This is a genomic window from Enterobacter cloacae complex sp. S2 (assembly GCF_015159675.1).
In the GTDB taxonomy this organism is placed as follows: domain Bacteria; phylum Pseudomonadota; class Gammaproteobacteria; order Enterobacterales; family Enterobacteriaceae; genus Enterobacter; species Enterobacter intestinihominis.
Map to the genome: position 1 here is coordinate 1 of NZ_JADDTS010000037.1, position 57,671 is coordinate 57,671.

49 protein-coding genes, 1 tRNA gene and 1 pseudogene (1 of these 51 running past the window's edge) are annotated in these 57,671 nt (G+C 56.9%); 19 read left to right on the forward strand and 32 right to left on the reverse strand.

From position 1 onward, the window contains the following. The 6 genes and pseudogenes from IPZ49_RS17040 to IPZ49_RS17060 form a co-directional block, all read right to left on the reverse strand. On the reverse strand, positions 1-778 hold a 778-nt coding region (locus tag IPZ49_RS17040; RefSeq protein ID WP_227754106.1), incomplete at its 3' end, for a P-loop NTPase fold protein. Continuing rightward, positions 765-1,009, reverse strand: a pseudogene (locus IPZ49_RS23215) (tyrosine-type recombinase/integrase); the annotation flags it as partial. The gene IPZ49_RS17040 and the pseudogene IPZ49_RS23215, both read right to left, overlap by 14 nt. A 167-nt stretch (positions 1,010-1,176) precedes the next feature. Then, complete coding sequence (locus tag IPZ49_RS17045) at positions 1,177-1,722, reverse strand: SMI1/KNR4 family protein (protein WP_063150387.1); 546 nt, start codon at positions 1,720-1,722, stop codon at positions 1,177-1,179. Next, a complete protein-coding gene (locus tag IPZ49_RS17050; RefSeq protein ID WP_227754107.1) occupies positions 1,716-5,933 on the reverse strand; it encodes an RHS repeat-associated core domain-containing protein in 4,218 nt (1,405 codons plus the stop codon). Before IPZ49_RS17050 ends, IPZ49_RS17045 begins: the two co-directional genes overlap by 7 nt. Before the next feature lie 17 nt (positions 5,934-5,950). After that, a complete protein-coding gene (locus IPZ49_RS17055) occupies positions 5,951-6,388 on the reverse strand; it encodes a DcrB-related protein (RefSeq protein WP_063146554.1) in 438 nt (145 codons plus the stop codon). A gap of 117 nt (positions 6,389-6,505) precedes the next feature. After that, the gene (locus IPZ49_RS17060; RefSeq protein WP_063146555.1) at positions 6,506-7,396 is read right to left on the reverse strand and encodes an oxidoreductase; all 891 of its coding nucleotides are present in this window, start codon (positions 7,394-7,396) and stop codon (positions 6,506-6,508) included. A gap of 105 nt (positions 7,397-7,501) precedes the next feature. On the opposite strand from IPZ49_RS17060, the gene IPZ49_RS17065 reads away from it, so the two are divergent. Further along, on the forward strand, positions 7,502-8,623 hold the full coding sequence (locus IPZ49_RS17065) for a YbdK family carboxylate-amine ligase (protein WP_022647338.1): 1,122 nt from the start codon (positions 7,502-7,504) through the stop codon (positions 8,621-8,623). On the opposite strand, the gene IPZ49_RS17070 is transcribed toward IPZ49_RS17065, so the two are convergent. The 3 genes from IPZ49_RS17070 to IPZ49_RS17080 form a co-directional block, all read right to left on the reverse strand. Next, a complete protein-coding gene (locus IPZ49_RS17070) occupies positions 8,553-11,708 on the reverse strand; it encodes an efflux RND transporter permease subunit (RefSeq protein WP_063146556.1) in 3,156 nt (1,051 codons plus the stop codon). The two genes, IPZ49_RS17065 and IPZ49_RS17070, sit on opposite strands and share 71 nt — an antisense overlap. A 9-nt stretch (positions 11,709-11,717) precedes the next feature. Beyond that, positions 11,718-12,782, reverse strand: a complete 1,065-nt coding sequence (locus IPZ49_RS17075) for an efflux RND transporter periplasmic adaptor subunit (RefSeq protein ID WP_063146557.1) — start codon at positions 12,780-12,782, stop codon at positions 11,718-11,720. A gap of 99 nt (positions 12,783-12,881) precedes the next feature. Beyond that, complete coding sequence (locus tag IPZ49_RS17080; RefSeq protein ID WP_063146558.1) at positions 12,882-15,590, reverse strand: cation-transporting P-type ATPase; 2,709 nt, start codon at positions 15,588-15,590, stop codon at positions 12,882-12,884. Between the two features lie 488 nt (positions 15,591-16,078). On the opposite strand from IPZ49_RS17080, the gene IPZ49_RS17085 reads away from it, so the two are divergent. Continuing rightward, positions 16,079-16,327, forward strand: coding sequence for a DUF1158 domain-containing protein (locus IPZ49_RS17085; RefSeq protein WP_003858875.1), 249 nt, complete (start codon positions 16,079-16,081; stop codon positions 16,325-16,327). Here the strand turns inward: IPZ49_RS17085 and IPZ49_RS17090 are convergent. Continuing rightward, a complete protein-coding gene (locus tag IPZ49_RS17090) occupies positions 16,313-17,881 on the reverse strand; it encodes an alpha/beta hydrolase-fold protein (protein WP_063146559.1) in 1,569 nt (522 codons plus the stop codon). The two genes, IPZ49_RS17085 and IPZ49_RS17090, sit on opposite strands and share 15 nt — an antisense overlap. A gap of 123 nt (positions 17,882-18,004) precedes the next feature. On the opposite strand from IPZ49_RS17090, the gene IPZ49_RS17095 reads away from it, so the two are divergent. Then, entirely contained in the window at positions 18,005-20,149 is a 2,145-nt protein-coding gene (locus IPZ49_RS17095; protein ID WP_063146560.1) for a TonB-dependent siderophore receptor, read from the forward strand. A gap of 106 nt (positions 20,150-20,255) precedes the next feature. Here the strand turns inward: IPZ49_RS17095 and IPZ49_RS17100 are convergent, their stop codons facing one another. Together IPZ49_RS17100 and IPZ49_RS17105 are read right to left on the reverse strand one after the other, a co-directional pair. Further along, positions 20,256-20,597: a RamA family antibiotic efflux transcriptional regulator gene (locus IPZ49_RS17100; protein WP_017694370.1), complete on the reverse strand. Its 342-nt coding sequence runs from the start codon at positions 20,595-20,597 to the stop codon at positions 20,256-20,258. Positions 20,598-20,629: 32 nt separating this feature from the next. Then, positions 20,630-21,733, reverse strand: coding sequence for a RomA family MBL fold metallo-hydrolase (locus IPZ49_RS17105; protein WP_022647332.1), 1,104 nt, complete (start codon positions 21,731-21,733; stop codon positions 20,630-20,632). A 192-nt stretch (positions 21,734-21,925) separates the two neighbouring features. Here IPZ49_RS17105 and IPZ49_RS17110 point away from each other — a divergent pair, with 192 nt between their 5' ends. The 3 genes from IPZ49_RS17110 (at position 21,926) to nfsB (ending at position 23,648) form a co-directional block, all read left to right on the forward strand. Continuing rightward, complete coding sequence (locus tag IPZ49_RS17110) at positions 21,926-22,516, forward strand: TetR/AcrR family transcriptional regulator (protein ID WP_023299509.1); 591 nt, start codon at positions 21,926-21,928, stop codon at positions 22,514-22,516. Continuing rightward, positions 22,506-22,874, forward strand: coding sequence for an MmcQ/YjbR family DNA-binding protein (locus IPZ49_RS17115; protein WP_063146561.1), 369 nt, complete (start codon positions 22,506-22,508; stop codon positions 22,872-22,874). The genes IPZ49_RS17110 and IPZ49_RS17115 overlap by 11 nt, the downstream gene beginning before the upstream one ends. Before the next feature lie 120 nt (positions 22,875-22,994). Continuing rightward, entirely contained in the window at positions 22,995-23,648 is a 654-nt protein-coding gene (nfsB, locus tag IPZ49_RS17120) for an oxygen-insensitive NAD(P)H nitroreductase (RefSeq protein ID WP_003858884.1), read from the forward strand. 27 nt (positions 23,649-23,675) lie between these two features. Here the strand turns inward: nfsB and IPZ49_RS17125 are convergent, their stop codons facing one another. Continuing rightward, positions 23,676-24,278, reverse strand: a complete 603-nt coding sequence (locus IPZ49_RS17125; RefSeq protein WP_023299508.1) for a hypothetical protein — start codon at positions 24,276-24,278, stop codon at positions 23,676-23,678. 153 nt (positions 24,279-24,431) lie between these two features. Next, positions 24,432-25,301: a helix-turn-helix transcriptional regulator gene (locus IPZ49_RS17130; protein WP_022647328.1), complete on the reverse strand. Its 870-nt coding sequence runs from the start codon at positions 25,299-25,301 to the stop codon at positions 24,432-24,434. A gap of 107 nt (positions 25,302-25,408) precedes the next feature. On the opposite strand from IPZ49_RS17130, the gene IPZ49_RS17135 reads away from it, so the two are divergent. Together IPZ49_RS17135 and IPZ49_RS17140 are read left to right on the forward strand one after the other, a co-directional pair. Beyond that, entirely contained in the window at positions 25,409-26,845 is a 1,437-nt protein-coding gene (locus tag IPZ49_RS17135; RefSeq protein ID WP_063146562.1) for an MFS transporter, read from the forward strand. 67 nt (positions 26,846-26,912) lie between these two features. Continuing rightward, positions 26,913-28,157, forward strand: a complete 1,245-nt coding sequence (locus IPZ49_RS17140) for a mechanosensitive ion channel family protein (protein ID WP_023299505.1) — start codon at positions 26,913-26,915, stop codon at positions 28,155-28,157. Here the strand turns inward: IPZ49_RS17140 and IPZ49_RS17145 are convergent, their stop codons facing one another. From IPZ49_RS17145 to IPZ49_RS17190, 10 genes are all read right to left on the reverse strand, one after another. Continuing rightward, the gene (locus IPZ49_RS17145) at positions 28,158-29,129 is read right to left on the reverse strand and encodes a LacI family DNA-binding transcriptional regulator (RefSeq protein WP_023299504.1); all 972 of its coding nucleotides are present in this window, start codon (positions 29,127-29,129) and stop codon (positions 28,158-28,160) included. A gap of 75 nt (positions 29,130-29,204) precedes the next feature. Then, complete coding sequence (locus tag IPZ49_RS17150) at positions 29,205-30,347, reverse strand: Gfo/Idh/MocA family protein (protein ID WP_032677200.1); 1,143 nt, start codon at positions 30,345-30,347, stop codon at positions 29,205-29,207. Beyond that, positions 30,340-31,365, reverse strand: a complete 1,026-nt coding sequence (locus IPZ49_RS17155) for a sugar phosphate isomerase/epimerase (protein ID WP_063146563.1) — start codon at positions 31,363-31,365, stop codon at positions 30,340-30,342. Before IPZ49_RS17155 ends, IPZ49_RS17150 begins: the two co-directional genes overlap by 8 nt. Positions 31,366-31,380: 15 nt before the next feature. Then, positions 31,381-32,616, reverse strand: coding sequence for an MFS transporter (locus IPZ49_RS17160; protein ID WP_023299501.1), 1,236 nt, complete (start codon positions 32,614-32,616; stop codon positions 31,381-31,383). A gap of 302 nt (positions 32,617-32,918) precedes the next feature. Beyond that, the gene (pheP, locus tag IPZ49_RS17165) at positions 32,919-34,307 is read right to left on the reverse strand and encodes a phenylalanine transporter (RefSeq protein ID WP_063146564.1); all 1,389 of its coding nucleotides are present in this window, start codon (positions 34,305-34,307) and stop codon (positions 32,919-32,921) included. 102 nt (positions 34,308-34,409) lie between these two features. After that, positions 34,410-36,383 (reverse strand): PhoX family phosphatase, encoded by a 1,974-nt coding sequence (locus IPZ49_RS17170; protein WP_063146565.1) that lies wholly within the window; start codon positions 36,381-36,383, stop codon positions 34,410-34,412. 127 nt (positions 36,384-36,510) lie between these two features. Then, on the reverse strand, positions 36,511-38,694 hold the full coding sequence (locus IPZ49_RS17175) for a TonB-dependent siderophore receptor (RefSeq protein ID WP_063929155.1): 2,184 nt from the start codon (positions 38,692-38,694) through the stop codon (positions 36,511-36,513). A gap of 200 nt (positions 38,695-38,894) precedes the next feature. Continuing rightward, on the reverse strand, positions 38,895-39,170 hold the full coding sequence (gene yahO, locus IPZ49_RS17180; RefSeq protein WP_022647318.1) for a DUF1471 family periplasmic protein YahO: 276 nt from the start codon (positions 39,168-39,170) through the stop codon (positions 38,895-38,897). 149 nt (positions 39,171-39,319) lie between these two features. Continuing rightward, a complete protein-coding gene (locus IPZ49_RS17185; protein ID WP_063146567.1) occupies positions 39,320-40,039 on the reverse strand; it encodes a lipopolysaccharide core heptose(II) kinase RfaY in 720 nt (239 codons plus the stop codon). Positions 40,040-40,049: 10 nt separating this feature from the next. Then, positions 40,050-40,478, reverse strand: a complete 429-nt coding sequence (locus tag IPZ49_RS17190; protein ID WP_022647316.1) for a glycine zipper 2TM domain-containing protein — start codon at positions 40,476-40,478, stop codon at positions 40,050-40,052. Between the two features lie 308 nt (positions 40,479-40,786). On the opposite strand from IPZ49_RS17190, the gene IPZ49_RS17195 reads away from it, so the two are divergent. Beyond that, complete coding sequence (locus IPZ49_RS17195) at positions 40,787-41,077, forward strand: hypothetical protein (RefSeq protein WP_022647314.1); 291 nt, start codon at positions 40,787-40,789, stop codon at positions 41,075-41,077. A 129-nt stretch (positions 41,078-41,206) separates the two neighbouring features. Here the strand turns inward: IPZ49_RS17195 and IPZ49_RS17200 are convergent. Beyond that, positions 41,207-41,283: transfer RNA gene (locus tag IPZ49_RS17200), tRNA-Arg, on the reverse strand. Positions 41,284-41,586: 303 nt separating this feature from the next. Here IPZ49_RS17200 and IPZ49_RS17205 point away from each other — a divergent pair. The 3 genes from IPZ49_RS17205 (at position 41,587) to fimZ (ending at position 44,429) form a co-directional block, all read left to right on the forward strand. Further along, the gene (locus IPZ49_RS17205; protein WP_063146568.1) at positions 41,587-42,249 is read left to right on the forward strand and encodes an EAL domain-containing protein; all 663 of its coding nucleotides are present in this window, start codon (positions 41,587-41,589) and stop codon (positions 42,247-42,249) included. A 24-nt stretch (positions 42,250-42,273) separates the two neighbouring features. Continuing rightward, complete coding sequence (locus tag IPZ49_RS17210) at positions 42,274-42,990, forward strand: response regulator transcription factor (RefSeq protein WP_022647312.1); 717 nt, start codon at positions 42,274-42,276, stop codon at positions 42,988-42,990. 806 nt (positions 42,991-43,796) lie between these two features. Then, the gene (gene fimZ / locus IPZ49_RS17215; RefSeq protein ID WP_022647311.1) at positions 43,797-44,429 is read left to right on the forward strand and encodes a fimbria biosynthesis transcriptional regulator FimZ; all 633 of its coding nucleotides are present in this window, start codon (positions 43,797-43,799) and stop codon (positions 44,427-44,429) included. Positions 44,430-44,479: 50 nt separating this feature from the next. Here fimZ and sfmF read toward each other — a convergent pair whose 3' ends face one another. The 6 genes from sfmF to fimA form a co-directional block, all read right to left on the reverse strand. Beyond that, positions 44,480-45,001 (reverse strand): fimbria assembly protein, encoded by a 522-nt coding sequence (sfmF, locus tag IPZ49_RS17220; RefSeq protein ID WP_023299488.1) that lies wholly within the window; start codon positions 44,999-45,001, stop codon positions 44,480-44,482. Positions 45,002-45,010: 9 nt separating this feature from the next. Then, positions 45,011-46,018: a type 1 fimbria D-mannose specific adhesin FimH gene (fimH, locus tag IPZ49_RS17225; protein ID WP_063146569.1), complete on the reverse strand. Its 1,008-nt coding sequence runs from the start codon at positions 46,016-46,018 to the stop codon at positions 45,011-45,013. After that, positions 46,011-48,569 carry a fimbrial biogenesis usher protein gene (locus IPZ49_RS17230; RefSeq protein ID WP_063146570.1) on the reverse strand — a complete coding sequence of 853 codons (2,559 nt, stop codon included), beginning with the start codon at positions 48,567-48,569 and terminating at the stop codon, positions 46,011-46,013. Before IPZ49_RS17230 ends, fimH begins: the two co-directional genes overlap by 8 nt. 14 nt (positions 48,570-48,583) lie before the next feature. After that, complete coding sequence (gene fimC / locus IPZ49_RS17235) at positions 48,584-49,276, reverse strand: type 1 fimbria chaperone FimC (protein WP_022647307.1); 693 nt, start codon at positions 49,274-49,276, stop codon at positions 48,584-48,586. A gap of 34 nt (positions 49,277-49,310) precedes the next feature. After that, on the reverse strand, positions 49,311-49,853 hold the full coding sequence (gene fimI / locus IPZ49_RS17240; RefSeq protein WP_023305613.1) for a type 1 fimbrial protein subunit FimI: 543 nt from the start codon (positions 49,851-49,853) through the stop codon (positions 49,311-49,313). A gap of 69 nt (positions 49,854-49,922) precedes the next feature. After that, positions 49,923-50,486, reverse strand: a complete 564-nt coding sequence (gene fimA, locus IPZ49_RS17245; protein WP_063146571.1) for a type 1 fimbrial major subunit FimA — start codon at positions 50,484-50,486, stop codon at positions 49,923-49,925. Between the two features lie 311 nt (positions 50,487-50,797). Here fimA and folD point away from each other — a divergent pair, with 311 nt between their 5' ends. From folD to IPZ49_RS17270, 5 genes are all read left to right on the forward strand, one after another. After that, complete coding sequence (gene folD / locus IPZ49_RS17250) at positions 50,798-51,664, forward strand: bifunctional methylenetetrahydrofolate dehydrogenase/methenyltetrahydrofolate cyclohydrolase FolD (protein WP_008499332.1); 867 nt, start codon at positions 50,798-50,800, stop codon at positions 51,662-51,664. A 2-nt stretch (positions 51,665-51,666) separates the two neighbouring features. Next, positions 51,667-51,879 (forward strand): ribosome-associated protein YbcJ, encoded by a 213-nt coding sequence (ybcJ, locus tag IPZ49_RS17255; protein ID WP_022647303.1) that lies wholly within the window; start codon positions 51,667-51,669, stop codon positions 51,877-51,879. 281 nt (positions 51,880-52,160) lie between these two features. Beyond that, on the forward strand, positions 52,161-53,660 hold the full coding sequence (locus IPZ49_RS17260) for a PTS transporter subunit EIIC (RefSeq protein ID WP_003858916.1): 1,500 nt from the start codon (positions 52,161-52,163) through the stop codon (positions 53,658-53,660). Between the two features lie 83 nt (positions 53,661-53,743). After that, positions 53,744-54,760: a Mal regulon transcriptional regulator MalI gene (gene malI, locus IPZ49_RS17265; protein ID WP_023299483.1), complete on the forward strand. Its 1,017-nt coding sequence runs from the start codon at positions 53,744-53,746 to the stop codon at positions 54,758-54,760. Between the two features lie 73 nt (positions 54,761-54,833). Next, positions 54,834-55,361: a metal-dependent hydrolase gene (locus tag IPZ49_RS17270; RefSeq protein ID WP_063146572.1), complete on the forward strand. Its 528-nt coding sequence runs from the start codon at positions 54,834-54,836 to the stop codon at positions 55,359-55,361. A gap of 89 nt (positions 55,362-55,450) precedes the next feature. Here the strand turns inward: IPZ49_RS17270 and cysS are convergent, their stop codons facing one another. Then, positions 55,451-56,836, reverse strand: coding sequence for a cysteine--tRNA ligase (gene cysS, locus IPZ49_RS17275; protein WP_022647300.1), 1,386 nt, complete (start codon positions 56,834-56,836; stop codon positions 55,451-55,453). Between the two features lie 175 nt (positions 56,837-57,011). Between cysS and ppiB the strand changes: the two genes are divergently transcribed. Continuing rightward, on the forward strand, positions 57,012-57,506 hold the full coding sequence (gene ppiB, locus IPZ49_RS17280) for a peptidylprolyl isomerase B (RefSeq protein WP_000256009.1): 495 nt from the start codon (positions 57,012-57,014) through the stop codon (positions 57,504-57,506). Positions 57,507-57,509: 3 nt separating this feature from the next. After that, a protein-coding gene (gene lpxH / locus IPZ49_RS17285) for a UDP-2,3-diacylglucosamine diphosphatase (RefSeq protein WP_058646019.1) crosses the window boundary here: on the forward strand, positions 57,510-57,671 show its beginning. The gene runs 561 nt beyond the window's last position; the window shows 162 of its 723 coding nt (coding positions 1-162); it begins with the start codon at positions 57,510-57,512; its stop codon lies beyond the right edge, outside the window.

Genomic DNA, 57,671 nt, shown 5'->3' on the forward strand with positions numbered 1-57,671 from the left:
CTATTGCTGTAAATAAGATAAATAATTCTGACAGTAATCTTTTATCATTATATAAGAATTCAGGAATACAAGGTAGGAATCTTGCACAATCATTAATTACGTAATCTAATACTCTTAATGATTTACATTGCGAAGCAATAAAAGATTTATAAATAATGTCTACAACCCTTTCAAAAGCTTTTGGTGCCTTGCTTCTTTTGATAAATTGATTAAAAGAGTCCTGAATATCTGGTGAGACTTTTAGAATTAGCCCGAAGATTTTCTCTTTTTTATCTGTCAAACCTTCCTGTAATTTTTTATCATGCGCAATTACAATCACTTTGCATTGATGGTGTTCGATGTATTTATTTATTGCACCAAATATATCTTCCTGATCTATTTTACACCTTTCCAAATCATCAAAAATGATTGATTTGGAGTTATCAACTTTTTCTTTTATAAGAGCATTTGCTATGTTTCCGACTAATGGTCCTAATGCGAGTGTTAAGTCATTAGCTTTCATACTGGAGTTTCCAAACCAGTTGAAGAATTTCCTAATCCGAGATCTATTGGGATACATTTTAACAAAAACTGCTGAGTGTACTTCTTGTATTGTTGTTAATCCAAATAGACTTACATAAACGTTTGGTTTTTCTTTGAAAATTTCATTGATAAGATGGGTTTTACCTACCCCCCACTCACCATCAACTAGCACAGCATACTTGGGATTTGTTAAGCCAGTATAATACTCAAGGTATGTTCTCAAATGTTCATTAAGGGGTTCATCATTTTTTGTCATCTTTTTCACCATAATAATTTAATAGCTTTAACTTTAACGCTTCTTCAAGATTATTAGGTGCACAATAAGCGTATCTCATCGTCATTTTTATATTGGTATGACCGAGTTTTTTTGCAACATTCATATATTGTCGTCATTCATCTCAAAATGAGAAGCAAAGGTGTGCCTAAGTACGTGAGTTAACTGTCCAGCCGATAATTCAATCCTAGCTCTCCCTAGTACAGTTCTGAAATCAGAATCACTTATGATGGAAAAGATCTCCATTATTTCTCTTTAAAAGCAAAATATATATTTCTTGCATAGCGAAGCGGCTGTTGATGCTGTGATATGCTGCACCAGCTACACCCACCTTACAGCAATAGATGGGCTTCGCCAGGTTCACCGCAAGTACACTTTTATTAAAAATCAAGATCGACTTTAACTACCCCTGATGCATCTATTTTATCATCCTGAGCAGTAAGCATATCAACAAACTCGTCGAAGGAGTTTGCTATTTTCGTCAGCCCGGAGGTCACTACCGAATCATTGAATATTGGATCAGACTCGTGATCCCAAAACCAGATCTCTCCCGACATACCTCCCTTGAGGCAAAGACAGATTTGATTATCACCAGACGAGGCTCCTATCGGTAACCATTGATCGCGAAAATCACTCCGGTATGTATCAGCCATTTCAAAGACAGTATATTCTTTACCCGATTCTGCAAGGCCGTACAAAGACTCAAGCGTATCGTTTCCTTGCTCATCAGACCACGGAGATGGTTGTAACGCCTTGAAAACAATATTTACATCAAAAAGAACAGAAACGCCAAAATGAAGTAAATAGGCACGATAGCTTTCAGGAATAGGCCCTATTGATGTTTCTAATGTATTTAAATTTTTTTTCAGTTCATCTAATGGTAATGATGTCGGTTTCGCTCCAAAGCGCTCTAATTTTTTCAACATTTTCCTTTCCTCCTCATATCTGATGCGGAGCCAATATGTGGCACATTGCCATGAAGATCTCTTGGGACAAGAATTATAGTATTCGCACTCAGATGATGTGGAGTAAGCATTTTTTCCCTTAACAAATTCTGAGCCGCTTTCTGTGTAATGCCTTTTTTCTCTGCAATGGCACTATATACTTTTGAAAAATCTTTATCCGTCCCATTCAGCACACCATCTTCGAAAGTAAGTGTACCTTTTGACCACGCAGAAAAATCAGGCCTTCCTTCACTGAAAGGTATAGGCTGGTTCGATGTAACTGCATTAACTTTGTCATTATATGAATACCAGTTACTTTCTCCTGGTATACCGTCCCAATGGCCATTATTTCTTGGGAGCCTGACACCTGCTAACCCCCACGGATCAATCCACCCCAACGGATTCGGCGCATACTGATAAAGGTTCCACCCGCCATTCAGCCCAATCGGATCCTGCACAATAAACCGCCCGACCTGCGGGTCGTAGTAGCGGAACAGGTTATAGTGCAGCCCCGTTTCACCGTCAGCGTACTGCCCGGCATAGCGAAGCGGCTGGTGCGCCATCGCCGTGCGATTCACCAACCGTGAGAACCCTTCGCTCTGATGGCGCACCTCGCCAAAGCTGCCGTACTGGCCGCTCCAGCGCACCGCGCCGCGCTCGTCTGTGACCTCCAGCGGAGCACCGTTCAGATCGGTATTGAACCAGTAAATCTCACCGCTGCTCTGGTCACGAAGGTGATCCACACGCGCCAGCGGGCTCCAGGATTCATTCGGGTCGTATACATAGGTGCTGCGCAGCCCGCTCGCCTGCTGCTCCTGCAACAGGCGGTAGCCCTGCCACAGGAAGCGGGTGTTGGTGGTGCCGTGCGTCGTGGTGACGATTTTGCGCGTGCGGCGGCCCAGCGCGTCGTAGTGATAGCGCGCCTCAAACCGTCCTTCCGGCCCGGTTCCCCGGGCGGACACCAGACGGTTCTCGGCGTCATACGCGTAATGCTGCTCATACAGCCCGTTGCGGCGGCTGACCAGGTTGCCCCAGTGGTCGTATTTCATAAACAGCGCCTGCCAGTGCTGCAGGCGGTTATCCGTGACCGGTGCCGCAGCGTCACTGGCGGCGAGGTTATCCGCGGCGTCGTAGCTGAACTGCGCGCGGCTGTGTCCCTGTCGGGCCTCGTAGTGCTTCAGCAGACGCCCTTCGGCGTCGTAGCCGTAATCCACCTCACCGCGCAGGGTGTCGCTGACGCCGGAAAGCTCGCCGCGTGCGGTGTAACGATACAGGCGTTCCAGTAGCGCCTGCTCCGGCAGGGTCACGTCCGTGCTTAGCTCGCTGCGCTGCAGGGTGCGTCTGCCGAGGCTATCATACTGGCGGAGCTGCTCGCGCGCGCCCTGAGTGCGGCGTACCTCACGGTGCAGGCGGTCGCGGGTGAACTCGGTCACCAGCTGCTGCCCGAAGCGGATGGCGCTGACGTGGCCGGAGCCGTAGTGCAGCCAGGCCAGCTTTTGCCCGCCGGGCAGCGTCAGGCCGGTCAGGTTGCTCAGGGCATCCCATTCGTAGCCCACCGCGCCGTTAATGCCGGACTCGCTCAGCACGCGCCCGGCGGCGTCGTGGCGGTAAGCGATCTCATCGCTTTCGATACCCAGGGCAACGCCTTCGGCCGTCGGCGTGCGGCGAATGCGGGTAATCTGGCCGCTCAGGTCGCGGAAGTAGCGGTACTCCGCGTGGCGCTGAGTGCGCCCGATCAGCAGCCCGCTGTCGTCATAGCTGAACTGCTGGACGCGACGGGCGATACCGCCGTCGGCGGCAGGCCGGCCGTTTTCTTCGAGCGCGCAGAGGAACCCTCGCGCGTCCCATTCCATATGGCGCACGGTCTCGTCCGGGCGCGTTTCGCTGAGCGGGCGGCCCACGGCGTCATAGGTGAAGCGGTATTCCGCCCCGTTGCCGTTATCGAGTCGCAGCAGGTTACCGCGCGGGTCGTAGCGCCACTGGCGCACGCGGCCAATACGGTCGGTGAGGCTGACCGGGAGGCCGAGCGCGTTATAGGCCCAGCTCACCTCGCTTTCCAGCGGGTCGCGCCAGCCCGTGAGCTGGCCGCGTTCGTTCCACACCAGCGACTCGCGGCTACCGTCCGGATGGATCACGGCGCTGAGCAGCCCGGCACGGCTCCACTCCCGCCGCGTGATATTCCCTTCTGCATCTTCGCTGGCAATCAGCTGCCCGAAGCGGTCGTAGGTGAAGCGGGTGACGCTGCCGGAGCAGTCGGTGCGCTGCGTCAGCAGCCCCTGGTGGTTCCAGACCAGGCGCACCACGCCGCCGATGGCGTCGGTGATGCTCTCCGGGAGGAATTCTTCATCATCGGGATAGCGATACGCGGTGGTGCTACCGGCCGGATCCGTCTCCGACAGCAGGCGACCGCGAAGGTCGAACATGGCCTGCGATGAGGTACCGTCCGGGTAAACCGTGCGGGTGATGCGGTCGGTCAGGCGATGCCAGTGATACTCCGTGCGGCGGCCCGCCGGGTCCGTCTCGCTGGTCATGCGGCCGTATTTGTCCCACGTGCTGCGGCGCATCGCCCCGCCCGGCAGAATGACGTGGCAGAGCTCGCCGTCGCGGTAGACAAACGTCGTCTGGCGACCGTCGTAATCCGTGAAGCGCGCGACGTTGTCGTCGTCATCCACCAGCCAGTGCGCCTGCGCGCCGTCTTCGCGGGTCGCGCGGCGGGTGCCGTTCTCAAAATCGTATTCGAACGTCAGCCGTTCGCCGCCGCTATGGCGGAAGCCGACCACGCGCGGCAGGCCGTCAATCTCCCGCCAGCGGTATTCGCTCAGCAGGCCGTTGGCGTCCTCATGAGCGCTCATCAGCCCGTCCTGCCAGCTGAAGCGTCGGCGCACGCTACCGCCCCGGCCGGTCACGGAGACCAGCTGGCGCTGTTCATCATAAGCGTAACTGACCAGGCAGATCTCGTCATCCAGCCAGGCGCCAACGAGCCTGTCGCGGTCGTAGCGGCAGACCACGCGCTGGCCCGCACAGTCGGTCAGGGCATGCAGGGTATTATCCGCATTCCACTCGAAGAGGATCTCGTTGCCGCACGGTTCGGAGAGGCGCTGGAGCAGCGAGGGGGCATCATCCTTAAGCGGCGCATAGTGCCAGCGCTCGCCGCTGACGTCATACACCGACCAGCTGTCGTCCTGGTGATGTTCAAGCCAATTTTTTTCGCTTTCGCAGTAGGAGCGCATCCCTTTCGGGACCTTCGGGAAGGCGACGTAATCGCCGGACGGTGCGCGCCACACCAGGCCGTCCTGATAAGGCTCCAGGCGGCTTTCCCAGAACAGGCTCCATCCGCGGCCCAACACGCTGTCGCCGGGATTGCCGCTGCGCCAGTAGCGCTGCCAGCGCACCGGAAGACGGGAAGGCAGGACGAAGTCCAGCTCATCATCCCCGCTGAGAAACTTCTGTCCGCTGACGATATCCACCGGGCGGGCGATGATCCCCGCGGCCGCCACGCCGGTCATCAGCGTGCCGGCGCGACAGGCGATACGGGCCAGCTTGTTGATGCCGGGGATTTTGCCCAGCAGCTTAGAGAGCGCTCCGACTTTGCCAGCGGCACCGCCCCACCCGCCGAGAAGCCCGGCGAACAGCAGGGTAAGATCGGAGACCTTGTAGAGCCACTCGGGCACTTCAGACTGAATGGGCAGGGTTTGCTGCGGGTCGCCGCCGATAATGACGTTGTCCGAACCGGTCATCACCTTCGCGTCGCAGGTGGTGCGATCCCCGATGCGTGACGCAGGCTGGCTGTTAATGGAGACTCGCTTAGAGCCTTCGGCCATCTGCTGCGAGCCGTCGTCAGAACAGTCGACGGTGCTATCGGTGGCAAGCGCGGCGGGTTTACCGTTGATAAACACGTTGGGCGAGCCGGAGGTGATGACGCCTTTCTTCGTCATGCTGGATGCCCCGGCGTCGGCGATGCTGTCCCTGGCGGCAGTCGCCAGCTCCCCGGTGTAATATCCCACGGCCAGGCTGGCGCCGACGAGCAGGACGCCCACGCCAAGACAGGATGCGCCGAGACCGGCAATAAACATGGCCCCCGCCAGAATGCCCCCGGCGGCGGCAATCAGGCCACCGACAATCGTTCCGGCAATCATCCCGGCCAGCGCACCGGAGTGGCCGATATCATCACCAACGCGTGCTGCTTCAAACATAACAACGGTCCCTGAAGTTAATGGTGGAAGCGGAAGCTCCTGAGAAGATCGCCAAACAGCGCGACGTCGGCATCGCCCGGCGCGCGGGTGCAGGTCATAGTGAATACCAGGATTTTATCGCCGTCGACGTTAAACACGGCCTGCTGCTGCCAGATGCGTTTCCCGTCGCGCAGGTAGCTGGCATGGACGGTTTCACCCTGTAAAAGGCTGTCGCCCAGCGTAGCGGCGCTGCGCTCACCCTGCTTCCAGCCCTTGATGTGCTTTGCCATCAGGGCGAGCTGGCGATCGATATACGCGGCAAGCGCTTCGCCGGGGTTGAGGGCATCGCGGGAAATGTTGAACGCGGGCGCATCCGCTGCAGGCGGCGCGAAGACATTGACGGTACGGTCCTGATAGCCCTCAGGAAAAGCAATCATTCCTTCATTAAACAGGCACTGCGAAGATGGTTCTGACATTGAGCGGGTCCCACCACATTTTTTCAGAAGCGGTAAGTTTCGCATATGTGTTTAAGGCTGACTATCCCCAGATTATTGCTCCACCGTCACGCTCGCCGAACGGAAAAACAGCGGCCGTTAGCCCGGCCCCTCGCTCCCCGCCGCCAGCAGCGGTACCACCACGTCGCTGATGGGCACCGCAATACCATGCTTGCGGCCATAGCGCTGGATCACGCCGTTACGAATATCCCACTCCATCGGGCGTTCGGCCTGACGGTCGGCAAGGATTGACGTGCCTAAATCCTCGGGCGCGCGCTGGAAGTTCGCCAGAATCTCCTGGGCCACCGCATCGTCCAGCTTCGCCCCTTCGGCGCGGGCGACGGCAAGCCCCTCGCGCAGGTAGGCCAGGGCCAGCTCGCTGATATCCTCGCGTCTGAACATCCCGGCGCGGCGGTTGGCCAGCACCATCAGCCCGGCGACCGCGTTTTGCAGCAGCTTGCGCCAGGCGACGGTGGCGAAATCTGTCGAGAGCTCAACATCACAGCGCGTCCCGCGAAGCGCCTCGACCACCCGCTGCGCCTGCGGCACATCCGGTAGTGTCAGACGCGGTTTTGCCCGCAGCCAGACGGAGGCGTCCGGCTCGCGCTGCGCCGGGAACCAGACCACCGACGGCAGCACCGTTGCGCCGTTGACCAAAGGCGAAAGCTGGGCTTTCTGCTCCACGCCGTTTTGCAGCGCGCAGACCACGGTGTTTTCATCGCACAGGGCGCGCAGCCACCCGGCGCTGTCGGCATTTTGCGTCGTTTTTACCGCCACAAAAACGAGGTCTACGGGGCGGGTAATGACGGTGGGATCGGTAAGTACCGGACCGGGCACCACAGTTTCATCCTCATCGTGACGCAGGCGTAATACCGGATGCGCGGTGCGACCGCACAGCAGCGGCGTACGGCCCGCGTCATGCAGCACCGCGGCAATGGTGGTGCCAATCGCACCGGGACCAATCAGCGCAATGGTTGGATAGTCAGACATGGGTCACTCCCCTTTTGCTAAGCCTGCTATCAGTTATACCACCCTGAAAAGAGCGCGCCACGCCCATTGTCTATACTCAACACATAACAGACAACGGAGTGCGCCATGCCCTTACCCGATTTCAAGTCCTCTGAACCTTATACCCTCGGCATTGAGCTCGAACTCCAGGTGGTTAACCCGCCGGGTTACGATCTGAGCCAGGACTCCTCTGCCCTCATCGCCGCCGTCAAAGACGACATCAAAGGGGGCGAAGTCAAACACGACATCACCGAAAGCATGCTCGAAATCGCCACCGGCGTATGCCAGACCATCGACCAGGCGGCGGCCCAGTTCTCCGTGATGCAGCAGAGCATCCTGCGGGCGGCGTCGGAGCAGCACATCCAGATCTGCGGCGGCGGAACGCACCCGTTTCAGAAGTGGCAGCGGCAGGAGGTGTGTGACGACGAGCGCTATAACGTCACGCTGGAGCGCTTTGGCTATCTGATTTTGCAGGCGACGGTGTTCGGCCAGCACGTGCACGTGGGATGCCGAAACGGGGACGACGCGATTTACCTGCTGCACGGTCTGTCGCGCTTCGTGCCGCACTTTATCGCCCTCGCCGCGTCGTCGCCTTATATGCAGGGCACGGACACCAAGTTTTCCTCGTCGCGGCTCAACATATTTTCCGGATTCCCGGATAACGGCCAGATGCCGTGGGTCAACAGCTGGCAGGAGTTCGAGGGGCTGTTCCGCCGCCTGAGTTCCACCAGCATGATCGACAGCATTAAGGATCTGCACTGGGACATCCGCCCCAGCCCGCACTTTGGCACCGTGGAGGTGCGGGTGATGGATACGCCGCTGACGCTCGGTCACGCCATTAACATCGCCGGGCTTATTCAGGCGACGTCGCACTGGCTGCTGACTGCGCGGCCCTATAAGCATCAGGAACGGGATTTTCTGCTGTACCGCTTTAACCGTTTTCAGGCCTGTCGCTACGGGCTGGAAGGCATTCTGACGGACGTGCATACCGGCGAACACAAAACCGTGGCGGAGGATATCGCCTGGCTGCTGGAGCAGGTTGCACCGTCGGCCGAGAAACTCGGCGCGACGAGCGCCATCAAGGAAATTGCCCTGCTGTTAAAGCAGGGCAAGAGCGAGGCGCAGCGCATGCGGGACTTTATCGCCGATGGCGGCTCGCTGATTTCTCTGGTGCAGAAGCACTGTGAGCTGTGGGCGACGAGTCCGTAAGGCCGTGCCCCCATTCGCGAAGGCGCTGGAACAGCACGAACAGCGCCGGGATGAACACTATCCCCACCACGGTGGCTACCAGCATGCCGCTGAACACCGTGGTGCCAATGATACGGCGGCTCTGGGCACCCGCCCCGGTCGCCAGCATCATCGGCAGGACGCCTATGATGAACGACACGGCGGTCATCATTACCGCGCGGAAGCGGCGCGATGCCCCTTCCCGCGCGGCATCGACAATCGCCATTCCGTCCATACGCCGGGCGCGGGCAAACTCCACGATCAGGATCGCGTTCTTGGCGGCGAGGGCTATCAATAGCACCAGACCAATCTGCACGTACACGTCGTTGGCATAGCCTGCCAGCCACAGCCAGACCAGCGCTCCGCCGATGGCGAACAGCACCGAGAGCATCACGCTCGCCGGCAGCGTCCAGCTCTCATACTGGGCGACGAGGAACAGCCACGCCATCACCACCGCCGCCAGCACAATCCATATCGCCTGATTCCCGGTCTGCTGCTCCTGATACGACATGCCGCTCCAGGCGTAGTCGTACCCGGCTGGCAGGTTTTCCGCCAGAATCTCGCCCATCGCCGCCATTGCGGTGCTGCTGCTCACCCCTTCCGCTGCCGAGCCGCTCACCGATACCGACGGGAACTGGTTGTACTGCTGAATAAATGGCGCGCCGACGGTCGGCGTGATGGTGACGAGGTTGCTCAGACGCACCCGCTCGCCGCTGTTGCTGCGCACGAACAGCTCGCTGATTTGCTCTGCGCGCTCGCGCCACTGCATCTCGTTCTGCATCACCACGTGGTAGACGCGGTTGTTGACGCTGAAATCCCCGGCGCGCGTGCCGCCAAAGGCGGTTTGCAGGCTGCTGAAGATGCGCGACACCGGCACGTCGAGGCGGGCCGCGCGCTCACGGTCAACGGTGAGCGTCATCTGCGGCACGTTGCTGCTCCAGGTGGTGAACACGCGGCTCAGCTGCGGGTGCTGGTTGGCTTTCGCCAGCACCTCGCGAGTTACGCGCTCCAGCTCCGCCGGGCTCTGCCCCGCCTGAGCCTGAATGCGCAGATCGAAGCCGGAGGCGTTGCCCAGCCCCGGCAGCGTCGGCGGTGCAAAGGTCATGATGGTGGCTTCCGGCAGGGCCAGCAGCTGGCGCTGAAGGGTGCCCATCACCTCATCCAGCGGCGGACGCTCGCTCCAGTCTTTGAGCATGATGGAGATAAACCCGCCGTTCGATGCGCTGGTGCCGTTGAGGATGTTAAACCCGGAGACCTGAATCACGTCTTCCACCGCCGGGTTTTTAGCGATCAGCTCGCGCGCGGTGGTCATCACCGCTTCGGTGCGCTCCAGCGAGGCTGCCTCCGGCAGCTGGACGCTGGCGAAGAAGTAGCCCTGATCCTCCTGAGGCAGGAAGCCCTTTGGCATCGACATAAAGCTGAATACCACCACCGCCGCCGCGCCTGCGGTGGCCAGCAGCGCCAGCCACGGACGGAGGTTGAACACGCTCACGATCCGCGTGTAAAGCGTGCGCGTGGCGTCCAGCCCGCGGTTGAACCCACGGAAAACGGCGGCGGGCTGTGCCGGACGCGGGCGCAGCAGCATCGCGCAGAGCGCGGGCGTCAGGGTCAGCGCCACGAGGCTTGAGAGCGTGACGGCGGTCGAGAGCGTCACCGCGAACTGGCGGTACAGCTCGCCCACGATCCCCGGCAGGAGCGCCACCGGTACAAACACCGCCAGCAGCACCAGCGTGGTGGCAATCACCGGCCCGGCAATCTGACGCAGCGCCAGCGCGGTCGCCGCCGTGCGGCTCTGCCCTTCCGCCATCAGCGTTTCGACACTCTCCACTACCACGATGGCGTCATCCACCACCATGGTCAGCGCCAGAATGATGGCGAACAGACTGAGCGTGTTCGCGGAGTAGCCGAGCGTATAGAGCACCGCAAAGGTGCCCACCAGCGACACCGGAATGGCGAGCGCGACAATCAGCGTTGCGCGCCAGCTTTGCAGAAACAGGGAAACGACCACCACAACCGCCAGCATGGTGAGCGCCAGCGAGACGCCGATCTCCTTAATGGTGGCGGCAACAAAGGAGGTGGTGTCGAATTTCACCTCATAGACCAGGTCGTCCGGGAAGCGCGTTGAGAGGCGTTCCAGCTCCGCGCGCACCGCGTCGGCCACGCGCAGGGCGTTGGCGGACGGCGTCGGGTAGATGCCGAGGTAGGCGGAGTCGTGCCCGTTCAGCTGCGCGCCGGAGCTGTAGCTGCGCGAGCCGAGTTCGATGGTGGCGACGTCATTCAGGCGCACCAGCTGGCCCATTTCACCGGCGCGAATAATGATGTTGGCAAAGTCTTCGGCCTGGTTTAAACGCCCCAGCCCGTTGATGGTCAGGGTCTGCTGCTGGCCGTTAAACACCGGCGGCGTGCCGACCTGGCCTGCCGCCCCCTGCACGTTCTGCTCGCGCAGCGCCTGCGCCACGTCATCGCTGGTCACGTTCAGGGCATTCATGCGGTCCGGACGCAGCCAGATGCGCATGCTGTAGTCGCGCGCGCCAAACATCTGTACCTGCCCGACGCCCGGCAGACGCGACAGCGCCTCGCGCACCTGGGTGCTGGCGTAGTTGCTGACGAACAGCGGCGTGTGGGTGTTATTTGGTGAGTAAAGGCTTACCCCCATCATCAGGTTGGTGGCGCGCTTGCGCACCTGCACGCCGTTTTGCTGTGCCTCGATCGGCAGCTGCGCCACAGCCTGCGCCACGCGGTTCTGCACGTCGATGGCGGCGAGATCCGGATCGGTGCCCGCCGCAAAGGTGATGTTCAGGCTATACGTGCCTTCGTCCGAACTGGTGGACTCCATATAGAGCATATGATCCACCCCGTTCAGCTGCGTCTCCAGCGGCGTGGCGATGGCCTCCGCCACGTCAGCCGAGCTGGCGCCCGGCCATGACGCTGACACATTCACGACCGGCGGTGTGATCTGCGGGTACTGCTCCACCGGAATAATCCTCAGCGCGATGGCCCCCAGCAGGGTGATGACCAGCGCAATCACCATCGCAAAGCGCGGGCGTTTGATGAAAAACGTCAGCATGATGGCTCCTTAATTCAGTATCTGAACGGCAGCGCCTGGCTGCACGCGCTGCGCACCGTCAGTAATTGCTCGCTCACCGGGCTTAACGCCGGAGGCAATCTGGAACTGCTGGCCCATCTGCCCGGCGACCTTAAGCGGACGCATTTCGGCTTTATCCTCGGCGTTAACCACCCAGGCGAAGAACCCGTCGCCATTCTGCTGTACGGCAGCGGCGGGCAGGGTCAGGACAGGCTGCTCGCTTGCCGGACGCAGGTAGACGTTCACATTGCCGCCGGGCAGCAGCTGATGGCGCGGGTTGGCGAACTCGGCGCGCAGCATCACGCTGGCGGTACGCGGGTCGATGCGGTTGTCTACGGAGGTGAGTTCCCCGCTGACGCGCTGGCCGTTGCTGTCAATCAGCGCCTGCCAGGCCTGCTTCATGGCGCTGATATCCGCATGCTGTCCGGCTTTGGTGGCAAACGCGCCCTCTTCCAGCGCAAAGGCGATGCGGATCGGATCGAGCTGGACCACCTCCACCAGCACACCGCTGGCAGGATCCACCAGGCTGCCGACGTGAAAGTTGCTGTGCCCCACGCGTCCGTCAATCGGTGAGGTAATGCGCGTGTAGTTGAGGGTGACGCTGCGGGTGTCGAGACGGGCTTTCGCCTGCTCCAGCGCGGCGCTGGCAACGTCGCGCTGCATGCGGGCGTTGTCCACGTCGTGGCGGCTGATGGCGTTGCTGCTTCCCAGGCTTTCAAAGCGGGAAAGCTGCTGCTGCGCCTGACGCAGCGTGGCTTCGGCGCTTTTCACTTCGGCCTGCGCCAGGCGCAGGGCGGCGCGCGGCTCGGCGTCGTCCAGCTCGAACAGCACGTCACCTTTTTTCACGTACTGGCCGTCGCGGAAGTGGATTTTGGTAATCACGCCTTCCGTACGCGCGCGCAGTTCAACGGTGTGAATCGCTTCGATGCGACCCGGGATCTGACGTTCGGCGGCGTGGGCGGTTTGCTCCACGGTGGCGACACGCACGGGAATGACTGCGGCGAATGCGGGCGGCAGGGTAGCGGCGAGGAGCGCGAACAGAAGTGGGAGTTTCATGGGAGTACCTCAGTATTTTCCCCTCTCCCCAAAGGGGAGAGGGAACTTGAACACCCTCTCCCCTTTGGGGAGAGGGCAGGGTGAGGGGTAAGGTTTTAGTTATGCAGCCTTACGGAACCTGCGGGTCAGTCGCTTCTCGATTTCGACGACGAAGAACATCACCCCCGCCACCGCCAGCGTCACGAACCAGTAGCGCAGCGGCAGCGCTTCGGTGCCGAACAGCATCTGCATAAACGGCAGGTAGATGATCGCCGCCTGGAGCAGGAACAGTACGCCCGTTACCAGCCAGATCCCTTTGTTCGCCAGCAGGCCGCGGTTCAGGGAGAACCCTTCGGTGTTGCGGCAGTTAATCATGTACACCCACTGGGCGCAGACTAGCATCTGGAGCAGCACGGTGCGGATGAACTCCGCGCTGTGCCCGCGCGGGGCCAGCCAGGCTTCCAGCGCAAAGGCGGCGATGGCAATCATGGTGCCGACGAAAGCCACGCGCCATACGGCGTAGGCGTCCATCACGTGCTGCCCGGTCTGGCGCGGCGGGCGGCGCATTATGTTGCGCTCGGCGGCCTCGAAGGCCAGGCCGAAGGAGAGCGTGGCGGAGGTCGCCATGTTCATCCACAGGATCAGCACCGGCGTCAGCGGAATGATGTTCCCCGCCAGCAGCGCAATCACAATCAGTAGCCTCTGCGCCAGGTTGGTCGGCATGATGAACAGAATGGTCTTCTTCAGGTTGTCGTAAACGCGACGCCCCTCTTTCACCGCGCTGGCGATGGTGGCGAAGTTATCGTCCGTCAGGACCATGTCCGCCGCCTCTTTGGTGACTTCCGTGCCTTTGATGCCCATCGCAATACCCACATCCGCCTGACGCAGCGCTGGCGCATCGTTCACGCCGTCACCGGTCATACCGACGATTTCGCCTTTGTCCTGTAACGCTTTCACCAGGCGCAGCTTATGCTCCGGGCTGGTACGGGCGAAGATGTCATACTTCACCGCCGCTTCGGCCAGCTCGGCGTCGTCCATCTTCTCCAGCTCATAGCCGGTGACCGCCTGCTCGCTGTTAGTGATCCCCAGCATCTGGCCTATGCTCATCGCCGTCTGCGGGTGATCCCCGGTGATCATCTTCACGCGGATCCCCGCCTGCTGGCAGGCGTTAATTGCCTCAATCGCTTCCGGACGCGGCGGATCCATCATCCCGGCAATGCCGAGGAAGATCAGGCCGTGGCTCAGGTCGTCGTGAGTCAGTGCCTGCTCACCGTTCGCTGGCCTGAACGCCGCGGCGACCATGCGCAGCCCCTGACGCGCATAGCGCTCCATCTCCGTTTCCCAGTACGCGCGGTCAAAGGCTTGCGCACCGTTGCGGGTCTGCTGCTGCTCACACAGGGCGAAAATCACGTCCGGCGCGCCGGTGATCAAAATCTGCTCCTCACCGCCAATCTGGTAGTGGGTGCTCATGTACTTGTACTGCGAGTCGAACGGGATCTTGTTGACCAGGGTGGTCTCGACCGGTGCGAGGTGGGCTTTTGCCGCCAGCACCTTCAGCGCGCCCTCGGTCGGGCCGCCGGTGATGCCCCACAGGCCGCGCTCGTCCTGAATCAGCTGGCTGTCGTTACACAGGTCGATGGTGCGCAGGTACTGCTCCAGCACGGTGCCCGGCTGGATCTGCACCGGCTCGTCGCTGCCTTCGAGGTAGAGGTTGCCCACCGGCTCGTAGCTGTTGCCGTCCACGCGATAGCACGTATCGGCGGTAATGATGGCTTTCACCGTCATCTCGTTCATGGTCAGGGTGCCGGTTTTATCCGAGCAGACCACGGTCATCGCGCCCAGGGTTTCAACCGTCGGCAGCTTGCGGATAATCGCCCGCTTACGCGCCATCGCCTGTACGCCCAGAGAGAGGATGATGGAGATAATCGCCGGCAGACCTTCCGGTACGGAGGCTACCGCCAGGCTAATCAGGGAGAGCAGCAGCTCGCCCATCGGGATCTCGCGGAACACCAGGCTGAAGACAAACAGCGCGGCCATCATCGCCAGAATGATGGCGAAAATCGCTTTGCCCAGCTTGTCCATCTGCACCAGCAGCGGGGTGCGGTGCTTTTCAATGCCCGCCATCATCTGGTTGATGTGGCCGAGCTCCGTATCCTTACCGGTCGCGGTGACCAGGCCAACGCCACCGCCCGCGCTTACGGTCGTCCCGGAGAAGACCATATTGGTGCGGTCGCCCAGCGGCAGTTCACCGCTCAGCGGATTAATGTGTTTATCCACCACGGTGGATTCGCCGGTCAGAATTGCCTCTTCCACGCGTAAATTATGCGCTTCAATTAAGCGCATATCCGCCGGAATACGATCTCCTGCGCGCAACACAATAATATCGCCCGGGACGATTTCCGTCGTCGGGATGGTTTCATGGTTACTATTACGAATAACGCGCGCCTCGCTGGAGAGCATATTGCGAATACTCTTCAGGGATTTTTCTGCGTTACTTTCCTGAATGTGGCCAATTAAGGCATTGATTACCGCCACGCCCAGGATAACCAGCGTATCAACCCAGTGTCCCATTACAGCCGTTAATACGGCGGCCGCCAGCAGGACGTAAATCAGGACATCGTTAAAATGCGCGAGAAAACGCAGCCAGCCCGGCTTGCCTTTTTTCTCCGGCAGCGCGTTCGGGCCATGCTTCTGCAAACGTGCCTGCGCCTCGGTGCGGTCCAGGCCATTCGCCTGGCTCTTCGCCTGAGCAAGCACCTGCTCTACGGTCTGCTGGTACGCCTGCCCGCCTGCGGGTGGCATATTCTGCGAGAAATTTTTTTTGGTCATGGTATTTTTCCTTCAATATCCGGTGGACGGAAGCCGGAATTCCTTTCTGGCTTTAAATAATTCATTTTTAAGTCTTGCGGGTTAAATTGATCTACCGCAATATATTGACTACCCGGTTATTCAAAACTGATTAAAATTATTTCGACGCGTTGATTTTTACAAAATATTTCTAAACCAACACTAAACGAGGAGGAAGCATGTTTGGTATTTATCGCGGGCGGCGCCTGGCGTTATACATTGTCGCAGCCATTGTTATTGCGACGTTAATTGGATATAGCACCTATAGCTTTGTAAAATTATTTTCGTGAAAAAGACGTTTATTTACATTACGCGATATTAATTTAATCGCCCCGGAAATATTATCTATTTTCCGTTATTAACTCGCAGAATAACGGTGGCCTTTCACTCAATTTTGCCAGTGGGGATGATATTGCTTTACGTTTCAGGATGCCGGACAATGACATTTTTAACTCACGATTAACATTACGATGAAACACCCGTTAGAATCGCTGCTCACCGCAGGGGGCATTTTGCTGATGGCCCTGCTCTCCTGTCTGCTGTTACCTGCGCCGTCGCTGGGTCTGGTGCTGGCGCAGAAACTGGTTCAGACCTTTCATATGGTCGATCTGAATCAGCTGTACACCATTCTGTTCTGTCTGTGGTTTTTGGTGCTCGGCGCCATCGAATTCTTTATCCTGCGTTTCATCTGGCGCCGCTGGTTTTCACTGGCGTCGTAAGCCAGTAAGATCGCGCATCCCGTGGATCAGCGCTTCACACCAGGCCGCGTAGTCGTGGCCGCTGGATGAGGGATGGAAGCTGACGCGATAGCCTTTTTCCTTCAGCACCTGTTCAAAATCCTGCGTGGTGCGATAAATGCCGCCGCCCGGCCCCGTGGTTTCAAACTTTCCGGCCTGTAACCAGAAGCGCACCGGATACGGCGGCGACTGCTGGTACTGACGCGTCAGCCAGCCGGGGGCGTCACCTTTCGGCGCCCACCAGTAGGAGCCGGAAAGGCTCAGCACGTTGCCAAACAGGCGCGGATAGCGCAGCGCCACCCATGACGAGGCAATTCCCCCGTAGCTCGACCCCGCCAGCACCGTTTTCTGCCGCTGCATCGCGATGCCCTGCCCGCGCAGCCACGGCAGCAGCTCGTGCGCCATAAAGTCAGCAAATTCCGGGTTCGGCGGCAGCTCGTTGCCGCGACGGGCGTGATCGAGGCTGTCGATAAACACCACGTTAATCGGTGGCAGGTGATGCCGGGCAATCAGACCGTCCAGCACGTTGGCAAAATGGTATTCGTCCTGATAAATCTGCCCGTCGAACAGAATTAACGTCCAGCGTGCGGGCTGTGCGCCGCGCGGTTTGTAGATCATCACGTCGCGGGCGTTGCCGAGGATGTGGCTGGAAAAACTCTGACGGCTCAACGTCCCGTGCACCAGCGGCTTTGCCGTGGCCTGAACGGAGCAGTAGCGCGCCGGGCTGAGATCGAGCAGCGAGTAACGGTTCCATCGATCCGCCTTCTGTTCCCCAAAGGTGTTCGGGTTAAGCGGATCGGCCTGTGCGCTCACCAGGATGGCACGGCGTTGATCGCGGGCAGAGCCTTCAACGATCGGCACATCGGGGGCGAGCTTATATTGCATCACCGTATCAGCGGGGACCACGTAGCTACGGAACCAGACGTCGCTGTTGCCCAGGCGGAACAGCGGATCGTGATCCCCCGCCGGAGAGCCGAGAATGAAGACGTTATCCCGCGCGCCGCGCCACAGAAAGGTCACGCGCTTATGGTTCGCATCTACCGGTTCCACCATTGGCGTTCCCTGTCGACGCTGCGCCTGCCAGAACGCCTCGGTACTTCCACCGGCAGAAATGACGTTTGCCAGCGCCTTTAGCGTCGGGCTTACTGGCGCCAGCATCTGCACGCGTGGTAATGGAGAGGTCTCTTTCATCCGCCACTGAAAACGCCACGGCTTACCGGCTTCGCCGTGTAGCACCAGCGAGGTGTTCTGTTTCACCGGCAGGGCAAACAGCAGCGTGTGTTCCCCGTCCGCAGGACCATTTTCGATCAGCGTGCGGATGCGGCGGTTTTGCCCATCCAGCAGGCGCGCATCCGTCACGCCATTCAGCGTGGCGGAAACGTAATTTTCACCCAGTTCAGGCAGGGAGAAGCAGACTTCGCCGTTGGCATCAAACTTTCCCTGAACATCGCCCTGCCGGGACGACTGCTCGCACGTTGCCGCCACGGCGGGCAGCGCGCCGATCCCCAACAGCAACCCACTCCATACCCTCTTCATTACCGCTTGTTCCCCAACGAAATTTGTTAACAACGCTAATGCAAATGGTAATAATTTGCAATATCATCAACGGCGATTTACCGGTGTTTTTATGGCGATAGCAACCAAGGACGTTCAATAAAAATGTTTAAAAATAATAAGATAATGTATCTCTGGCTGATGAGTCTGGCGACGACCAGCGTCGCGGCTCAGGCAGAAACGAAAGAAGAAACGATTACGGTGACGCAGGGCGTGAGTGAAGAGCCCACTGCGCCCGTAAAAGGCATTGTGGCGACGAAAACGCTCTCCGCCACCAAGACCAGCGCGGAGATTGTGAAGACGCCGCAGTCGGTATCGGTGATCACCCGCGATCAAATGAACATGCAGGACGTCACATCCGTTTCGCAGGCGCTGCGCTACTCGGCGGGCGTGTTTACCGAATACCGGGGCTCGTCTAACCGTAACGACGAGGTGTTTGTGCGCGGCTTTAGCTACGTGCCAAAATTCCTCGACGGCTTAAGCTTTGGCGCAACGGCCTCATCACAGACGGGCACAGTTGACCCGTGGCTGCTGGAGCGCGTGGAGCTGGTGCGCGGCCCGGCGTCGGTCCTGTTTGGTCAGGTGAATCCTGGCGGGTTAATCAGCATGACCAGCAAGCGCCCGACGGCGGAGGCCATTCACAACGTGCAGTTCCGCACCGGCAATAACGATCTCGCCGAAGGTGCGTTTGATTTCGGCGGCAGGCTGAGCGACGACGGCCGCGTACTGTATCGCGTGAACGGTATCGCCCGTACGCAGCATAATCAGGTGGACGATTATAAAGAGACGCGGATGGCGATCGCCCCGGCGATCACCTGGTACCCGAACGATCAGACCCGCTTTACGCTGCTGACCAGCTACCAGAAAGATCCGGATGCCGGATACCGCAACTTCCTGCCCGCGTATGGCACGGTGAAAAGCGTCGACGGGAAGTACATCCCACGCGACTTTAACGTCAGCGATCCGAATTACAATCAGTCCTGGCGCGAGCAGACGATGATTGGCTACGAGCTGGAACACCAGTTCGCCGACAACCTCACCTTCCGCCAGAACGCCCGTTACGCCACCATCAAGCAGAAATACCGTTATCTGGTTTACGCCAACAGCGCGGCCAACAGCACGGTGTTGACCCGTCGCGCCCAGCGTGAAGATCGCACGACCAATGAATTTGGCCTCGATAACCAGCTGGAATATCTGCTGGAGACCGGGAGCGTCAGCCATACCCTGCTCGGCGGGTTTGATTACAAGACAAGCAAGGATAAACAGCTGCTGGCGCGCGGGAGCGGCTCACAGTATGACCTCGACTGGACAACCCCGGTTTACGGCGTGAACGTGGATGAAAGCACCTTCAAAACGGCCTCCGACGAGCAGCAAAATCTCGACCAGATGGGGCTGTATCTTCAGGATCAGATGAGCTGGAACAACTGGGAGTGGCTGGTTTCCGGGCGCTACGACTGGAGCGAAGTGCGTACCAACGACTTCACCGATAATAGCTTTACGCAGCAGAACGACAGCAAATTTACCTGGCGCACTGGCCTGCTGTACGCGTTCGATTTTGGTCTCTCGCCGTACATCAGCTACAGCACGTCGTTTGAGCCGAACCTGCAAACCAACCGTGCGCCGGGCGTCGCGCCATTCAGGCCTACTACCGGGGAGCAGACCGAGATTGGCCTGAAATATCAGCCGGTCGACACCACGCTGATGACTCTCGCGCTGTACGATTTAACTCAGGACAACGTAGCGACCTATAACAGCGCTGAAGGCTGGTTCGAAAATGCGGGCAAGGTGCGTTCGAAAGGCGCTGAAGCGGAAATCCACGCCACGCTGATGGATAACATCAACCTGATTGGCTCCTACACTTATACCGATGCAAAAACCGAAAGCACCACGGTGGCGGGAACAGAAGGCAAAACGCCTGCGCGCATTCCAGCGCATATGGCATCGGCGTTCGCCAGCTATACCGTTCCGGGCGGCGTGCTGAAGAGCCTGACCGCTGGCGTGGGGATGCGCTACATCGGCACCAGCTACGGCGATGCGAAGAACACCTTTAAGGTGCCATCGGTGGATCTGTATGACGCGATGCTGCGCTACGATCTGGGCGAGATGAACCGCAGCCTGAAAGGGGCAAGCGTGCAGTTCAACGTCAATAACGTGGCGGACACGAAGTATGTGGCGTCATGCGCAAGCGATACGGCGTGCTTCTACGGGATTGGCCGGACGGTGACGGCGACGGTGAATTATCGGTGGTAAGGGATTTGTAGGCCCGGTAAGCGCAGCGCCACCGGGCAATTACGGGCACCGAGCCCACAAAAAAGCCGGGTGGCGGCTACGCCTTACCCGGCCTACACGCGACATGTTAATGTGTCTGGCTATGGTTCTCTTTGCGGTACGCCCCGGGCGGCTGGTTGAAGGTGCGGGTAAAGATGCGGGTAAACGTCTGCTGCGAGTCAAACCCGTAGCGCAGGCAGATATCGTACACGCGCTCGTCTGACTCACGCAGATCGCGCGCCGCCATCAGCAGCTTGCGTTCGCGGATGTAGCGCCCCAGACTTTCGCCTTTGTACTGCATAAACAGCCGCTGTAAATGCCATTTTGAGTAACCCGCATGGCGGGCAATCTCTTCGATGCGTAACGGCTGGTGTAGGTTGTCATCAATCCATTCGACAATCGTATCAATGACCTGAGCGGAAATCGTCATACTGCTCTCCCCCTCTGCTTCTCGCTTAAACATTATTCCCACCACTCGCGAAATTGTTGCGTGGTATCACTCACCCGCACGGGCTCGCCCAGCTCCGGTGTCAGCAGCCGGTAGTTTTTATCCTTGCTGGCTTTCGCCAGCTGGATCAGTGGATCGTTCCAGGTATGTTTCGCCAGCACAAAACGCCCGTTATGTCCCGGTACGACCGCTCTGGCATTGAGATCTGCCGAGGCCTGCGCCGTTTCCGCCGGATGCATATGGATGTACTTCCAGTCCTGGTCGTACTGGCCGTTTTCCATAATGGCTAAGTCAACTCCGCCAAACTGCTCGCCAATCGCTTTGAAGTGCGGGCCATAACCGGAGTCTCCGCTGTAGTAGACCTTCTGCTCCGGAGAGACAAACATAAAGCTGCCCCACAGGGTCTGGTTACGCTTAATGCCGCGCCCGGAAAAATGGCGCGCCGGCAACACGTGAACCGTCAGCGCATCGCTGATACGTACCGACTGGTTCCAGTCCCGCTCGTCGATAATCTCAGGGTTCATCCCCCAGTAGCGCAGATGCGAACCCACGCCCAGCGGGGTGACCACGCGCTTAACCTTCGGCAGCAGCGCCTTGATGGTGGCGTAATCCAGATGATCATAGTGATCGTGGGAGATAATCAGCAGGTCGATCTCCGGCATGCTCTCCGCACGCCACGGGTACTCCCCCGCAAAGGCTTTATTGAGGAAGGAGAACGGTGCGGCGTAGTTACTCAGAACCGGATCGATCAGGATTCGTTGCCCCGCCAGCTGCATATACCAGGAGGAGTGGCCGAGCCACACCAGCGTGTCCTGTTCAGGCGACAGGCTCGCCAGATCGGTTTTCACCAGCGGCAGCGGCTGCGCAGGACGGGCGTTTTCGGTTTTACGGGTAAGAAACTGCCACCACGCCACCAGCATATTTTGTTGCCCGGTAAAGCCCGGCGTAGGGAGCGTGTTATGGAATTGCCCGTCGCGATAGTGCGGAGAGGCCTCCACTTCAGAGAGCTGCGCACCCTGCGGTGGCTGGCCAAATCCGGCATTCAGTACAAACGGTAAACTGGCAGCTGAAGCAATAATCATGACTAACACCACGCAGATGAATAGAGGCTTTTTCATTATCCTGACCCGCCAACGCGCCCTGTCCGATAGTTTGCGCGGGTTGAACTTGATTATGAGTGAGTAAGCACTCATTATAGATAGGATGATTACGCCGTCAAGAAGGTTTTCGATCTTTGACATTCCGCGTTGCAGCGTGGCAAAGCACGTGTTTCAATCAGGGTTTTTACAATTGACGGGAGGAAAAATTTAGTGGCACGTCCGAAGAGTGAAGATAAAAAACAGGCCTTACTGGAAGCAGCAACGGCTGCGTTTGCGCAGTCAGGTATTGCCGCCTCAACGGCGTTAATTGCCCGTAATGCGGGCGTCGCTGAAGGGACACTGTTTCGCTACTTTGCTACCAAAGACGATCTGCTGAATGCCCTCTATCTGCATCTGAAGCAGGATCTTTGCCAGACCATGCTGGCAAACCTCGATCGCACCATCACCCAGCCAAAAGAGCATACCCGTAATATCTGGAATAGCTATGTGGACTGGGGCATTCGTAACCCCCTGGCGCATGCGGCTATCCGCCAGATTGGCGTCAGTGAAAAGCTGAACATTGAAACCGAGCAGGCGGTGAAAGACATGTTCCCGGAAATACACGAACTGTGTCACCGCTCGGTGCGCCCGGTGTTTATGTCTGACGAGTTTAAGACCTTCGGTGATGCAATATTCTTATCGCTGGCTGAAACCACCATGGAGTTTGCCGCGCGCGATCCGTCCCGTGCCGTCGATTTTAAAGCGCTGGGCTTTGAAGCCATGTGGCGCGGGCTTGCTGAGGAAGAGAGCCATGGACAGTAAAGCCTTGCAGGAACATGCCAGACGCGTCGCGCTGGAAATGCCTTTTACCGAACATTGCTGGCCGTTTGGCCCGGAGTATGACGTGTTTAAGGTGGGCGGGAAAATTTTTATGCTGATGGCGACCGCTCACGGTCGGGCCCACGTCAGCCTGAAATCCGATCCGGAAAAATCGCTGCTCAATCAGCAGATCTACCGTGGCGTGGAGCCTGGCTACCATCTGAATAAAAAACACTGGATCTCCCTTTATGTCACGGACGACATCACGCCTGAACTGGTCACCGACCTGATTACGGATTCGTGGAATCTGGTCGTTGATAAACTGCCGAAAAAAGATCAGAAGTGGATTCGGCCAGCCTGATTGTTCGTCTGAGACGAACAGAATAAGCGCTCGAATCGCACTTATCTTTTCCCGCTTCGCGCGGTAATCTGCTTTCCTTTCACGCCCGCCTGCGGGCGAATTTCATCACCAGGAGTTGTTATGGATATTATTTCTGTCGCCCTGAAACGCCACTCTACCAAGGCGTTCGACCCAGCCAAAAAACTGACCGCAGAAGAAGCGGAAAAAATCAAAACGCTGCTGCAATACAGCCCGTCCAGCACCAACTCCCAGCCGTGGCACTTTATTGTTGCCAGTACTGAAGAGGGTAAAGCGCGCGTGGCAAAATCCGCGGCGGGCACCTATGTGTTTAACGAACGCAAAATGCTGGATGCCTCTCACGTGGTGGTGTTCTGTGCGAAAACCGCGATGGACGATGCCTGGCTTGAGCGCGTCGTCGATCAGGAAGAGGCTGACGGCCGTTTCGCCACGCCAGAAGCAAAAGCCGCGAACCACAAAGGCCGGTGCTATTTTGCCGACATGCACCGCGTGGATCTGAAAGATGACGACCAGTGGATGGCGAAGCAGGTTTACCTGAACGTCGGCAACTTCCTGCTGGGCGTGGCCGCGATGGGCCTGGACGCAGTGCCGATTGAAGGCTTCGATGCCGCAATCCTCGACGAAGAGTTCGGCCTGAAAGAGAAAGGCTTCACCAGCCTGGTGGTGGTGCCGGTTGGGCATCACAGCGTTGAGGATTTCAATGCCACGCTGCCGAAGTCTCGCCTGCCGCTGAGCACGATTGTGACTGAATGCTAATGAAAATGGGCCGCTGCATGCGGCCCGTTACGCTTTACTGATGACAAGCCTGCGATGCGGATGGACCTCACGATCGTTTCCCCAGGCAAAAGCAATCCAGCGCTCTTCCAGCTCAGCGTAGGAATTTACGGGCGTTAACGTCCACTCTTCTCCCACCGTACCGTCCGCCACACTAATGCGATAGTTCATGGTAAACGCCCAGTCGATCATGCGCAGCCAGAACCGTTGCCCGTCTCCCGTTTGTTCGCTGTCAGAGACAACGATGTCGTATTCGCTTAGCACCCACTGAAAAAAGAGTTGTGGCAACCCGCTTATCACGCGTTGATGAACGGCACGTGGCGTACGCCACACCATCACCTGCGTGGCGGCACCGTGGGGAAAGGTAATTTCTTTATGAAATTTAAGCTTTACGGCATACGCCGTATAAGGTTTGCCGTCATCGGTGGTCACGAGACGATATTCATCACCATAACGCGATTTCAGGAGCCGGTATCCCACAGGCAGCAGAAACCCCGGCAGATGAAAATCCGCCGTACCTCGTGCCAGGAACGCTTCGGTGTGTTCGACGTTTCGGGAGATAAGGCCGAGTTTTTGGCTGAAGTCTGCGGAATCAATCATCAGTGGCGACATTTGTTGTTTCTCATGGCGTGAGTATAGTCGACTTAATCCCTCATCGAAATGATGTCGATTCAGTCGGTTGGTTTAAGTTAAACGCCACCTTATACCTGTCTCATCCGCTTAGCAGAGCCAGCTCTTATTCCCTGAAAGCCCCTCGCAAAAAACTTATTTCCCCTGCGCCTCCAGCCACGCCATCGCCCTCTCCCCCGCCTCGTCCACCGGTAAATAGACCAGCAGCCGCGATCCGTTTCGCGGCGCAGAGTACCAGTACATCTGCTGGAGATGAAAATCCCCCAGCTCGGGATGGGTGAACAGCTTGAGCTGGTTCTCCACGCCGCGCACGTCGTTACGCTGGTGCCACAGGGTTTTGAACTCCTCAGACACCGCAAAAAAACGCGCCAGCTTCGCTTCCCAGAGCGGGTCGCCACGGTGCTCGGCCATTGCCGCGCGGAAGTAGGAGACGAAAATCGGCAGCACGTCGTCACGTTTGCCGAGCCGCGCGCGCCACGCCGGATGGGTGAGGAACAGGTAAATACAGTTGCGATCTTCCGGCGGGATAGCGTTGAAATCGACGCCCATCAGGTGTCCGAAGCTGTCGTTCCACGCCACGATATCGAAATTCGGTTTCTGAATACTGGCAGGCTTCGGCATCAGGGTATCCAGCAGGCGACGCGTGCCTTCGCTGATCCCCTCACAGCACACCGCCTGCGGGGCTTCGCCCGGCGGCAAACCGGCAAGCACAAAAAGATGCCGGGCTTCGGTCGGGGTGCATTGCAGCGCTTTTGCAATGGCGGCCATCACCGCGCTGGACGGATTGACGTCCCGGCCCTGTTCCAGCCAGGTGTACCAGGTCACACCGACATCCGCGAGCATCGCTACCTCCTCCCGGCGCAGGCCCGGCGTGCGGCGACGGCCGCTGCGCGGTAAGCCGAGCCGCTGCGGATCGAGGCTTTCGCGCCGGGCACGCAAAAACGCGCCCAGCTGCTTGCGGGTGTCATCCTGGAGAGAGGTGACAGGTTCAGACATCAGCGCCATAACATCTCCTGCATGGTAGTGCCAGTACCAGTATAAGTAAGAACTGGTACCCGTTTATCAGATGGTTGATGCTACGACTCTACGCTGTTTGACGCAATGGAGTCACCATGAATACGTCAGTTGTTTCACCGGGTCGTGCGGGCCTGATATTGCTGTTAACCGGCCAGATGCTGCCGCTGATTGATACCTCGATCACCAACGTGGCGCTGGATTCCATCACCCATTCGTTACACGCCACCGCCACCGAACTGGAGCTGATCGTCGCCCTCTACGGCGTGGCCTTTGCCGTCTGCCTGGCCCCCGGCAGCAAGCTGGGCGATAACCTTGGCCGCCGTCGCTTGTTTATGTGGGGCGTGGCGAGTTTTGGCCTGGCCTCGCTGCTGTGCGGCATGGCGGGCAATATCGAACAGTTGCTTGCCGCGCGCATTATTCAGGGCGCGGGCGCCGCGCTGATCATGCCGCAAATTCTCGCGACGTTGCACGTGACGTTAAAAGGAACGGCACACGCCAAAGCGATCAGTCTGTTCGGCGGTATCGGCGGTATTGCGTTTATCGTCGGCCAGATGGGTGGCGGCTGGCTGGTGTCGGCGGACATCGCCGGGCTTGGCTGGCGTAACGCCTTCTTTATCAACGTGCCGATTTGTCTGGTGGTGCTGGCGTTGAGCCGTCGCTACGTACCGGAAACCCGCCGCGACACGCCGTCGCGCATTGACTGGACCGGGACTATCCTGCTGACGGCGATACTGTGCTGTCTGCTGTTTCCGATGGCGCTCGGCCCGCAGTGGCACTGGTCGTGGCCGCTGAAGGCCGCGCTGCTGGCGATTGTGCCGCTGGTCTATTTGATGGTGTTAAACGCGCGTAAGAAAGAACGTGAGAATGCCCACCCGCTCATCGCGCCGCGCCTGTTGCAGCTGCGCAGCATCCGTTTTGGCGTGCTGATCGGGATACTCTTTTTCAGCGTCTGGTCCGGGTTTATGTTCTGTATGGCGCTGACCATGCAAAGCGGTCTGGGGATGGCGCCGTGGCAGTCCGGGAACAGCTTTATCGCGCTCGGCGTCACCTATTTTATTTCCGCCTGGTTCGCCCCACGCCTGATTGCCCGCTACAGCACCAGCGCCATCCTGCTGACCGGGCTTGCGATTCAGCTTGTCGGCCTGGTGGCGCTGATCGCCACGTTCCGTCACTGGGGAATGCAGAATACCGCGCTGACGTTGGCCCCGGCCACCGGGCTGGTGGGTTACGGTCAGGCGCTGATTGTAAACAGCTTCTACCGTATCGGGATGCGCGATATCCAGCCTGACGACGCAGGAGCCGCGAGCGCGATTTTAAGTACGCTGCAACAGGCTGCGCTGGGGCTTGGCCCGGCCATTTTCGGCGCGATTTTGCTGCACGGGCTGCAAAATCATCACGGAGATTACACCCAGGCAGTCAACGTCTTCCTGATGGTGGAAACGGCCATGATGGTAGTGCTGGCGCTGGCCACGCTGCGTATGCGCCATCGTCTGTGTTTACCGGTCGTCAAGGCCTGTCCGGCGACAAAATAAAACTGCCTGAATTTGCATAATAGATCCGCAGCCGCCATTATGGGGCTGCATCAATACAGGAGACGTTATGCAGGAATTAATTGCTCAGGTTGAAGAGTTAGGGATTGAAATTAATCACACCACCTCTTTAGTGATTATCTTTGGTATTATTTTTCTTACAGCCATTATCGTTCATTTTATTCTGCACAAAGTGGTGCTGCGCGCCTTCGAAAAACGCGCGCAGGCCAGCAGCCATTTATGGTTGCAGATCATTACGCAGAACAAGTTATTTCACCGTCTGGCGTTTACCCTCCAGGGGATAATCGTCAACGTTCAGGCGGTTCTGTGGCTGCAAAAAGGCAGCGAAGCGGCGGAAATGCTCACCACCTGCGCAAAATTGTGGGTGATGGTCTATGCCCTGCTCTCCTTCTTCTCGCTGCTGGATGTGATTTTTAATCTGTCGCAGAAAATGGCCACCGCATCACAGCTGCCGCTGAAGGGGATATTTCAGGGCATCAAGCTGGTGAGCGCCATTCTGGTGGGAATATTAATTATCTCCCTTCTGATCGGTCAGTCACCCGCCATTCTGATAAGCGGCCTGGGTGCGATGGCTGCCGTTCTGATGCTGGTCTTTAAAGACCCAATACTGGGCTTAGTGGCCGGTATTCAGCTCTCCGCCAACGACATGCTGAAGCTCGGGGACTGGCTGGAGATGCCGAAATACGGGGCCAACGGCACGGTGACCGACATCGGCCTGACCACCGTTAAAGTGCGCAACTTCGATAACACCATCACCACCATCCCGACCTGGGCGCTGGTGTCCGACGCGTTCATCAACTGGAGCGGCATGTCAGCCTCCGGTGGTCGCCGCATCAAGCGTAGCCTGAATATCGATACCACCAGCATTCATTTCCTCGATGAGCAGGAGCAGCAGAAACTGATTCAGGCGAAACTACTGAAGCCGTATCTGGCCGCGCGTCACGAGGAAATTAACCTGTGGAATCAGCAGAACGGCGAAGGGGAATCGGTATTAAACCTGCGCAAGATGACCAATATCGGCACCTTCCGTGCCTATCTGAATGAATATCTGCGTAACCACCCGCGTATTCGTAAAGATATGACGCTGATGGTGCGCCAGCTCGCGCCCGATGCCAACGGGCTGCCGATTGAAATATATGCCTTTACCAACACGGTGATTTGGGCAGAATACGAAGATATTCAGGCCGACATCTTCGATCATATTTTCGCGGTGGTGGATGAATTTGGCCTGCGTATTCACCAGTCGCCAACCGGAAACGATATTCGCTCGCTGGCTGGCTTCATCGCCAGATAATCAGGTGCTGGCGCGGGAAATAAAGCGCCAGTCCATCATGACCCTTTCCGTGGGCGCATCCGGGTTGTCGATCTTATTTAACAGCAGATTGACCGCCTTGCGCCCGATATCCCGCGACGGTTGTTCAATGGTGGTGAGAGAAATCATCTCCGCCAGCTCGGTGCCGTCAAAACCCACCACCGCGATATCTTCTGGCACCCGCAGCCCTGCCTGCTGAATGGCGCGCAGCGCCCCCGCCGCCAGCGTATCGGAAACGGCAAACACCGCATCCGGCGGGTTTGCCTTTAACAGATTTTGCATCGCCGCCATGCCCGCACTGGAGCTGAGCTCACTGGCGTACTCCACCGCCTGATAGTCAAGATCCCGCAGGTGTATGACGCTCTTATAGCCGCGTTCGCGCAAACGGGCATATTTGTAGCTGAGGTCGTGGTTGATGAGCGCAATGCGTTTGCGGCCCCCGTCGGCAAGCTGGCTGACAACGTGCTGGGAGGCATCAACATCGTTAATCCCCACGCAGGAGACCGCGCCCGCATCGGCGTATTCGGCGCACTGCACCCACGGCGCGTTGCCAATCAGCGCGGCCAGCTCCGGCAGCTTCGAGAACGCATCCATAGTGATAATGCCATCGACGATTTTGCCGGAGAGCAGGCTTAAGCCCGAGCGGGAGCGCTCAATATCCGAGCCGGAGTTGCACAGCAGAATGCGGTAGCCGTTTTTCTCCGCCTCGGCTTCGATGCCCTTCACCACTTCGGCACAGAACGGGTTGGCGATGTTCGAGACCATCACCAGGATCATATAGCTGCGGGCGGTGCGCAGCTGACGCGCCAGCAGATTGGGCTGGTAGTTACTCTCCTGGATCGCCTGCAAAACGCGCTCGCGGTTTTTCGCCTTCACGGTATCGCTGTTATTCAGTACGCGAGAGACCGTTGCCACGGATACCCCGGCCAGTTGAGCGATTTTCTGAATTGACATAGCGACGATACATCCTGCGGTTAGCGTTTTGTGCAGGCTACCATAAATTGGTTGCCCGGCGAACCGGGCAATGCGTCAGTATTCCACACGCACCCAGCGCTGCTGCTGATGGCTTTTCACAATCGCATCAAGGATATACATCACACTGGCACCATCGTGGAAGGTGGCAAACTGCGGCTTATCCGGCATCGCTCCCGCCTGCACGGCACGGTAAAACTGCGCCATCATATTTTTAAAAGCATCCGGCCAGCCTTCAATGTGTCCGCCGGGGAAATGGGCGCTGTCGGCCACATCACGGTTCATCAAACCCGGATCGTCGCTGAGCGTCTGGTTTGCCCGGGCGCGATGGCCGATCCACAGCTGCTGCGGGGTTTCCTGATCCCACGCCACCGACTGCTCGCTGCCGTTAATTTCAAAGGTCAGGCGGTTTTTTCGCCCCGCGCTCACCTGCGAGACGCTAAAGCTGCCCTTGCTGCCGTCGTCAAAACGCAACAGCACCGAGCCGAAGTCTTCGGTAGTGACCAGTTTATCTTCATAGTGAGCATGTTCGTCGTGCGTAAACGTCTGACTGCCCGCCACGTTAGCCTTGCGCGTCGGCCAGACGATGGATAAATCAGCCATCACCTCAGTAATGCGCCTGCCGGTGACATACTGCACCGTATCGCACCAGTGGGAGCCGATATCCGCCACCGCCCGCGATGCGCCGCCGAGCGCGGCATCCACCCGCCAGTTGTAGTCGGTTTCCAGCAGCATCCAGTCCTGCAAATAGCTGCCGTGCGAGGCGAACAGCCGCCCGAGGGTGCCCGCGCGCATCATGCTCGCCGCCTGGCGCACCATCGCAAACTGACGATAGACAAAGCTCACGCCATGCACCACGCCCGCCTGCTCTGCCAGCGCCACCAGCTCGCGCGCCTCGTCCGGCGTCATGCACAGCGGCTTTTCGGAAAACACGTGCTTGCCCGCGCGCAGGATCTGGCGGTTAATCTCCGCGTGCAGGTGGTTCGGCGTGCAGTTGTGCACCGCATGCAGATTGGAGTGCGCGAGCAGTTCTTCCACGCTGGCGTAAGCATGCGGCACATTTAGCTGGCGCGCCTTTTCCTGCGCCTTAACGAGCGAACCGTCGCAGAGCGCGACCACCTGCACAAACCCGAGACGCCTGAGCGCCTCGATGTGTGCCGGGCCAATAAACCCGCTTCCGATAATCCCGACGTTAATCATGGCTCCCCCCTGCGGCGAAATCATCAAACGCCCGTCCGGAAACGGGAATAATGTGGCGGCGGATAAATTCGCTGCCTTCACTCGCGCCAGTGTCGCCATCCTTCAGGCAGCACTCCCACTCCAGCACCGCCCAGCCGTCGTAGTCGTACTGGGTCAGCTTGCTGAAGATGCCCTTAAAGTCGATCTGCCCGTCGCCCAGCGAGCGAAAGCGTCCGGCGCGGTTGATCCACGGCTGGTAGCCGCCGTAGACGCCGCTGCGCCCGCTGGGGCGGAACTCCGCGTCCTTGACATGGAACGCTTTAATGCGCGCATGGTAGAGATCAATAAAGGTCAGGTAATCCATTTGCTGAAGCAGCATGTGGCTCGGGTCGTAGAGAATGTTGCAGCGCGGATGGTTATCCACCAGCGCCAGAAAACGCTCGAAGGTTACGCCGTCGTGCAGATCTTCCCCCGGATGCAGCTCAAAGCAGACGTCCACGCCCTGCTCGTCGAAGGTATCCAGTATTGGCCGCCAGCGGGTTGCCAGCGCCTCGAACGCCTCCTGAAAACGCTGCTCGTTGTGCGGCGGCCACGGATAGAAAAACGGCCAGGCCAGCGAGCCGGAGAAGGTGGCGTGCGCTTTCAGGCCTAATCGGGCCGAGGCGACCGCCGCCTGCTTCAGTTTTTCCGTTGCCCACGTCTGACGCGCCGCATCGTTATCGCGCACGGATGCGGGTGCGAAGTGGTCAAACGCCTCGCTGTAAACCGGGTTCACCGCCACAAGCTGCCCTTCCAGATGGGTCGACAGCTCGCTGATGACCAGCCCGTGCGCGGCCAGCTTAGCGGTGATGTCGTCGCAGTAGGCCTGACTCTCTGCGGCTTTCTCCACATCAAAGATATGCGGATGGTTGCAGGGGATTTGCACCGCTCTGTAACCCTTCGACGCCGCCCATTCTGCCAGCCCGTCGAGCGTGTTGAAGGGCGCTTCCCCGCCAATAAACTGCGACAGAAAAATGCCCGGTCCTTTCATTGTCCTCATACCACCTCCAGAACATTACGCCTTGTCATCGTCATACTTAAACGTGAGAAGGAAAATCAGCGCGATCGCCGCGGCAGCCACCGCCGGGATCCACCAGAATGTAACCCACGCCTGCGGCACGGTCTGCCCTGCCACCAGGCGGTTGTAAAGCGCCCCTGAAATCTGCGAGCCGAGCAGCATGCCGATGCCGTAGGTGAACATCACGATCATGCTCTGCGCCTGGCCTTTGACCTTTTCTCCCGCCACGCGGTCGGTGTAGATAAAGCCGACGACAAAGAAGAAATCGTAGCAGACGCCGTGCAGCAGAATGCCCAGATACAGCAGAATGCGCCCCTCCTCGCTGACGCCCAGCGCGAACATGGCATAACGTACGAACCACGCCAGCATGCCGATCAGCAGCATATATTTCACGCCCAGGCGGCGGAACAGCAGCGGAATAACCAGCATGAAGACGATCTCAGACATCTGCCCGAAGGACATGGCGGTGCTGACGTCGGCAATGCCGGCATCCGCCAGATACGAGGCGGTGTAGGCGTAATAGGTGCCGAGCGGGACGGAGATCAGCATTGCGCAGACGGAGAAGACGAAGAAGTGGCGGGTTTTGAGCAGCGCGAAGGCGTCCGCGCAGAAGAGATCGCGCACCTTCACAGGCAGGCCTTTCGCCGGTGCTGGCGTGTGCGGCAGCGTCAGGCTATAGAGCGCCAGCAGCACGGAGCTGACCGCCGCCACCTGGAAGATGGTCACGCTGGACGCCACGCCGGTGACGCCGATAAAAATGCCCGCCACGATCCAGCCGATGGTGCCAAACACGCGCACCACCGGGAAAGTTTTATCCACGTTTGCCAGGCTGTGGAACGCGATGTTGTTGGTGAGCGCCAGCGTTGGCATGTAGCAGAGCGTGTAGCCAAACAGAAGGCCAATCAGCAGCGCGCCGTTCTCAGCAATCAGCGCCCCCGGCACGAACCAGAGGATCGCCGCGCCCGCGAGGTGCATCACCGCCATCACCTTCTGTGAAGCGAAGAAGCGGTCCACCAGCATCCCGAGCACGAACGGCGAAAGAATGGAGGCGATGGGCCCGGCTGAGAACGCGTCGCCAATCAGCAGTGACATGTTGTGCCGGGTCATCACCAGGCCAAGCGTGACCGACCAGCTACCCCAGATAAAAAATTGCAGAAACATCATCAGCGACAGACGCGGCACCAGCAGCCGGTGCTGCGTTATCGCCTTTTCACTACTCTCAGTTGACACCATGATAAGCCTCACCCGGAAAAAGTAATCGATTACAAATTAGTTCAAATGAAAAGTAATCGATTACAAAACAAAGATCCTGTGGATCGAAACAGAATTGGGAGAGGGGTCACGATAATGGTGAAGCGGAGGTGCCGGGTGGCGGCTTCGCCTTACCCGGCCTACTAAATAACGTCCCCGAACATGTAGGCCCGGTAAGCGCAGCGCCACCGGGCGTGAAGGCAGGCAGTGTGGTGCGGTCTGGTTTGGTGCGGTCTAGTGCCCTCACCCCGGCCCTCTCCCACAGGGAGAGGGAGAAAACCGCGCTACTTTTTGCGTGAAAGCTTAAACGCGATAAACAGGAACACCACCCACACCGGCAGCAGCATCGCTGACAGGCGCATCTCATCCATGGTGCACATCAGCACCAGAATCAGGCCGAGGAAGGCGATACAGATGTAGTTCCCCGCCGGATAGAGCAGCGCCTTGAACTGCGTCTCGCGCCCCTTGCGGCGCATCGCGGCGCGAAAGCGCAGGTGCGCCAGGCAGATCATGATCCAGTTCAGCAGCAGCGTGGCGACAACCAGCGCCATCAGCAGGCCAAACGCCTCTTTCGGCAGCAGATAGTTGATCAGCACCACCAGCGAGGTGATAGCGCCGGAAAGGAACAGCGAATTGATCGGCACGCCGCGACGGCTGACGCGGGTAAGGAACTTCGGCGCGTTGCCCTGTACGGAGAGGCCAAACAGCATGCGGCTGTTGGAGTAAACCCCGCTGTTGTACACCGACAAAGACGCCACCAGAATGACGAAGTTCAGCGCGGAAGCCACCACGTTGCTGTTCAGGTCATGGAAGATCATCACGAACGGGCTGCTGTCAGATTTTACTTCCACCCACGGATAGAGCGCCAGCAGCACCACCAGCGAGCCGATATAGAACAGCAGGATACGGTACACCACCTGGTTGACCGCTTTCGGAATGCTTTTGTGCGGATCGCGCGCTTCAGCAGCGGTAATACCTATCAGCTCCAGACCGCCAAAGGAGAACATAATGACCGCCAGCGAGAGGATCAGCCCTTTCCAGCCAGTCGCCAGGAAGCCGCCGTGCTGCCACAGGTTGTCGATCGATGCACGCTCGCCGCCGTGGCCGGAGAACAGCAGCCACAGGCCAAAGCCGATCATGCCGATAATCGCCAGCACCTTGATCAGCGCAAACCAGAACTCGGTCTCGCCATACAGGCGCACGTTCACAAGGTTAACGGCGTTAATGATGAAGAAGAAGGCCGCCGCCCAGATCCACGTCGGGACATCCGGCAGCCAGTACTGCATATAGATGCCTGCGGCGGTCAGCTCCGCCATGCCCACCAGCACGAACATCACCCAGTAGTTCCAGCCGGAGAGGAAGCCTGCGAACGGACCCCAGTATTTATAGGCAAAATGCGCGAAGGAGCCGGACACCGGCTCTTCAACAACCATCTCGCCGAGCTGGCGCATGATCAGGAAGGCGATAATCCCTGCGAGAGCGTAACCCAGCAGAACCGCCGGGCCAGCCATTTGAATGGCGGGGCCGATGCCGAGAAACAGCCCGGTACCGATCGCGCCGCCAAGGGCAATTAACTGAATATGTCGATTTTGCAAACCACGTTGCAGCGTCGGACTCTGATCCGACGAAGCTTCAGCGCTACCATGGCCTGAAGCGGATGACGCGTCTTTCACGCCCTACCCCTGTCTCTTTTTTAGAAGGGGCACGTTTTAACACTTCATGCTGGTGGTAGCAAGCTTAACGCCGGGCCAGCGCATGCGCCCGGCGGATAAACGTCACGACCCGATGATCCCGCCGTCTGCTTTGACGATCACCACCGTTGACGATCGCGGACGCCCGTTCGGACTCGCGTCTGGCCAGCTGGAAACAGCGCGAGGGTTGGCCGGGTCGGTAATATCATCCCCGCCCTCCCCCGGATGCTGAATGTTGATAAACAGCGTCCGGTTGTCTGGCGTAAATGCAATGCCGGTGATTTCGCACCCGCGCGGCCCGGTCAGGAATCGGCGATACTCGTTGGTGCCTGGAATGGTAGCCACCATCTGGTTATTGCCCATCCCCTCGTACGCTTTCTTATTGATGGTGCTGGAGGAGACATCGGTCTGGATCCACAGGACGCCCTGGTGGTCAAACGACAGGCCGTCCGGGCTGCCAAATTCCGCGCCCTGCATCGAGCCTTTGGCCTTCGGATCGTCGCCGTCGGTGCGCCCGGCCATGACCAGAATATCCCACTTAAAGCGTGAGGCGGCAGGATCGGCCCCCTCTTCGAGCCAGTGCATAATATGCCCGTACACGTTGTTGGCGCGCGGGTTAGCGGCGTCGACCGGTGCCTTGCCCTCTTTACCGCGATCGCTGTTGTTGGTGAGCGTACAGTAGACGCTGCCGCTGGCGTGCGGATCGACGGCTATCCACTCGGGGCGATCCATCTTCGTTGCCCCCACCACGTCGGCCGCCAGACGGGTTTTAATCAGCAGATCGCCCTGGCTTGCAAAACCGTTGCTTTTATCCAGGCCATTTTGCCCGAAGACAAGCGGCAGCCAGTCGCCGCTGCCGTTTTCGTTGAACCTGGCGACGTACAGCGTGCCGGACGTCAGCAGCTGCATATTGGCTTCGCGGTTCGCGGGATCGTATTTTTTATCCGAAACAAATTTATAGATGTACTCAAACTTTTGGTCGTCACCCATATAAACCACCACGCGATTATCGGCGGCGAGCGTGACGGCTGCCCCCTCATGCTTGAAGCGGCCCAGCGCGGTGTGCTTGCGCGGGGTGGAGGTCGGGTTGTAGGGATCGATTTCCACGACCCAGCCGAAACGGTTGGGTTCGTTAGGGGTTTTATCGACGCTGAACCGCTCATCCACCTCGTTCCAGCGGTATGATTCATCGCTGTCGCTAATGCCGTAGCGTTTTTCCAGCGGGTTGAGATCGGCTTTTTTCACAAATATGTCCGACCAGTTCTCCTCGCAGGTGAGATAGGTCCCCCACGGCGTGTGGCCGTTGGCGCAGTTCTGCATGGTGCCCAGAACGCGTTCCCCCTGCGGATCGGCGGCGGTTTTCATTAAGTCCTGATGCCGCGCCGGGCCGGTAAGCTGCATCGGCGTATTGACGGTAATACGGCGGGCGAACGAAGACGGACGCACCACCTCCCAGCCGCTGCCCGTTTTTTTCACTTCCACCACCGACACGCCCATCGCGTTCTGCCCCTTGCGGGCTTTGTCGAGGCTCCAGTTCGCCGTACCGTCCGTAAACAGCATTCCGTTGTCGATGTATTCATGGTTCATCGCCAGCAGGCCATGCTCCGGGCTTTGCGCCCCCTGCGGCAGGCTAAACCACGCCATGCCGTCGTGGTGCATGCCCGCCTGCACGGCCTGTTCGTCTGTGGTATTGCTGGCGTCCGGTTTAAACGCCGGCATGTTGTTTTTGATGCCTGTCGGATCGCCCCAGCGATAGAACGGGCGGGCAATATAACCTTCCGGCACCCTGACCGTATCTTCCGTGGAGACGTCAATGCTGGTAAAGCCCAGGGAAACCGCTTTTGCCAGCGCGGACGGTTTTGAGACCGCGGCAATCGCATTCTCGGGTGTGATCAGATACGGGAATGATACGGCTGCCCCCGCTACGGCCCCCATCTGGAGAAAACGGCGGCGGGAGAGGAACACCTCTGCCACCTCGGAGAATACCGGGTTAGCGCTGCGGTTACTGATATCGTCGCGATGTTCTTTTTTAAATACGGATTTGAGGGGTCTGCCCATAGCGGCTTCCTGTCATTGGCCAAGAGGTAAGGATGTGGCGACCAGTGTAAGAAGCTTTTATTACAATTTTATAACACGACAACGAAGGGATTGGGGCGTCCCTGCCCCGGATAACGAGGTGGAACGCTTAGAACTCGTAGCCAACCGAGACCTTAAAGGTACGCGGCTCGCCCTGAGTGATGTAAGTACCGGAATCATCCACGCTTGACCAGTAGTTCTCGTTGGTCACGTTGTCGATGCCTGCGCGCACGGTCATCTGGTTTTCATTGTGGTTCACCGCGAAGCGATAGCGCATACCCAGATCCAGCGTGGTGTAGCTGTCCAGCTTTTTGGTGTTCGCAAGATCGGCATACTGCGTGCCGGAGTGGTTAACGCGCGCGGTCGCCGTCAGGCCCTCAATCGGCTTGATATCGTATTCTGCGCCCAGCACGGCGTAGAAGCTCGGAATACCGATCGCGTCGTTCCCCTGGTTCACGCCGTTTTTAGTTTTGGTCAGCTCGGCCTGAAGCCAGGTGGCGCTGGCGTTCAGACGCATCCCAAGCATTGGCTCGCCGAAAACGTTCAGCTCCACGCCACGGTTACGCTGTTCAGCGTCCAGGCCGTAGTGGCCGCTGTCGTCGAGGATGGCCGACGGCATTTTGATCTCAAACAGTGCCAGGGAGCCGCCCACGCGGCCAAAGTCCGCCTTTACACCCACTTCGTTCTGCTTAGAGTGCACGATACCGGTGCTCTGGCCGTAGTTGTTTGCTGAGCGAGGCGCGGTTTCACCGGGCTGTAACGCCTCGGTGTGGTTGGCGTAGAGGGAAATTTCCTCCCACGGCTTATAGACCACGCCGTAGGTTGGCATCCAGCGGCTACCGTCAAAACCGTCCGCGTCGTTTTCCGCACCGGTAATTTTGTTGTACCCGCGAATCACCACTTTCTGATGGCGTGCGCCTGCGGTAAACAGCAGTTTGTCGTCCAGCACGCCCAGGGTATCGCTCAACAGCCAGCCCTGCGTGCGGGTGCGCCCACTGGTCAGCGGATCGCTGTATTTGCCGCCTGAGCCGCTGAAGTTGCTGCTGTCCGGCATAGCAACGCCAGTGTTGTGGTAGATGTTGGTGGTCGGGTTATCCGCCGCGGCAGACATTTTCCACGCGATTTTTTCGTTTTTGGTCATCGCCGAATACCCGACATTCACCTTGTGCGAGACGAAGCCGGTCATGAAGTTACCGCGAATGCCCGCCATGCCGCTAATGGAATCGCTGATGCGGTTGGTATCAAGGCGGCTGACCGTCGCATTACCGCTTTTATCCAGGAGCTTCGGCGCGCTGTAGATCCCCTCTTCGTGCGCGTGCTGTGCGCCGAGGCCGGTATAGGCCGTCCAGCTATCGGTGATGTCGTACTCGCTGCGCCACATGCCGAATTCGTTTTCGATATCGCTGTAGGCCCACTTCTGCGAGAAGTTGCGATCGTTCTTCGGTGGTTCAGGCACGAAGTCCGCCGCCGAGATGTTGACGCTGGTCGGGCTGCCGTGGAAGGTTTTTTTCTGATAGCCCAGGTCCAGCGAGGTGCGGAAACGGTCACCTTTGTAATCCAGACCGGTGGAGAGCAGCGTGGTGCGGCGGCGGTCGTTCGGCACGCCGGTTTCGCCTTCACGATGCACAAGGTTCACCCGCGCGCCGAACTGGTCGTTATCGCCAAAGCGACGCCCCGCATCCAGCGTGGTGCCAATCTGGGAATCCGAGGTGTAGTCGACGCCCACTTTCGCCTGCGGGATGTCGCCCGCGTGTTTTGGCTCAAGGTTGATCATCCCGCCCACGCCCGAGCTGGCCGCGCCGTTCATCAGGGAGTTGGCCCCTTTGAAGATCTCGATGCGGTCAACCATCTGGGCATCCACCACCTGACGCGGCAGTACGCCGGACAATCCGCCAAAGGTCATATCGTCGCCGTCAAACTTCAGGCCGCGGATACGGAAGGTTTCCGCGCTGTTGCCGTACCCCTGAACGAACTGCACGCCCGCGTCGTTAGCGACCACGTCAGCAATGGTTTTCGCCTGCTGATCTTCCACCAGCTTCGAGGTGTAGCTAATGATGTTGAACGGCACGTCCATGGCGTTCTGCTGCCCGAGCATCCCCATACGTCCGCCGTTAGCCACCTGGCCGTCGAGGAAGGCCGGAAGCAGCTGGTCACCGCCGGGTTTGAAATCACTCCCCGCCGTGGACTGGACCACGATGGTGTCCTCTTTTTTCTCTTCCGCCGCAAAGGCGGAGTGTGTAACCGCGCCGATGGCAATCGCCAGCAGCGTTTTGTGCATTGTGGTGTTGTTCATAATGAGCTCTTAACGTGCGCGCAAAAATGGCCCGTTGTCGGGCCTTAGTATTTATCAAATGAAATGCAAATGAGAACTATACGCATTATATATACGTAATCAAGCGTCAACGAGGAGTACTGCGCGAGAAGAGGTTAAAAACGATGTGGGGGAGAAGTACGGCGCACAACCACCCCCAGACAGGGGTGGTTGCTAAAGCATTATTTTTTCTTGTAAATATCGGCGGTGCCGTGAATTTTGTTGTTTGTATTACCGGAAGTCAGCACCAGTACATCAGCACCTTCTTTATCGGCCTTTTCGACCAGCTCTTTTTTCGCATCGTCGACAGAGACTTCGTTAGCCGTGCTCACGGTACCGATTTTTTCGTACTGAGACTCAACTTTTTCGAATTCGTTTTTTGTCATCATTTCAGCCGCAAAGGCGTTGGTGGTAAACAGAAACGCGGTGCCCAACAAAATAGCAGTCGTTTTTTTCATAAACTTTTTCCTTAAGATTAATGAGCAACTACGAAAAGCCCCCACGCGAAACGGTGAGGTGTAATGAGCATGGTAGAGGATTGGCGAAAATGCCATATACCAGGGAAAATTCTTTTATAACAGGCTGTTGTCCTGCATGAATAAAGGGTTTAAGCGGTATTTGAACGCGCCAGATACTTCCTCTGGACGATTTTATGGTGTCGTCTGATCTTTTTTGCGATCAGGCGTTTTTCCCAACGCCGGTGGGATTCAATGGGAATACCAATGCGCAGGCTGGCCGTCACGTTGTCTTCAACAATCCTTTTCGCGTTACAATGCTTCCCGGACAGATCGATGATCCTTATTCCTTTTTCACTCAGGATGAAGTTCCCGCCGTGCGCATCGCCGGAAATGATTTTCAGATTGTGCATTTTCTGCATACTGTGTCGGATTTCACGCTTTATGTCCGGCGTGATCGTGGGAAGAACGCGTAACTCCGGACCGGGGACATACTCAAACAACATGAGCGAGATTTTTGCGAATCTGAAAATCCGGCGTTCAGCCAGGAGATAAAAATCATTCGGGAAGGTATGACCTTGCCTGCCAGCATAATCGATCCGCTCAATCAAATTTTCGTTGGGGTTGGGCGTAAAAAACGATTTGAAAAATTTTTCTATCCTTTTTTTCCTGGGGGAGTAAATCTTTAATACAAACTGTCCGTAGGGGGTATTCAGTAAAGAGACGTGGGTATGCGGAAGGCTTTTAAATACCATCTGAACGCTGAGTCGTTTTACATTACAGGACAATATATCGCCCAGTATTTCCAGGTATCGTGTATCGTTATTTTTATAACAGACGTGAAAACCACGGTATTTCATTTTTGTAATCATAATAATGTGCTTAGTATGATTTTTCCACGGTGGTATTAGAACCCGTTGTGATGATACGAACTTTGTCGCCAGGGTTAAATGTCAAACCATTATTGTGCTGCACCACCTGAATAGTCTGCCCGGATTGAGTCTTGATAAGTAACTTCACTTCCTGTGCTGCCAGTTCGTTAGACTGCCGGTTATGAGAAGCCGCAGCCCCGGCTGTTGCACCGGCTACCGTCATGGCGGTTTTCCCTTTGCCGTTACCGAACTGGTGACCCACTACGCCACCAATCGTGCCCGCGGTTAAGGTACGCAGCGGGTGATACCCTTCTCGGGTATGCGTAATAATTTGGCTCTGCAGAACCGTGCCATCCTCCACCAGCGATCGGATGCCAGCGTAACTCGCCGGACTGGTGATAGCCAGAAAGCTCAACGCGATGAGTAAATATTTTTTCATTTTAAGCCTTTCTTATACATTGAAGGTGACACTATTCTGCCCGGCGAAAAATCATCTCCTTTAGCTAAATATGCTTTACCAGGCAAATAATTTATTTTTACACAAAACGACCATAAATTTAAAAATAAACAATTTAAAACTGGAAAGGTATATTGGCTTCAATTATCAATAACGTGTTTTCCAGATACATTGTCAGAGTATTTGATTCAGACGAAGCAATATCCATTGCACAATTCTCAATAATTACCAATCATCGTTATTAAAATAATGGTCCCTGTCCATACAGGGAAAACATCAGGAGTTATAGTATGAAAAAAGTCATTCTCGCTCTGGCTTTCACTGCGGCATCATTTTCTGCATTTGCAAATCATCCGGTAGCCCGTGCCACTGCCGTCGCCTCCGCCGATCATCCTGTTGCCGTTGCGGCGGCCACCGGTGAAGGTAACCATCCTGTCGCCCGCACCACGGCGGTGGTATCTGCCGATCACCCTGTCGCCGTCGCAGCCGCAACAGACGGTAGTTATCATCCCGTCGCCCGTGCAACCGTGGTCGCTAACGCTGACCATCCGGTCGCCGCCGCGGCCGTTACAGGGCACTGATGGCGCTCTCCCCCGGCAAGTAAGCTGGGGGAAAAGTCAATGTGTCGTATGACCCTGGAAGGCCAGTTATTAAAGGTAATGAAAACACGATTCAGGCTGGTCAGGAACGGCTGAGTGCCGGAGGGTTAATGGCACGCCCTGTAGGATTCGAACCTACGACCTACGGCTTAGAAGGCCGTTGCTCTATCCAACTGAGCTAAGGGCGCACGGAGAAGAGTGTACTTCGCGGTGGTGAAACGCCTGGAATTATACGGTCAATGCGTAGTGAGTCAATGCCTTTTCCACCTTCTCTGCCGTTAATGACTAGCTGATTGTAAATACGGCTGTTTTTTCAACATTTATCCCTCTTTTACGGGCTGCGAAAAGGCTTAGCCGCTTTTAAGTAACGCCTGCTGTTTTCCTGTTTACTTCCCCTTCACACTGTCCTGCGGTATCCCGGCCGCCTGGAGGCTGGAAATGAATAGGACGACGGAGTGACAGCGCCAGACCAGACAGGTTTCCCCTCGTGCGTGCAGCACATCTCACACGACATTACAGGCATCAAGCTTGAACCCATTGTCGCCCTCTCCTCTTCGCGCACGGTAGGGGCTGAAGTGCTCAGCGTGCTGTCACCGCATCAGCAAAGCGAAGGCTTTTTTCACGACTGGTCCGCTGCTCGGGCGCTTATGCTGCTGGAAGCTCAGATCGCTGCGTTAAAAAAACCCTTTCCCTGCGACAACCTTTTCATAAATTTGCCGATAACCGTTCTGACCATACCGGAAATGTTCCAGCGTTTACTGCAACTTAACAGCCCACCGCTGAACATTGAACTCGTGGAACCTGCTTCCTTCTTTTCTCTCTCAGACCCGGCACGTCTGAGGGTGAGTTGTGCGCTTCAGCAGTTGACGGCGCAAGGACATCGGATCTGGTTGGATGACATTGATGAAGCGTCAGGGCGCGCGTTTTTGTCCTGCCGCATGCCGTTAAGCGGAATAAAAATCGATAAGATCGCTTTCTGGCGTTTACGTGCAACGCCAGCGCTGGCAAACCTGGTCACGCTTTGTTCAAAAATTGCTGAAAATGTACTCATAGAAGGCATTGAAACAGAAACGGACCGTAAGTTTGCGATTCAGGCTGGCGCGCGCTTCGGTCAGGGATATTATTGGCCATCCTGGAGATGGCAGGAGGACTGAACGGTCATCGCCAAGAGGGAAGCTATGCGAATGACAGTACGCCGTTACCGGCGTCGTCGGACAGGAAGTGATTCACCGGGTTCAACGCACTCGCCTTTTGCTCTCCCATTTTTTGATCGTCTCGAATATTTGAGCCAGTCAATCAACCAGACCCGCAAAACCGATGCTCCCTTTATCGTTCTGGTCACACAGGATAACTTTTTCCGTTCCGGTTTTCTGAGCGGGCACTCTCCCCTGAGCAATTGCTGTGACTATTCCACCCTGGAAGCCGCCCTCAGCGATCTGAATCAGTGGCCTTCATCACGTCTGGTGGTAGATGTAGAAAGCCGCGCCTCGCCGCTTATTGACCTGCTGGACCGATTACGACGCCACAGCCTGTTCGCCCCCTACCTGACACCCTACCTGCTCATTCGCGCCGATGATTACGATACACGCCTGTTTTGCAAAGCGGCTGGCCCTTTTCATGTGCTTGAACGGCAACTTACGCCGCGGGCTTTGCAACAAACCTTGCTGGAAGCGCCGTCACCCGCCGGCCACCGGAAAGAGTGGTTTTCACGTGATGAATGGCCGATCCTGCAGGCGCTGTCGCAGGGTAGCACCCTGCGACAGATTGCTCAGTTACAGAACCGCCCCTATAGCCGCATTATTTACCGTCTCAGCTGCATCCTGGCGAAACTTGGGCTGAATCATCGTCATGAGTTGCTACATCTTCTCAACAACCTTTCAGATTTCACGTATTAACGTATTCAGTAACCCCTTAATTCCTAAAGACCTTTAAGAAAATACTTAGGACATATGTTAATTTTTAGTGTTTTTTAACAAAACTTTCGATTTTATAACTATTCCTAATTCTTCACCTTAAACCATGCGAAATGCTGCCTGTACGCTAAACGAGAGTCATTTTATCCATGCGTTAAGTTTCTGACGTTTCCGTTAACAGGATGATAATGGTGTAAAAACAAGCGATTTATCTGTAAATAAAAGCGATGAGAGGTGAAGAAAACAGCAGATAGTGCTGTTTTGACGAAGGGATCATCCTCCTGGCCTGAGGTGTTAGAAATGAGGCAATGACGCGCTAAAGAGCGGACATCAGAGGTAGCGGACAGGCGAATAGCGCTTTGTCAGGACCTGCGTATTGTTAACATTTGATCAACATACAGTAAGATCGTTTATTTTTTGTTATTACATAAAGATGAAACTGTGTGGTAAATGCAATATCAGGACATTTTTGCTAATTTTAAAAAGTTAGCGATTCAGATACAGAAGATAATAATCATCAATATATGGACATTAATTTACAGGCTTTTCGGACAATACTTAAACGGTATAATAAGACGTGTTTGACACGCGAATAAGAAAAATCATTTTGCCATAACAGCCTTATGAGATAACTGCGCTCAGGCATTGATATCACCACTACGTAAACAAGGATGCTTTCGCTCTTCCCAGGGATCTACCGTACAAGGATCTGCGTAATTATCCTTCCGGCTTTTCGAGAGTTTTAACAAAACTCAGCATAACGCTTTTAACAATCTGAGGCATAAAAAATGAAACCGGCATCCGTTATCATTATGGACGAACACCCTATCGTCAGAATGTCGATAGAAGTCCTGCTACAGAAAAATAAAAACATCCAGGTCAAACTGAAGTCAGGCGACAGCCACGAAGTGCTTGACTGTATACGCAACCACCCCATCGACCTGGTCATTCTCGATATCGAAATGACAGGCACGGACGGCTTCGTATTATTGAAAAGAATCAGAAACTTAAATAAAGATATTAAGATTCTCTTCCTCTCTTCGAAATCTGAAGCCTTCTACGCAGGGCGCGCCATCCGCGCCGGGGCAAATGGTTTTGTCAGTAAGCGGAAAGATCTGGGGGAAATTTATAACGCGGTGGAAATGATACTGACGGGCTATTCTTTTTTCCCGTCAGAAACATTGAGTTTTATAAACCATATAGGCTCCCGGACAGGCGCCGCTGTGGATATGCCATTATCGAATCGTGAAGTGACGGTTCTGCGATATCTGGCGAACGGATTATCTAATAAGGAGATTGCGGATCAATTATTACTTAGCAACAAAACAATTAGCGCTCATAAGTCTAATATCTTTTCCAAGCTGGGCGTACAAAGTATCGTTGAATTAATTGATTACGCGAAAGCGCACGAATTACTGTAATCCTTCCCTCTCCCTGCAACATATAACCGTTACAGGGAGAGGGGATACGATTAATTATAATTAATCATGAAAGTTGCATCGGCATCAGCCCGGCCCGGCTGCGGGTTATCCGCCGTGGCGATATAATTGGCATAAAACGACAGTTCGGCATTTCCCTGCGCATCCACCGACACCGTCTGGCTGGCCTGCTGCAACGCGAGGCGCGTTTTATCCCGGTCGAGGATCTCCACGGCCACGTTACTGGCCGCGCTGGCATCATTCAGCGCCAGCAGGCTGTTATCATGCCCGTCCATCTTCCCCGTAAATGTGATCGAAGCCGCCCCCGGCGGGCATCCGGTCAGCTTCAGGGTGAACGGTACAGGCTGCGTCCGGCTTCCCGTTGTGCGGAGCTGTTTCGTGGGCCAGGTGCCGAGCGTGACGGTTTTATTGCTGTCGTCCCCCTCCGCCACGCAGGTAAAATCCACGATATTGCCATAGAGCTGAATGTTAATTTCCCCAAGCGCCGTCTCTGCGTGCGCAGGGGAGCAAAGCGCAAAGAGCGCGACGGCTAAATACCGCATTCCGTTTCGCATACCTGCTCCTTAGTCATAGTCGACGCGTAAATAGCCGCGAGAGGTAAAACGCCCCTCGGCAGGTTTTTTACCGGTCACGCTGATGGGCCACGCGCGGATCCCCACCTGTGCCTGTGCGCTATCGTCCAGACGGAACGGGATTTTGCTGGTCAGGTTGTTCGGCGTCAGCGGCACGCCATTACTGTTGGCAATCACAAAACCCACATCCGCGTTATCAGAGACCAGCGTACTGCCTGAAACCTTCTCCGCTTCAACACGCATTGTGAGCATGGCGTTCGCCTCAACGTTGGTGCATTTTATGCCGATGGTTTTGCTTTGCGCTGAGATCCCCTCCGGCTTATTTCCGATGCCCGCTTTACTGAACAAAGAGGCGCCGATGTCTCCGAAATCGAACTCCACCACATTCCCGGCATTAATCTCACAGCTCTGAGGCACCTGAATGGTCCCGCTGTAGCTGATGGTATAAACCGGCGTGGTGAGCGGATCCGTGGAGGTCGTGGTGACGTAAACCCGGAACATGATTGCCCGGGGGATCACCACCATATTGATAAAGCGTCGGGTCACCTTAAGCCGAAAGACGAGGCTGGAATCCTGTACTCCAAACGGTTTGTTTTTAGACACGTTCGGATGGCTCCCCATCTGAATGTACTTTCTGGGTGGATAGAACGTGCCAGCGTAGCTGTCGGTGATTTTCATCGCCCCGTCCAGATAGTCGTTTAGCTTCAGATACTGGTAGCCATCGCTGGTGCCTGTGACCGGGAATTCGGTCACATAGCTACGCTTGGTGGTGTTCCCGGACGTTCCCTTAGGGCAGACGGCGTTGACGCCCACCCACTGGGACTTCTCGCTGAGTGTAACAATCTGCCCCACCTGGTTATTGGAGCTGTTGAATTTATCCGTCAGGTCGTAATACACCTCCGTCGGCACGCCATTTTCATTGACGCAGACGGTGGCGAACGCCTCAGATAGCGGCAAAAATGCCAGAAGGGATAGCCCCAGATAATGGATTTTATTCACAGCGGATCCCCTTAAGTGTGATCGCCTGTTGCAGGCTCTGTTCTGGCAGGCTGTAGGGCGCACGACACTGGGACTGCTTCCCGTCTCCCCACTGAATCAGCAGTTCCCCTTCCAGCGGCAGCCCGCTCAGGTAAATCTGCCCGTCATCGCCCACCATGCTGGTTACGCCGCTCTGCGTCTCACGCACCACCGCCCCAAACGGCACAGGCTGGTTATCACGCTTCACGGTGAGCAACGCACGCACGCCGATGCGGGTGTCAAAACTGGCGCGCACCAGCGCACCGTTCGTCGGCACGACGCTGGAAACGTTATTTTCAATGTCGGTGTTGTTGCTCATGGTGTTAGTGTCGAGCGCCACGCGGTTGTAACGGTACACCGTGGCGTACGGCATCACCGCATAGCCACGCCAGTCTGTTTTGACGCCGGTCTGGTTTTCGACGCTCACGCCTGACGCGCCCGGCGCTTTGATCAAGACGTTGGTATCGCCCAGCGGCTGACTGAATGTGATGCCGTCTGAATGCCCTACCACGCCGCCGGAGAGCTGCCAGTTGAGGTCGTGCTGATCCCGCGTGTAGTTGTAGCCCACGCCCAGCGTACCGTACGTTGCCTGCCAGTTAGCGCTGGCGCTGCCGCTGGCACCGTTATTGCTGGTGTGACCCTGCGTGACGCTGTAGTTCAGGTTACGATCCTGGAGCAGCGTTCCGCTGATCCCGGTCTGCCAGCTGGTATCACCGTCGCTGTTGCGGCTGGCTGAGGCCGTGGCATAGGCCCGGTCGATCGCGTTATCGCGACGGTAGCCGTGACGGGTGAACAGGCTGAACGGGACGGAGACGTTAAACGAGGCGATCCGGTCAGTTCCTTCAATGCCGACGGCCTTGTTCCATGACCAGGATAAGGCGTAGCTGACCCCTTTCACCCCGCCTGCGTAGCCGAGCTGATACCAGACGTTGGACTCGCTGGTGCCCCAGTAACTTTGCTGGCTGCCCGACACGTACACCGAGCCGTAATCGCCAAGAGACTGGGAGATATTGAGCTGGAAACGTCCTTTTTTATTCAGCGTCAGGTTGTGATAGCTCTGCACGTCCGGCACGCCGTCATCGTCCTGATCGTCGCCATACTGGTAGCCTTCCATTGTGCGCCAGGCCACATCGTCGAGGGTGTAGAAGCCTTTGGTCGAGTAGCGATAGCCCAGCAGCTGGAAGTTGGTGCCGAATCCGTTAAGGGATTTTGCATACAGGAACCGCAGAGACTGCCCTTCATGGCGGCTGTCATCGGCAAGCTGGCTGCGGGCATGGGTGAGGTCAAGTGACACCGCCCCCCAGTCACCGAGGTTTTTACCCGCGCCAATGGCGATGGCGGTATAGCGCGAGGCCAGCTGCGTTCCGCCGTACAGCGTGTAGCCGTCGGCAAGACCCGCAATCATCGTACCCTGAGTAAAGAACGGCGTGTCCTGCTCGCTGTTGCCGCTGCGATAGTCCCCTGCCACCAGATCGTATTTCCAGCGTCCTTCACGCTGAAGCAACGGAACGGTGGAATACGGGACGGTGTAGCGCTGCTGGCTGCCGTCCTTCTCTTCCACCGTCACCTCCAGGTCACCGCTTGAGGAGGTCGGGTTAAGGTCAGTTATCGCAAAAGCCCCCGGCTGCACATAGCTCTGGTAAATCACGTATCCGTTCTGGCGGATCACCACTTTGGCAGGGGTGCGGGCGATTCCGCGTACGGTAGGCGCGTAGCCTTGCAGGCTGTCCGGATACATGCTGTCGGACGAATAGAGCCGACCACCGCGAAAACCGACGCTGTCGAAGACATCGTTACCGGTGTTGCTGTCGCCGAGCACCAGCTCGCTTTTTAGCGGAATGACCGTACGCTGCGCCCAGGTGCCAATATTTTGCCAGCTGCTGTGCCGCTGGCCGTTGCTTTCGGTATAACGCCACGCGCCGTTATTGCGTAATCGCCAGGCGCCATAGTTCAACCCGCTTTGCAGGTTCAAATAGTAGCTGTCGTCGTCGCTGCCCCGGTTGCCGGTGAAGCTGTAGTTCAGCAGCGCGGCGGGGATGCCTTCATCCCACTGTTCAGGCGGAATATACCCGCGGGCGCTGTTTTGCATCGCCACCTGAGGCAGACTGACGTTAAGGCGCAACGAGGCGAAGTTGAACGCCGTTTCGCTGCCCGGAATAGCCGTGGTGAGCGGAACGCAGGTCTCGCCCTGCACGTTGCTCAGTTCCGGGAAGGCGGCGATATTGACGCCAAAGCGATCGAGCATCGCGCGCGTAATGCACGGCGACAAACCGCCCGCGACCGGCGGCGTGTTGTCGGCTTGCTCAAACCGCACGTCCTGGGTGCCGATAAACTCATCGTTACGCCAGATATCGACGCGATAGACGCCCGGTGCCTGCTGGTGGCCTTTCTCAAAACGCGACAAATCCGCCACGTTCGCCGCGTCATCGGAGAGAAACGCCGGGTTAAAGTAGCTTTCACCCCAGCCAGCGTGTGGCCAGAGCGTTGCCATCAGTGCCAGCGCAACCGGGCAGTAACGCCATTGAGTGTTCATCGCCCTGTCTCTGCTCACAGGCTGACGCTACGCGCCGGCGTAATGGCACCGTAGTCATTCACACTCTGCCAGGAGAGCGTGCCGCTCGCTGCGGCAGGCAGCACCTGCTGCGCCGAGCTTTTCGGAGCAACCATCAGGTTCTCCAGCGTCTGACCGCCGAGCTTCAGATTGACCAGCGTGACGTAATACGGCGAGGCATTGCTCACCTTAAGATGGTTGCCGACGCGCTCAAAACGCAGCTGTGAGAGCGCCTCTTCCGGCGGCATCGCCAGGTTAGCCGGGCGAACAAACAGCTTGATGCGTGACAGAATGGCCAGTTGCAGGACGTTGTTGCCGTCCTGATGTTTTTTGCTGACGGAGGGAATCGCTTTGACGTTCATGTAAAAGAGTGATTCGCGATCGGCAGGCAGCGCCGGGCCTGCGTAGATAATGCGCAGGGTGTTTTCGCTGGCCGGCTCGCTGACAAACAGCGGCGGCGTGACGGCAAAGGTTTTTTCCTTTTGCCCGTTGGCATTTTCTATCCACGCGTTAATTAAATAGCGCTCTTGTTTATTGCTGTTGGTGATCGCCAGCGACGTTTGTTTTGCATCGGCCGGATAAATAACGCGCGTCGCGCCTAGCGCAATTCCGCCGGATGCATTCGCGCTGGCAGAAACCATCATCAAAATAAAAGTTAAAAACAGTCCAGGTTTAATCAGGGTGTTCATCACAACCGTACCTTTAATAATTAGTTCGCAGGCGTCAGGGATAAATCAACGTAAACCAGACATTCGACTGAATAGTGCCTGGTACAAGGTGTTCGGAAATAGCCCGGTAGCGGGCGCTGAAATGAAATACCAGCTCGCGGGTGTTAATGGGTAACCAGCTCACTGCCGTCGCGTTCGGGATGATCTGACGTTGCTGTTCGTCAAAAAGCGCCAGTCCGACACCACTGCTGACCGCATTTTCCCCCGGCCGCGATGTCGCCAGGAAAACCTGCGGGTCTTCTGCCGGTGTCACTCCCTGGAACTGGATCCCCACGGTGCGGGAGACGTCCACGCTGCAATCCAGCAGACGTACGGTGAAAGGCACATTAACCGTGGAAAAGCTGCCGACGCCGGAAAAGGCGTTTGTGCGGTATTGCCCCATATCCACGCGCATATTCTGGCTGTCCGGGGCCACGGCGCAGCCGCCGTTAACCAGCTCTCCCCTGAGGTGTACTTTGCCGCCGTCTATGACAACGGTATGTGCGTTTACTGCTGAGGCAATCGCAAGGGCACACAGCAGTATCCCAGTCCTTGTCATCCTTCGCTCCCGGTATAGGCGATCAAAAGACCTCTTCCCTGAGGCCAGCCACATCCCTGTACTCAGGCATTACTCGTATTTCATTACGAATGTTGCGTCCGCGTTTGCCTGGCCTGGCGCGGTGGTCGCCGCCGTGGCTTTATAGCGCGCGGTGAAGTTCAGGGTGTTAGTCCCTTCAATCAGGTTCTGGGCCGCAGAGAAGGTTGCACCGTCCGGGGTCAGCGTGGAGGATTTGCTGTCGAGGATCTCAATGCCTACGCCCTTCGCGGAGTTGTCGTTGTTACCGGAGCTTACCGCCAGCAGCGTTTTGTCGGTGGCGTCGATTTGGCCGGTAAACGCGACAGCAGCGGTTTTCGCTACCGCAGGATCGCAGTCGTTCAGTTCGATGGTGAAGGGAATATTGGAGGTGGTGTCACCCACTTTAGTGAATTTCGCGGTACGGTACTGGCCGAGATTAACCGTCTGCTCTGAAGAGTCAGTATTCACTGAACACGCGGCATTCACTAATTCACCTTTAAAATGCACCGTACCACCGTTTACAGATACAGGTGCTGCCGGATCTTCTGCGTGAGCGGCACCCGCGACCAGGGCCAGAGTTGCAATAACAGTAGAAGCAATGTTGCTGAGTTTCATGTCTATTCCTTTAAAATGTAAATAACCCTTCCCGCGCATATTCGGGAATAAGAAATACGTTCAATTAAAAAATTGAAGGCTTATTTCGGAGAGGACAAAGTAGCTCAGGAATCTATTTTGTAATATGTCAAAACGCTGCCATTTTGCCAGGTCACATCCTAATCGCCCCTAAGAAATTGACCATGCACTGAGAAGGGATTTTGCGGGCCATCGATGAAATCTCGTAAAGGGTGACTGACAGCGGCGCTCGCTTCTGACAAAATACAGGTAATCCCCCCCTTTCTAACGTTACAGACGGAATCTTCTCTCTGATGGCAGCAAAGATTATTGACGGTAAAACGATTGCGCAGCAGGTGCGCTCTGAGGTTGCGGAAAAAGTGAAGGCGCGTAAAGCTGCCGGAAAACGCGCTCCAGGGCTGGCCGTAGTGCTGGTTGGCAGCAACCCGGCCTCGCAAATTTATGTCGGCAGCAAACGCAAAGCGTGTGAAGAGGTGGGGTTCGTCTCCCGCTCTTACGATCTGCCGGAAACCACCAGCGAAGCAGAACTGCTGGAACTGATTGACACCCTGAATGCCGATAAAGAGATCGACGGCATTCTGGTTCAACTGCCGCTGCCTGCGGGCATCGACAACGTGAAGGTGCTGGAGCGTATCGCGCCGGACAAAGACGTTGACGGTTTCCATCCGTATAACGTGGGCCGCCTGTGCCAGCGCGCGCCGCGCCTGCGTCCGTGCACCCCGCGCGGCATCGTGACGCTGCTGGAGCGTTATAACATTGACACCTATGGCCTGAACGCTGTGGTGATTGGCGCCTCCAACATCGTGGGCCGCCCGATGAGCATGGAGCTGCTGCTGGCGGGCTGCACCACCACCGTCACCCACCGCTTCACCAAAAACCTGCGTCATCACGTCGAAAACGCCGATCTGCTGATCGTTGCGGTCGGCAAGCCGGGCTTTATTCCGGGCGAGTGGATCAAAGAGGGCGCAATCGTCGTGGACGTGGGTATTAACCGTCTGGAAAACGGCAAAGTGGTTGGCGACGTGGTGTATGAAGATGCCGCAGCCCGAGCCTCCTATATTACTCCGGTCCCGGGCGGCGTAGGCCCGATGACGGTAGCAACACTGATTCAGAATACCTTGCAGGCGTGCGAGGAGTATCACGACGTAGAGGACGCGTAATCATGGCAACTTTTTCTTTAGGTAAACATCCGCACGTTGAGCTGTGCGATCTGCTGAAGCTGGAAGGCTGGAGCGAAAGCGGCGCGCAGGCGAAAATCGTCATCGCCGACGGGCAGGTAAAAGTAGACGGCACGGTGGAAACCCGCAAGCGCTGCAAAATTGTCGCGGGCCAGACCGTGAGCTTTGCAGGTCAGAGCGTGACCGTGACGGCCTGAGCTGTCTGATGCCCGGTGGCGCTGCGCTTACCGGGCCTACGTACTGTCTCCGTTTGTAGGCCGGGTAAGGCGAAGCCGCCACCCGGCAATTTCTCTCACAATCCCCTCACACCCTTCGCGGTTAATTATCGATCAACTTCAAATAATCACTATTCCCTCTGGCGAAACGTGAAAATTATGTTGCGCGATTTTCAGACTTTCCCCACGATAAGTAGAACGTTCTACTAAAACGTTCTACTTACAATAACAGCGCGAAAAAGCGCTACTCGGGGGAAATCAGCATGAGTCTGATATCAGGGTTTGTTAAATCGCTGTCTAAGTTATCGATGATTGGTCGCGCCTTAATGCTGCCAATTTCACTGCTTCCCGCTGCGGGCCTGCTGCTGGCCTTCGGCGATAAGTTCCACCTGCCGCTGATGATGAACGCCGGCGGGGTTATCTTTGATAACCTGCCGATGCTGTTCGCCATCGGCTCTGCCGTCGGTCTGGCTTCGGAATCCGGCATTGCGGCACTCTCTGCGGCGGTCTCGGTGTTTGTCACCAACATCACCATCAGCACCGTGCTGAGCATTACGCCGGAAATGGCCTCCCAGGGCGGGAAATACGCCATGGTCGTCGGCATTCCGACGTTGCAGATGGGCGTCTTTGGCGGCCTGATCTGCGGTATTCTCGCGGCCTGGTGCTACAACCGCTTCCACACCATGCAGCTGCCGGAATTCCTCGGCTTCTTCTCCGGGAAGCGTTTTGTGGCGATTGCGACGGCATTTCTGTCGTTCCTGCTCGGCCTGCTGCTGCCGTACGTGTGGCAGCATATTCAGTCCGGGATCGACGCCCTGTCCGTGGTGGTGAACGGCGATAACCAGGCGGCCTCGACCTTTATCTTCGGGCTGGTGGAGCGCGCGTTGATCCCGCTCGGCCTGCACCACATCTGGTATCCCTCCTTCTGGTATTCGTTCGGGGATTACACCACCCAGGCGGGTCAGGTGATCCACGGCGACCAGACCATCTGGTTCAAGATGCTCGAAGAAGGGGTGAAATCCTTCAGCAGCGATACCTACCAGAACGCCGGGAAATTCATGCAGGGCGAGTTCCCGCTGATGCTGTTCGCGCTGCCTGCGGCGTGCCTTGCGATGTACCATGAAGCGCATACGAAGAATAAGAAAATTGCTGCCGGTATTCTCTTCTCCGCCGCCCTCACCTGCTTCCTGACGGGCATCACCGAGCCGGTAGAGTTCACCTTTATCTTCGTGGCGCCAATCCTTTACGTCTTCAACGCCATCATGGCGGGCCTGGCGTACATGACCATGTACCTGCTGCATGCGCACATCGCCAAGTCGTTCTCGGCGGGCTTTATCGACTACCTGTCGTTCGGGATCCTGCCGTCGTTTAACGGCTATCAGACCAACTTCCTGAGCGCCATTATCATCGGTATCCCTATGGCCCTGATTTACTACTTCACGTTCCGCTTCGTGATCCGCCGTTTCGACGTGAAAACGCCGGGCCGCACCGAAGTGACCGCCAGCGCAAATGACAAGTCCGATTCCGAACTTGCCACCGAAATCATCGGCCTGCTGGGCGGTGCGCAGAACATTGATTCTGTCGGCTCCTGCATCACGCGTTTGCGTCTGGAAGTGGCGAAGAGCGAAGCGGTGGACCGGGACGGGCTGAACGGGCTGGGCGCACGCGGCGTGGTGTTTGTTGGCGACAACGGGATACAGGTGATTTTCGGGGCCAGAGCACAGTTTATCGCCCAGACCATGTCCACGATGATTGGCAAATAATAAGATGCCTGAAGGAGGCGTCTCCTGTACGCTGGGGTACGCCTCTTATCTGGCTGATAATCGGTAAATTTCAGGGAGCGGTTTTGAAGAAAGTCAGCATTATTGATGTTGCAAAGCATGCGGGCGTGTCGGTTTCTACCGTGTCGCTGGTGCTGCGCCAGAAAGGGAAAATCTCAGAGGCGACGATCGGGAAGGTCAATGCCGCCATCACAACGCTGGGCTATGTTCATAACGTCGCCGCTGCCAACCTTCGCGCCAACACCTCCAACTTAATCGGCCTGATCCTGCGGGACTTCAGCGACAGCTTTTCCATCAAAGTGATGGCGAGCATCGTTCAGGAGCTGGAGAAACAGGGTTATATGGTTTTTCTCGGTCAGCCGCTGAACGACGACGAACATCTTGAGCGTACCCTGCTCTCATTTAAGCAGCAGGGCGTGGCGGGCGTCATCTATCTGGCGTCGGACACCCGCGCCGCCTCTCTCCCGGAACACATTCGCCAATGCCCGCTGCCGCTTGTGGCGGTTTCGCAGTCGTTGCTGGAAGAGAAATGCAACCTGGTGATGCGCGATAACCGCCAGGCGGCGAACCTGGCCGCGCGTTATCTTATCGAGCGCGGGCACCGCACCATCGCCTACATTGGCGGACGCGACGGGTGCCGTATTCGCGAGCAGCGCCTGCTCGGTTTTCGCAGCGCGATGACGCAGAACGGCCTGGTCTGGCGTGAGGAATATTCTCCCGCCTGCACCGATGATACGCAGGCGGCGGCCATGGCGACTCGCCAGCTGCTGGAGAAGAACAACACGATTACCGCCCTGCTCTGCCATTCGCCGGACGCGATGATCGGTTCGATCTCCGGCATTCACCAGGTGGGGCGCACGGTGGGCAAAGACGTGTTTTTAACCCAGCAGGTGGCGCTGATCGGCTTTGAAGATATGCTTCACGTAAACCTCACGTCGCCGTCACTGACTTACGTTTCGTCTGCCAGTGAAGAGACCGGCCGCCAGGCGGCAGGGCTGATGATCCGCAGGCTGAAGGAGCCGGATCTGCAAACGCAGCGTATTACCCTCTCCGGCCAGCTTATCGCGCGGGAATCGGCGTAAATTCAGAATTTAGCATGGGTCTTATAGCGCGTGATGACTGCTATATTTCCATGATTTGCCATGGATAAATGCAATGCCTACCGTTATCACCCACGCTGCCGTACCTCTGTGTCTGGGCTTAGGGCTCGGAACCAAAGTCATCCCACCCCGCCTGCTGTTTGCCGGGATCGTCCTCGCCATGCTGCCTGACGCTGACGTACTGGCGTTTAAATTCGGTGTCGCCTACGGGAATATTTTCGGCCACCGCGGTTTCACTCATTCGCTGCTGTTTGCCTTTGTAGTGCCCATACTTTGCGTGCTGGCTGGGCGTCGATGGTTCCGGGCCAGCCTGTCGCGCTGCTGGCTGTTTTTAACCGTGTCGCTGCTGTCGCACAGCCTGCTGGATTCGATTACCACCGGCGGGAAAGGCGTCGGCTGGCTGTGGCCCTGGACAGATGAGCGCTTCTTTGCACCGTGGCAGGTGATTAAGGTCGCGCCGTTTGCACTGTCGCGCTATACCACGCCGTACGGGCATCAGGTGATTATCTCGGAACTGCTGTGGGTGTGGCTGCCGGGGATGGTGCTGATGGGAGTGTTATGGTGGAGAAAACGTGCGCGCTGATGCCCTCACCCCAGCCCTCTCCCACAGGGAGAGGGAGAAAACCTAACCATCCCCTCTCCCTGTGGGAGAGGGTTAGGGTGAGGGGAAAATTACTTACGACGCCAGGTCGTTCCCTGCGGGCCGTCTTCCAGAATAATACCCATCTCGGTCAGACGGTTACGCGCCGCATCCGCCGCCGCCCAGTCTTTCGCCTGACGCGCTTCCAGACGCGCTTTAATCAGTGCTTCAATTTCCGCTACTTCACCGTCGTCCGCCTGCGCGCCGCTTTGCAGGAACACGTCCGGCTCCTGCTCCAGCAGGCCGAGCACGGAAGAGAGCTTACGCAGATGCGACGCCAGCGCATTCGCCGCCGCCATATCTTCTGACTTCAGGCGATTCACCTCACGCGCCATGTCGAACAGCACGGAGTAGGCTTCCGGCGTGTTGAAGTCGTCGTTCATGACCTCAACGAAGCGGGCTTCGAACGCCTCGCCGCCAGCGGCCGGAACAGACCTGTCGGTGCCGCGCAGTGCGGTATACAGACGCTCCAGCGCAGCGCGCGCCTGCTTCAGGTTCTCTTCGCTGTAGTTCAGCTGGCTGCGATAGTGGCCGGACATCAGGAAGTAGCGCACGGTTTCCGCGTCGTAATACTTCAGCACGTCGCGCACGGTGAAGAAGTTACCCAGCGATTTCGACATCTTCTCGCGGTCAACCATCACCATCCCGGAGTGCATCCAGTAGTTCACGTACTCGCCGCCGTGAGCACAGGTGGACTGCGCGATTTCATTTTCGTGGTGCGGGAACATCAGATCCGAACCGCCGCCGTGGATGTCGAAATGGTTGCCCAGCTGTTTGCAGTTCATCGCGGAACATTCAATGTGCCAGCCCGGACGCCCTTCGCCCCACGGGGATGGCCAGCTCGGTTCGCCCGCTTTGGACATCTTCCACAGCACGAAGTCCATCGGATTACGCTTCACGTCAACCACGTCCACGCGAGCACCGGCCTGGAGCTGGTCCAGATCCTGGCGGGAAAGCGCACCGTAGGTTGGGTCCGTCGGCACCGAGAACATCACGTCGCCGTTGTCTGCCACATAGGCGTGACCGCGCTCGATCAGCTTTTGGGTGATCTCAATGATTTCATGTATATGGTGGGTCGCTCGCGGCTCGCTATCCGGGCGCAGAATATTCAAGGCATCAAAATCCTTGTGCATTTCGGCGATCATGCGATCCACCAGCGCGACAAAGCTTTCGCCATTTTCATTAGCACGTTTAATGATTTTGTCGTCGATGTCGGTGATGTTGCGCACATACTTCAGGTTATAGCCCAGGAAGCGCAGGTAGCGGGACACCACGTCGAACGCGACAAAGGTACGGCCATGGCCGATATGACAGAGATCGTAAACCGTAATACCACACACGTACATGCCGACTTCCCCGGCATGGATAGGTTTAAATTCCTCTTTTTGGCGCGTCATTGTATTAAAGATTTTTAACATCGAAGATTCCATGTAAACACGTGTGTGGATTGTTTGTTCCTTATAATACCCATAATTCGGAGCACGGTCAGCACACAATGCAAGGTGATCGTGTCCTGTGGTTATGCTATAACAAGCCCCTATATGTGACCCGAGCACGGGTCGACGCACCACAATAACGGAACAGGATGCAAAAATGGTTACTTTCCACACTAATCATGGCGATATCGTAATCAAAACCTTTGATGACAAAGCGCCTGAAACAGTTAAAAACTTCCTGGACTACTGCCGCGAAGGTTTCTACAACAACACTATTTTCCACCGTGTGATCAACGGCTTTATGATCCAGGGCGGCGGTTTCGAGCCTGGCATGCGCCAGAAAGAGACGAAAGAAGCGATCAAAAACGAAGCGAACAACGGCCTGAAAAACACCCGCGGTACGCTGGCAATGGCCCGTACTCAGGCCCCGCACTCTGCTACCGCACAGTTCTTCATTAACGTGGCGGACAACGACTTCCTGAACTTCTCTGGCGAAAGCCTGCAAGGCTGGGGCTACTGCGTATTCGCAGAAGTGGTTGAAGGCATGGACGTGGTCGACAAGATCAAAGCCGTTTCTACTGGCCGCAGCGGTATGCACCAGGACGTTCCTAAAGAAGACGTTGTGATCACAAGCGTGACCGTCAGCGAGTAATTCGTGGCGACACTCTTTATTGCGGATCTGCATCTGCAAACAGAAGAACCGGCGATAACCGCCGGTTTTCTGCGTTTTTTACGCGGTGAAGCGAAAAGCGCCGATGCGCTGTACATTCTGGGTGACCTGTTTGAGGCCTGGATAGGCGACGACGATCCGAACCCG

Coding starts and splice junctions, on each gene's coding strand:
- IPZ49_RS17045 (WP_063150387.1), bottom strand. CDS start 1,722: ATGTTGAAAAAATTAGAGCGCTTTGGAGCGAAACCGACATCATTACCA.
- IPZ49_RS17050 (WP_227754107.1), bottom strand. CDS start 5,933: ATGTTTGAAGCAGCACGCGTTGGTGATGATATCGGCCACTCCGGTGCG.
- IPZ49_RS17055 (WP_063146554.1), bottom strand. CDS start 6,388: ATGTCAGAACCATCTTCGCAGTGCCTGTTTAATGAAGGAATGATTGCT.
- IPZ49_RS17060 (WP_063146555.1), bottom strand. CDS start 7,396: ATGTCTGACTATCCAACCATTGCGCTGATTGGTCCCGGTGCGATTGGC.
- IPZ49_RS17065 (WP_022647338.1), top strand. CDS start 7,502: ATGCCCTTACCCGATTTCAAGTCCTCTGAACCTTATACCCTCGGCATT.
- IPZ49_RS17070 (WP_063146556.1), bottom strand. CDS start 11,708: ATGCTGACGTTTTTCATCAAACGCCCGCGCTTTGCGATGGTGATTGCG.
- IPZ49_RS17075 (WP_063146557.1), bottom strand. CDS start 12,782: ATGAAACTCCCACTTCTGTTCGCGCTCCTCGCCGCTACCCTGCCGCCC.
- IPZ49_RS17080 (WP_063146558.1), bottom strand. CDS start 15,590: ATGACCAAAAAAAATTTCTCGCAGAATATGCCACCCGCAGGCGGGCAG.
- IPZ49_RS17085 (WP_003858875.1), top strand. CDS start 16,079: ATGAAACACCCGTTAGAATCGCTGCTCACCGCAGGGGGCATTTTGCTG.
- IPZ49_RS17090 (WP_063146559.1), bottom strand. CDS start 17,881: ATGAAGAGGGTATGGAGTGGGTTGCTGTTGGGGATCGGCGCGCTGCCC.
- IPZ49_RS17095 (WP_063146560.1), top strand. CDS start 18,005: ATGTTTAAAAATAATAAGATAATGTATCTCTGGCTGATGAGTCTGGCG.
- IPZ49_RS17100 (WP_017694370.1), bottom strand. CDS start 20,597: ATGACGATTTCCGCTCAGGTCATTGATACGATTGTCGAATGGATTGAT.
- IPZ49_RS17105 (WP_022647332.1), bottom strand. CDS start 21,733: ATGAAAAAGCCTCTATTCATCTGCGTGGTGTTAGTCATGATTATTGCT.
- IPZ49_RS17115 (WP_063146561.1), top strand. CDS start 22,506: ATGGACAGTAAAGCCTTGCAGGAACATGCCAGACGCGTCGCGCTGGAA.
- nfsB (WP_003858884.1), top strand. CDS start 22,995: ATGGATATTATTTCTGTCGCCCTGAAACGCCACTCTACCAAGGCGTTC.
- IPZ49_RS17125 (WP_023299508.1), bottom strand. CDS start 24,278: ATGTCGCCACTGATGATTGATTCCGCAGACTTCAGCCAAAAACTCGGC.
- IPZ49_RS17130 (WP_022647328.1), bottom strand. CDS start 25,301: ATGGCGCTGATGTCTGAACCTGTCACCTCTCTCCAGGATGACACCCGC.
- IPZ49_RS17135 (WP_063146562.1), top strand. CDS start 25,409: ATGAATACGTCAGTTGTTTCACCGGGTCGTGCGGGCCTGATATTGCTG.
- IPZ49_RS17140 (WP_023299505.1), top strand. CDS start 26,913: ATGCAGGAATTAATTGCTCAGGTTGAAGAGTTAGGGATTGAAATTAAT.
- IPZ49_RS17145 (WP_023299504.1), bottom strand. CDS start 29,129: ATGTCAATTCAGAAAATCGCTCAACTGGCCGGGGTATCCGTGGCAACG.
- IPZ49_RS17150 (WP_032677200.1), bottom strand. CDS start 30,347: ATGATTAACGTCGGGATTATCGGAAGCGGGTTTATTGGCCCGGCACAC.
- IPZ49_RS17155 (WP_063146563.1), bottom strand. CDS start 31,365: ATGAGGACAATGAAAGGACCGGGCATTTTTCTGTCGCAGTTTATTGGC.
- IPZ49_RS17160 (WP_023299501.1), bottom strand. CDS start 32,616: ATGGTGTCAACTGAGAGTAGTGAAAAGGCGATAACGCAGCACCGGCTG.
- IPZ49_RS17170 (WP_063146565.1), bottom strand. CDS start 36,383: ATGGGCAGACCCCTCAAATCCGTATTTAAAAAAGAACATCGCGACGAT.
- IPZ49_RS17175 (WP_063929155.1), bottom strand. CDS start 38,694: ATGAACAACACCACAATGCACAAAACGCTGCTGGCGATTGCCATCGGC.
- yahO (WP_022647318.1), bottom strand. CDS start 39,170: ATGAAAAAAACGACTGCTATTTTGTTGGGCACCGCGTTTCTGTTTACC.
- IPZ49_RS17185 (WP_063146567.1), bottom strand. CDS start 40,039: ATGATTACAAAAATGAAATACCGTGGTTTTCACGTCTGTTATAAAAAT.
- IPZ49_RS17190 (WP_022647316.1), bottom strand. CDS start 40,478: ATGAAAAAATATTTACTCATCGCGTTGAGCTTTCTGGCTATCACCAGT.
- IPZ49_RS17195 (WP_022647314.1), top strand. CDS start 40,787: ATGAAAAAAGTCATTCTCGCTCTGGCTTTCACTGCGGCATCATTTTCT.
- IPZ49_RS17210 (WP_022647312.1), top strand. CDS start 42,274: ATGCGAATGACAGTACGCCGTTACCGGCGTCGTCGGACAGGAAGTGAT.
- fimZ (WP_022647311.1), top strand. CDS start 43,797: ATGAAACCGGCATCCGTTATCATTATGGACGAACACCCTATCGTCAGA.
- sfmF (WP_023299488.1), bottom strand. CDS start 45,001: ATGCGAAACGGAATGCGGTATTTAGCCGTCGCGCTCTTTGCGCTTTGC.
- IPZ49_RS17230 (WP_063146570.1), bottom strand. CDS start 48,569: ATGAACACTCAATGGCGTTACTGCCCGGTTGCGCTGGCACTGATGGCA.
- fimC (WP_022647307.1), bottom strand. CDS start 49,276: ATGAACACCCTGATTAAACCTGGACTGTTTTTAACTTTTATTTTGATG.
- fimI (WP_023305613.1), bottom strand. CDS start 49,853: ATGACAAGGACTGGGATACTGCTGTGTGCCCTTGCGATTGCCTCAGCA.
- fimA (WP_063146571.1), bottom strand. CDS start 50,486: ATGAAACTCAGCAACATTGCTTCTACTGTTATTGCAACTCTGGCCCTG.
- folD (WP_008499332.1), top strand. CDS start 50,798: ATGGCAGCAAAGATTATTGACGGTAAAACGATTGCGCAGCAGGTGCGC.
- ybcJ (WP_022647303.1), top strand. CDS start 51,667: ATGGCAACTTTTTCTTTAGGTAAACATCCGCACGTTGAGCTGTGCGAT.
- IPZ49_RS17260 (WP_003858916.1), top strand. CDS start 52,161: ATGAGTCTGATATCAGGGTTTGTTAAATCGCTGTCTAAGTTATCGATG.
- IPZ49_RS17270 (WP_063146572.1), top strand. CDS start 54,834: ATGCCTACCGTTATCACCCACGCTGCCGTACCTCTGTGTCTGGGCTTA.
- cysS (WP_022647300.1), bottom strand. CDS start 56,836: ATGTTAAAAATCTTTAATACAATGACGCGCCAAAAAGAGGAATTTAAA.
- ppiB (WP_000256009.1), top strand. CDS start 57,012: ATGGTTACTTTCCACACTAATCATGGCGATATCGTAATCAAAACCTTT.